Annotated in this window: 44 protein-coding genes and 1 pseudogene (1 of these 45 running past the window's edge); 22 read left to right on the forward strand and 23 right to left on the reverse strand. The window is 71.3% G+C overall.

Annotation, left to right across the window (positions count from 1 at the left end; genetic code table 11):
- The first annotated feature begins 460 nt into the window (after nucleotides 1-460).
- Nucleotides 461-1,186 carry a response regulator transcription factor gene (locus JF597_RS13525; protein WP_293993546.1) on the forward strand — a complete coding sequence of 242 codons (726 nt, stop codon included), beginning with the start codon at nucleotides 461-463 and terminating at the stop codon, nucleotides 1,184-1,186.
- Nucleotides 1,183-2,697, forward strand: a complete 1,515-nt coding sequence (locus tag JF597_RS13530; RefSeq protein ID WP_293993547.1) for a HAMP domain-containing sensor histidine kinase — start codon at nucleotides 1,183-1,185, stop codon at nucleotides 2,695-2,697. The genes JF597_RS13525 and JF597_RS13530 overlap by 4 nt, the downstream gene beginning before the upstream one ends.
- Nucleotides 2,698-2,722: 25 nt before the next feature.
- Here the strand turns inward: JF597_RS13530 and JF597_RS13535 are convergent, their stop codons facing one another.
- On the reverse strand, nucleotides 2,723-3,325 hold the full coding sequence (locus tag JF597_RS13535; RefSeq protein WP_293993549.1) for a Uma2 family endonuclease: 603 nt from the start codon (nucleotides 3,323-3,325) through the stop codon (nucleotides 2,723-2,725).
- A gap of 664 nt (nucleotides 3,326-3,989) precedes the next feature.
- Here JF597_RS13535 and JF597_RS13540 point away from each other — a divergent pair.
- Entirely contained in the window at nucleotides 3,990-7,295 is a 3,306-nt protein-coding gene (locus JF597_RS13540; RefSeq protein ID WP_293993550.1) for a GH92 family glycosyl hydrolase, read from the forward strand.
- Between the two features lie 61 nt (nucleotides 7,296-7,356).
- Here JF597_RS13540 and JF597_RS13545 read toward each other — a convergent pair whose 3' ends face one another.
- Nucleotides 7,357-11,100: a GH92 family glycosyl hydrolase gene (locus JF597_RS13545; protein ID WP_293993707.1), complete on the reverse strand. Its 3,744-nt coding sequence runs from the start codon at nucleotides 11,098-11,100 to the stop codon at nucleotides 7,357-7,359.
- 434 nt (nucleotides 11,101-11,534) lie between these two features.
- On the opposite strand from JF597_RS13545, the gene ngcE reads away from it, so the two are divergent.
- The 10 genes from ngcE (at nucleotide 11,535) to JF597_RS13595 (ending at nucleotide 25,541) form a co-directional block, all read left to right on the forward strand.
- On the forward strand, nucleotides 11,535-12,986 hold the full coding sequence (gene ngcE / locus JF597_RS13550; RefSeq protein WP_293993551.1) for an N-acetylglucosamine/diacetylchitobiose ABC transporter substrate-binding protein: 1,452 nt from the start codon (nucleotides 11,535-11,537) through the stop codon (nucleotides 12,984-12,986).
- A 29-nt stretch (nucleotides 12,987-13,015) separates the two neighbouring features.
- Entirely contained in the window at nucleotides 13,016-13,942 is a 927-nt protein-coding gene (locus JF597_RS13555) for a carbohydrate ABC transporter permease (protein ID WP_293993552.1), read from the forward strand.
- Between the two features lie 4 nt (nucleotides 13,943-13,946).
- The gene (locus JF597_RS13560) at nucleotides 13,947-14,846 is read left to right on the forward strand and encodes a carbohydrate ABC transporter permease (RefSeq protein ID WP_293993553.1); all 900 of its coding nucleotides are present in this window, start codon (nucleotides 13,947-13,949) and stop codon (nucleotides 14,844-14,846) included.
- 360 nt (nucleotides 14,847-15,206) lie between these two features.
- Nucleotides 15,207-16,406: an ROK family transcriptional regulator gene (locus JF597_RS13565; RefSeq protein ID WP_293993554.1), complete on the forward strand. Its 1,200-nt coding sequence runs from the start codon at nucleotides 15,207-15,209 to the stop codon at nucleotides 16,404-16,406.
- Between the two features lie 134 nt (nucleotides 16,407-16,540).
- Nucleotides 16,541-17,632, forward strand: coding sequence for a substrate-binding domain-containing protein (locus JF597_RS13570; RefSeq protein ID WP_293993556.1), 1,092 nt, complete (start codon nucleotides 16,541-16,543; stop codon nucleotides 17,630-17,632).
- A 325-nt stretch (nucleotides 17,633-17,957) separates the two neighbouring features.
- Nucleotides 17,958-18,749: an ATP-binding cassette domain-containing protein gene (locus JF597_RS13575; protein WP_293993558.1), complete on the forward strand. Its 792-nt coding sequence runs from the start codon at nucleotides 17,958-17,960 to the stop codon at nucleotides 18,747-18,749.
- Between the two features lie 20 nt (nucleotides 18,750-18,769).
- Nucleotides 18,770-20,092: a sugar ABC transporter permease gene (locus JF597_RS13580; protein WP_293993708.1), complete on the forward strand. Its 1,323-nt coding sequence runs from the start codon at nucleotides 18,770-18,772 to the stop codon at nucleotides 20,090-20,092.
- 291 nt (nucleotides 20,093-20,383) lie between these two features.
- Entirely contained in the window at nucleotides 20,384-22,300 is a 1,917-nt protein-coding gene (gene dxs / locus JF597_RS13585; protein ID WP_293993560.1) for a 1-deoxy-D-xylulose-5-phosphate synthase, read from the forward strand.
- 223 nt (nucleotides 22,301-22,523) lie between these two features.
- On the forward strand, nucleotides 22,524-24,020 hold the full coding sequence (locus JF597_RS13590; RefSeq protein WP_293993562.1) for an amino acid permease: 1,497 nt from the start codon (nucleotides 22,524-22,526) through the stop codon (nucleotides 24,018-24,020).
- 72 nt (nucleotides 24,021-24,092) lie between these two features.
- The gene (locus tag JF597_RS13595) at nucleotides 24,093-25,541 is read left to right on the forward strand and encodes a glycosyltransferase family 39 protein (RefSeq protein WP_293993563.1); all 1,449 of its coding nucleotides are present in this window, start codon (nucleotides 24,093-24,095) and stop codon (nucleotides 25,539-25,541) included.
- A gap of 113 nt (nucleotides 25,542-25,654) precedes the next feature.
- On the opposite strand, the gene JF597_RS13600 is transcribed toward JF597_RS13595, so the two are convergent.
- Complete coding sequence (locus JF597_RS13600; protein ID WP_293993565.1) at nucleotides 25,655-26,026, reverse strand: NTP pyrophosphohydrolase; 372 nt, start codon at nucleotides 26,024-26,026, stop codon at nucleotides 25,655-25,657.
- Between the two features lie 64 nt (nucleotides 26,027-26,090).
- On the opposite strand from JF597_RS13600, the gene JF597_RS13605 reads away from it, so the two are divergent.
- On the forward strand, nucleotides 26,091-27,107 hold the full coding sequence (locus JF597_RS13605; RefSeq protein WP_293993567.1) for a hypothetical protein: 1,017 nt from the start codon (nucleotides 26,091-26,093) through the stop codon (nucleotides 27,105-27,107).
- Nucleotides 27,108-27,176: 69 nt separating this feature from the next.
- On the opposite strand, the gene JF597_RS13610 is transcribed toward JF597_RS13605, so the two are convergent.
- The 3 genes from JF597_RS13610 to JF597_RS13620 form a co-directional block, all read right to left on the reverse strand.
- Nucleotides 27,177-29,306, reverse strand: a complete 2,130-nt coding sequence (locus JF597_RS13610) for a 3-hydroxyacyl-CoA dehydrogenase NAD-binding domain-containing protein (RefSeq protein WP_293993569.1) — start codon at nucleotides 29,304-29,306, stop codon at nucleotides 27,177-27,179.
- Nucleotides 29,303-30,520 (reverse strand): acetyl-CoA C-acyltransferase, encoded by a 1,218-nt coding sequence (locus tag JF597_RS13615; RefSeq protein ID WP_293993570.1) that lies wholly within the window; start codon nucleotides 30,518-30,520, stop codon nucleotides 29,303-29,305. Before JF597_RS13615 ends, JF597_RS13610 begins: the two co-directional genes overlap by 4 nt.
- A 304-nt stretch (nucleotides 30,521-30,824) precedes the next feature.
- Nucleotides 30,825-31,859, reverse strand: a complete 1,035-nt coding sequence (locus JF597_RS13620; protein WP_293993572.1) for a hypothetical protein — start codon at nucleotides 31,857-31,859, stop codon at nucleotides 30,825-30,827.
- Between the two features lie 547 nt (nucleotides 31,860-32,406).
- Between JF597_RS13620 and JF597_RS13625 the strand changes: the two genes are divergently transcribed.
- Nucleotides 32,407-33,141 (forward strand): TetR/AcrR family transcriptional regulator, encoded by a 735-nt coding sequence (locus JF597_RS13625; protein WP_293993573.1) that lies wholly within the window; start codon nucleotides 32,407-32,409, stop codon nucleotides 33,139-33,141.
- A 42-nt stretch (nucleotides 33,142-33,183) separates the two neighbouring features.
- On the opposite strand, the gene JF597_RS13630 is transcribed toward JF597_RS13625, so the two are convergent.
- The 3 genes from JF597_RS13630 to JF597_RS13640 form a co-directional block, all read right to left on the reverse strand.
- Nucleotides 33,184-34,464 carry a ribonuclease D gene (locus JF597_RS13630; RefSeq protein WP_293993574.1) on the reverse strand — a complete coding sequence of 427 codons (1,281 nt, stop codon included), beginning with the start codon at nucleotides 34,462-34,464 and terminating at the stop codon, nucleotides 33,184-33,186.
- Nucleotides 34,465-34,658: 194 nt separating this feature from the next.
- The gene (locus JF597_RS13635; RefSeq protein ID WP_089104714.1) at nucleotides 34,659-35,318 is read right to left on the reverse strand and encodes a response regulator transcription factor; all 660 of its coding nucleotides are present in this window, start codon (nucleotides 35,316-35,318) and stop codon (nucleotides 34,659-34,661) included.
- 289 nt (nucleotides 35,319-35,607) lie between these two features.
- Complete coding sequence (locus JF597_RS13640; protein ID WP_293993577.1) at nucleotides 35,608-36,294, reverse strand: DUF3000 domain-containing protein; 687 nt, start codon at nucleotides 36,292-36,294, stop codon at nucleotides 35,608-35,610.
- A gap of 108 nt (nucleotides 36,295-36,402) precedes the next feature.
- Here JF597_RS13640 and hemE point away from each other — a divergent pair, with 108 nt between their 5' ends.
- The gene (gene hemE, locus JF597_RS13645) at nucleotides 36,403-37,470 is read left to right on the forward strand and encodes a uroporphyrinogen decarboxylase (protein ID WP_293993578.1); all 1,068 of its coding nucleotides are present in this window, start codon (nucleotides 36,403-36,405) and stop codon (nucleotides 37,468-37,470) included.
- Nucleotides 37,471-37,479: 9 nt separating this feature from the next.
- Here hemE and JF597_RS13650 read toward each other — a convergent pair whose 3' ends face one another.
- On the reverse strand, nucleotides 37,480-38,304 hold the full coding sequence (locus tag JF597_RS13650; protein ID WP_293993580.1) for a rhomboid family intramembrane serine protease: 825 nt from the start codon (nucleotides 38,302-38,304) through the stop codon (nucleotides 37,480-37,482).
- Between the two features lie 121 nt (nucleotides 38,305-38,425).
- Between JF597_RS13650 and JF597_RS13655 the strand changes: the two genes are divergently transcribed.
- Nucleotides 38,426-38,728, forward strand: a complete 303-nt coding sequence (locus JF597_RS13655; RefSeq protein ID WP_293993581.1) for a hypothetical protein — start codon at nucleotides 38,426-38,428, stop codon at nucleotides 38,726-38,728.
- 95 nt (nucleotides 38,729-38,823) lie between these two features.
- Here JF597_RS13655 and JF597_RS13660 read toward each other — a convergent pair whose 3' ends face one another.
- Together JF597_RS13660 and JF597_RS13665 are read right to left on the reverse strand one after the other, a co-directional pair.
- Entirely contained in the window at nucleotides 38,824-40,212 is a 1,389-nt protein-coding gene (locus JF597_RS13660; protein ID WP_293993583.1) for an FAD-dependent oxidoreductase, read from the reverse strand.
- A 37-nt stretch (nucleotides 40,213-40,249) separates the two neighbouring features.
- Nucleotides 40,250-41,149 carry a DUF4349 domain-containing protein gene (locus JF597_RS13665; protein ID WP_293993585.1) on the reverse strand — a complete coding sequence of 300 codons (900 nt, stop codon included), beginning with the start codon at nucleotides 41,147-41,149 and terminating at the stop codon, nucleotides 40,250-40,252.
- Nucleotides 41,150-41,476: 327 nt separating this feature from the next.
- Between JF597_RS13665 and JF597_RS13670 the strand changes: the two genes are divergently transcribed.
- Genes JF597_RS13670 through hemQ form a run of 3 tightly spaced genes read left to right on the forward strand, consistent with a single transcriptional unit; the run spans nucleotide 41,477 to nucleotide 45,392 of the window.
- Nucleotides 41,477-43,129: an IS200/IS605 family accessory protein TnpB-related protein gene (locus tag JF597_RS13670; RefSeq protein WP_293993587.1), complete on the forward strand. Its 1,653-nt coding sequence runs from the start codon at nucleotides 41,477-41,479 to the stop codon at nucleotides 43,127-43,129.
- Entirely contained in the window at nucleotides 43,126-44,655 is a 1,530-nt protein-coding gene (hemG, locus tag JF597_RS13675; protein WP_293993588.1) for a protoporphyrinogen oxidase, read from the forward strand. Before JF597_RS13670 ends, hemG begins: the two co-directional genes overlap by 4 nt.
- A gap of 5 nt (nucleotides 44,656-44,660) precedes the next feature.
- On the forward strand, nucleotides 44,661-45,392 hold the full coding sequence (gene hemQ / locus JF597_RS13680; protein WP_293993590.1) for a hydrogen peroxide-dependent heme synthase: 732 nt from the start codon (nucleotides 44,661-44,663) through the stop codon (nucleotides 45,390-45,392).
- 6 nt (nucleotides 45,393-45,398) lie between these two features.
- On the opposite strand, the gene JF597_RS13685 is transcribed toward hemQ, so the two are convergent.
- The 6 genes and pseudogenes from JF597_RS13685 to JF597_RS13710 all read right to left on the reverse strand — a co-directional run bounded on the left by JF597_RS13685 (nucleotide 45,399) and on the right by JF597_RS13710 (nucleotide 52,289).
- A complete protein-coding gene (locus JF597_RS13685) occupies nucleotides 45,399-47,045 on the reverse strand; it encodes an alpha/beta hydrolase (protein ID WP_293993592.1) in 1,647 nt (548 codons plus the stop codon).
- Nucleotides 47,046-47,198: 153 nt separating this feature from the next.
- A pseudogene (locus JF597_RS13690) lies at nucleotides 47,199-47,977 on the reverse strand (TIGR04222 domain-containing membrane protein).
- 97 nt (nucleotides 47,978-48,074) lie between these two features.
- Nucleotides 48,075-48,869: a DUF4142 domain-containing protein gene (locus tag JF597_RS13695; protein WP_293993594.1), complete on the reverse strand. Its 795-nt coding sequence runs from the start codon at nucleotides 48,867-48,869 to the stop codon at nucleotides 48,075-48,077.
- A 410-nt stretch (nucleotides 48,870-49,279) separates the two neighbouring features.
- A complete protein-coding gene (locus JF597_RS13700) occupies nucleotides 49,280-50,563 on the reverse strand; it encodes a DUF692 domain-containing protein (RefSeq protein WP_293993596.1) in 1,284 nt (427 codons plus the stop codon).
- Between the two features lie 126 nt (nucleotides 50,564-50,689).
- Entirely contained in the window at nucleotides 50,690-51,481 is a 792-nt protein-coding gene (locus JF597_RS13705) for a DUF4142 domain-containing protein (protein ID WP_293993598.1), read from the reverse strand.
- A 91-nt stretch (nucleotides 51,482-51,572) separates the two neighbouring features.
- On the reverse strand, nucleotides 51,573-52,289 hold the full coding sequence (locus tag JF597_RS13710) for a peptidyl-tRNA hydrolase (protein ID WP_293993710.1): 717 nt from the start codon (nucleotides 52,287-52,289) through the stop codon (nucleotides 51,573-51,575).
- A gap of 142 nt (nucleotides 52,290-52,431) precedes the next feature.
- On the opposite strand from JF597_RS13710, the gene JF597_RS13715 reads away from it, so the two are divergent.
- Together JF597_RS13715 and JF597_RS13720 are read left to right on the forward strand one after the other, a co-directional pair.
- Nucleotides 52,432-53,328 carry an ATP-binding cassette domain-containing protein gene (locus JF597_RS13715; RefSeq protein WP_293993599.1) on the forward strand — a complete coding sequence of 299 codons (897 nt, stop codon included), beginning with the start codon at nucleotides 52,432-52,434 and terminating at the stop codon, nucleotides 53,326-53,328.
- Nucleotides 53,325-53,996 carry an ABC transporter gene (locus JF597_RS13720; RefSeq protein WP_293993600.1) on the forward strand — a complete coding sequence of 224 codons (672 nt, stop codon included), beginning with the start codon at nucleotides 53,325-53,327 and terminating at the stop codon, nucleotides 53,994-53,996. The genes JF597_RS13715 and JF597_RS13720 overlap by 4 nt, the downstream gene beginning before the upstream one ends.
- On the opposite strand, the gene JF597_RS13725 is transcribed toward JF597_RS13720, so the two are convergent.
- From JF597_RS13725 to JF597_RS13745, 5 genes are all read right to left on the reverse strand, one after another.
- On the reverse strand, nucleotides 53,988-54,170 hold the full coding sequence (locus JF597_RS13725; protein ID WP_293993601.1) for a hypothetical protein: 183 nt from the start codon (nucleotides 54,168-54,170) through the stop codon (nucleotides 53,988-53,990). The genes JF597_RS13720 and JF597_RS13725 overlap by 9 nt on opposite strands.
- Nucleotides 54,171-54,188: 18 nt before the next feature.
- Nucleotides 54,189-55,043: a polysaccharide deacetylase family protein gene (locus JF597_RS13730; RefSeq protein WP_293993603.1), complete on the reverse strand. Its 855-nt coding sequence runs from the start codon at nucleotides 55,041-55,043 to the stop codon at nucleotides 54,189-54,191.
- 64 nt (nucleotides 55,044-55,107) lie between these two features.
- The gene (locus JF597_RS13735) at nucleotides 55,108-55,935 is read right to left on the reverse strand and encodes a slipin family protein (protein WP_293993711.1); all 828 of its coding nucleotides are present in this window, start codon (nucleotides 55,933-55,935) and stop codon (nucleotides 55,108-55,110) included.
- 145 nt (nucleotides 55,936-56,080) lie between these two features.
- The gene (locus JF597_RS13740; RefSeq protein WP_293993605.1) at nucleotides 56,081-57,535 is read right to left on the reverse strand and encodes a SulP family inorganic anion transporter; all 1,455 of its coding nucleotides are present in this window, start codon (nucleotides 57,533-57,535) and stop codon (nucleotides 56,081-56,083) included.
- A gap of 8 nt (nucleotides 57,536-57,543) precedes the next feature.
- Nucleotides 57,544-57,671: the final stretch of a carbonic anhydrase gene (locus tag JF597_RS13745; protein ID WP_293993608.1), read on the reverse strand. Its footprint extends 451 nt past the window's final position; 128 of the gene's 579 nt are visible here — the last part of the coding sequence; the start codon falls outside the window, past its right edge; the stop codon is at nucleotides 57,544-57,546.

The following is a 57,671-nucleotide window of genomic DNA, read 5'->3' on the forward strand; positions in this document are numbered from 1 at the left end:
GCCCTCAACCTCCGCCGGCTGATCAGCCTCGGGCTCACCCACACCAGTGGTACCTGGCATATCGCACCAGCCAGTGCATGAGCGGAGGGCTGTCCGGCCTGACGGCCGAACAGCCCTCACCAAGATCTTCATCAGCCTTTTAGTCCCTATTTGTATCCCTCGGCACGCCTGTGACCAGGCGCTTTGTGTGGTTGGTCGAGAGTGAGGTCAAGCGGCGGCGGTGGATGGGGTCAAGAACGGCGATCGAAGCATGTCTCAGTACGTGCTGCGCAGCCTGATCCGCAAGTAGGCAGCCGGTGCGCTCGTAGGCGCAAGGGGCCTGTGAGGGCCGCGTCCCCGGTCGACGGGGGCGCGGCCCTCCGCGTTCTCCGTCGTTCCTCCGGGCGTTGCCCGCACGTGACATCGTCAAAGCTCAGTCGGAACACAGGGTTCCCTCAGCGAACCGGCACAGACTTGCTACATGTCCGCCACCGCAGGGGCCCGAACCGGCCGAGTCCGCGTCCTGATCGTCGACGACGAGCCCGGTCTCACCGAGCTGCTCTCCGCCGCCGTCGCCGACGCGGGCTGGCGCCCCTACCCCGCGCCCGACGGACAGACCGCCCTCAGGCCGGCCCGCGGCTGTGCCCCGCACGCGGTGGTGCTCGACGGGATGCTGCCCGACCTCGACGGCCTCCAGGTGCTGCGCAGACTCCGCTACGAGATGCCGAGGCTGCCCGTCCTGATGCTCACCGCCCGCGACGCCGTCGAACACCGCATCGGCGGACTGGAGGCAGGCGCCGACGACTACGTCACCAAGCCCTTCTCCCTGGAGGAGGTCGTGCTGCGGCTGCGCGGACTGCTGCGCCGGGCCGGCAGCGAACAGCCCCCCGCCGACGACCCCGTACGCGTCCTCGGCGACCTGGTGCTGACCGGCGCGTCCCGCGAAGTGCAGCGGGCCGGCACCCCGATCCGGCTCACCGCCAAGGAGTTCGACCTGCTCAGCCTGCTCCTGGACCATCCGCGCCAGGTGCTCGGCAAGGCCCAGATCCTCGACCACGTCTGGAGCACCTCCTTCGACGGCGGCGGCAACCTCGTCGAGGTCTACATCTCCGGCCTGCGCCGCAAGATCGACCGGGGCCGGGCGCCGATGATCCACACCGTGCGCGGCATCGGATACGTCGTACGGCCCGTGGCGGACGGCAGATGACCGCCCGGCTGCGGAGCCGGTCGCTGCGCACGCGACTGCTCGTCCTCATCACCGCCGTCCTGGTCTGCGTGTGCGCCGCGATGGCCCTGACCACGGTGTTCGCCCAACGGGCCTATCTGCTGGGCAATCTGGACAACCGCGTGGGCGACGCGGTGGAGCGCAACGCGGGCGGCGCCTCCCTGCACCCGGAGCTGACCCGCGACCTGACCTTCCTCGACGAGGGCGGCCAGCCGGCCGGCATGCTCGCCGCCCGCTTCGACGCCAAGGGCGACATCCTCAGCGCGGCCGTGGTCGGCCACGACGCGCCCCCGCGCTCGCTCACCACCGCCCAGACCGCCGCCCTCAAGGGCATCGCCCCGGACGGCTCGACCCACACCCGCGCCGTCCCCGGCCTCGGCACCTACCGGGTCGCCGCCCTCGACGCGAGCGGCATCCGCGTCCTGACCGGCCTGCCCATGGACGACGTACTGGACACCATCAGCGGCCTGGTCGAGGTCGAGATCGCCGTCGCCGCGGTCGGCCTCACGGCCGCCGGCTGCCTCTGCGCGGTCGTGATACGACGGCAGCTGCGCCCCCTCGGCCGGGTCGCCGCCACCGCCGTCGAGGTCTCCCACGCGCCGCTCGGCCGGGGGCAGGTGACCGGCCTGACCCGGGTGCCCGACCGGGACACCGACCCCGGCAGCGAGGCCGGGCAGGTCGGCGCCGCCCTCAACCGGATGATCGACCACGTCGAGGCGTCCCTGGCGGAACGCCGGCGCAGCGAGGAACAGGTGCGCCGCAGCGAGGAGCGCATGCGGCGCTTCCTGGCCGACGCCAGCCACGAACTGCGCACCCCGCTCGCCTCGATCGCCGGGTACGCCGAGCTGATGAACCGCGGCACGGACCGCATCGAGCCGGATCTGGCCTGGCGCCGGGTCAACGCCGAGTCGGCCCGGATGCGCAGCCTGGTGGAGGACCTGCTGCTTTTGGCCCGCCTCGACGAGGGTCGCCCGCTGCAGACCGCGGAGGTGGACATGGCCGCGCTGGTCGCGGAGGCGGTGTGGGACGCGCGGGCGGCCGGGGCCGGTCATGTCTGGCAGCTGGAACTCGGTCTCGACGACGGCCCGGCGCTGGTGCCGGGCGACGAGGCCCGGCTGCACCAGGTGGTGGCCAACCTGCTGGCCAACGCCCGGGTGCACACGCCCGCGGGTACGACCGTGACCGCGACCGTCGAATCCACCGCCACCACCTGCGTGATCCGGGTCCGGGACGACGGCCCCGGCATCCCGCCGGCCCTCCTCCCGACGGTCTTCGAACGCTTCACCCGGGCCGACACCTCCCGCACCCGCGCCGGCGTGCTGGAAGGCGGCTCGGGCCTGGGCCTCGCCATCGCCTCGGCCATCACCACGGCCCACGGCGGCCGCATCGACGTACAGAGCATCCCGGGCCGCACGGAGTTCACCCTCGAACTCCCGGTCTCCGAACTCCCGCCGACCGGAACGGCGACGGTCGCCCGTACGGCGCCCGTATGAGCGGGGCCGCCGAAGTCCGCGGCGGTCAGAACCCGATGAGGGCGTCGAGGTCGATCTGTACCGGGAACGGCAGCTCTGTGACGAGCTTTCCCCGGTGGATCGGGTGCAGGGGGGCCGGGATGTATGACCGCGTGTCGGCGTTGAGCCAGTACTCGTGCACCGTCAGCTTGTGGTCCCGGTCGAGCTCGACGCGCCAGTAGCAGGGGACCTTGGCGACGGCGAACTGTGCGGGTTTGCTCACGCGGTCATCTTGGCGGGAGCCGGGGGAAACGACCTCGACGGCGAGGGTGAGGTGTGACGTCGGGATGCACTCCACCTCGAAGTAGTCAAGGTTCCGAGGGTCGAAGACGATGACGTCCGGCTTGACGACGTTCTGCTCGTCCACCATCACGCACTGCTCGCTCAGAACCCGATAGGGCTTTGGGCGGGCCGCCTTGAGGGCGTCGGCGACGCCGTCCCGTACGTCGTTGTGCCAGAACCTGGGCTGCCCTTCAACCACGATCCACCCGTCCACGAGTTCCCAGTCGAAGGGCAGCTCCAGATTTTTGACCTGGTCGAATGTCCAGCCGTCAGCAGGCGGGAACATCCAGTTGTCCTCGTTGGCCGGTCCCTGCTGGCGTGTCGTCATCACCGCTCCCATGGGCGAGAGTGTGGACGCTGTTACGCGTCGTGATCCTCTGTACGAAGGTATCGCCACCCGAAGCAGTGAAGCCATGCCGCGCCGTTTACACCCGCCTCAGTCCGCGCTAGTTTCACAGGAGAGTGGGGTGGGAGCGCTCCCATATCGCCCCGGCGGACCGGAACCCGCCGGGGCGGTGGGCCCGCTTCCGCCCCGCGTTCGCCTCCATGGCCCGCGCACGGCCGTTCACCCCGCACAGAGGTAGGGCGACGGGGGGGACAGCGCGACCGGCCTGCCGTGTCGGGTCGGCTGACGTACGCGATCCGCTCTGGGCGGACCCGGTGTCGGTGCACACCGGGTCCGCGAGCCGGGCAGGCGAGGGGGGTGGGTGGCCTGTCCGGGTGGGGGTTGCTCGTGGTGCCGCTTGCGCGCTTGCCGTGCGGCTTGTGTCGACGCCGTGACGGGCGACAACGTTGTCTCATGGTCTGTACATGACTCTACCGTTCCAACCGACAACGATGTCAACCCACTTGGGGTCACCCGACCGGGTGAAACGGGACCGTGCCGTCCGAGGCGATCGCGGTCTTCCGTGGTACCGGTGGCGCACGTTACTGTCCCTGCGGCTTGTGCGACCCGTGGTGCGCGACCCGTCCGGAGGAGGAAGGGCCGCGTCATGCGTTTCCGACCCATGTCCCTGCTGCTGGCCGCACTGCTCGCGGCCGCCGGTGCCCCCGCCGTCGCGGCACCCGCCGTCGCACCACCCGAACTGGTCAAGGACCCCACGGCGTACGTCGATCCGCTGATCGGCAGCAGGAACGGCGGCAACACCTTCCCGGGCGCCGTCGTGCCGTTCGGCATGCTCTCCTGGAGCCCGGAGAACACGAGGGGCGACGCGACGAGAACGGCCGCACCGGGCGGCTACCAGTACGACGCCACCCGCATCCGCGGCTTCAGCCTGACCCACATGTCCGGCACCGGCTGCGCGGGCGGCAGCGGCGACATCCCGTTCTTCCCGTACGCGGGTGAGGTCACCTCGTCCCCGGCGAGCGACACCAAGGACGCCGTCTACGCCTCGGACTTCAGCCACGCCGACGAGACCGCCGAGCCCGGTCACTACAAGGTGGGCCTCGCCTCCGGCGTCACCGCCGACCTCGCCGCGACCACCCGCACCGGCTCGGCCCGCTTCGCCTACCCGGCGGGGAAGGCCGCCTCCCTGCTGATCCGCACCGCCAACTCCGAGGTGGGCTCGGCCGATTCGACGGTCGCCATCGACCCGGACACCCGTACCGTCTCCGGTTCGGTCACCTCCGGCGACTTCTGCGGCTACCTCGACCCCGAGGGGCAACGCTCCTACTACACGCTCTACTTCACCGCCCACTTCGACCGCGCCTTCACCGCCACCGGCACCTGGCAGGACGACCGGCTCAGCCCGGGCTCGACGACCGCGTCCGGCGGCACCGGCGGCTTCTCGGCGAACGGCGGCCGGCCCGTCGCCGGCAAGGGGGCCGGCGGCTACGTCCAGTTCGCGCCCGGCACCGGACCGGTGAACGTCGAGGTCGGCATCTCGTACGTCGGCCGGGCCGCCGCCGAGGCGAACCTGCGGGCGGAGAACCCGCCGCGGCGCTCCTTCGACGCCGTCCGCGACGCGGCCCACCGCGCCTGGCGCGACCGGCTGGACGCCATCCGCGTCGGCGGCGGCACGGACGCCGATCGCACCACCTTCTACACGGCCCTGTACCACTCCGTCCTCCACCCGAACGTCATCAGCGACGCGGACGGCCGCTACCGGGGCAGCGACGGCACGGTGCACCGGGTCGCCCACGGCCACCGGGCGCAGTACGGCACCTTCTCCGGCTGGGACGTCTACCGCGACCAGGTCCAGCTGCTCACCCTCCTGGACCCGCGCACCGGCTCGGACGTCGCCCAGTCGCTCTACGAACTCGCCCGGCAGAACGGCGGGGTCTGGGACCGCTGGCTGCACGGCGCGAGCGGCACCCACGTCATGAACGGCGACCCGGCGCCGACCGCCCTCGCCGGCATCCGCGCCTTCGGCGGCACCGGCTTCGACCTGAAGGGCGCGCTGGACTCGCTGGTGAAGGCGGCGACCGTACCGACCGCCCAGGACCTGTCCCCGGCCGGCAAACCGGTGCTGTCGGCCGGCCAGCGCCCGTCTCTCGACAAGTACCTGGCCCACCACTACATGCCGTCCGTGTCGAACGCCTGGGGCGGCGCCGCCGAGACCCTGGAGATGGCCACGGCCGACTACTCCCTCTCCCGACTCGCCGCGGCGGCGGGTGAGAAGGAGACGGCGGCCGTCTTCGCCGACCGCTCCCAGTGGTGGCAGAACAACTTCGACGTCGCCGCCGACCCTCCCCCAGTCTCGAACCCGCTCGACCGGGGGGACCCCCATGGCGGCTACATCGCCAACCGCAAGGCCGACGGCAGCTGGGTCACCGGCTTCACCCCGGCCACCGGCAACGGGTTCGTGGAGGGCACCGCCGCCCAGTACACCTGGATGGTCCCGCACGACCCGGCCGGACTCTTCGCCGCGATGGGCGGCACCGACAAGGCCCTCGCCCGCCTCGACGCCTTCTTCCACAACGGCGACGGCAGCTGGGCCTTCACCGGCAGCGGCGGCGACAAGTCCGAGCTCGACAACGAACCCTCGCTCAACGTGCCCTACCTGTACGACTACGCCGGTGCCCCCTACCGGACGCAGGAGACCGTCCGCGCGGCGATGACACGGCTGTGGTCGACCCAGCCCGGCGGCATCCCCGGCAACGACGACCTCGGAGCGATGTCCTCCTGGTACGTCTTCTCGGCACTCGGCATGTACCCGCAGGTCCCCTCCCGTGCCGAACTCGTCCTCGCCTCACCCCTGTTCGAGCGCGTGGAGATCGACCGCCCGGACGGCAACGACATCTCGATCCACGCGACGGGAGCGGCGGCCGGCGCCCCGTACATCCAGTCCCTGAAGGTCGACGGCCGCACCGGCGGCCGCTCCTGGCTCCCCGCGAGCTTCGTGCGCGACGGCGGCCGCCTCGACTACACCCTCGCCGCGACCCCGAACCGCGCCTGGGGCACGAGCACCCCGCCCCCCTCCTTCCGTCAGGGCGAGCAGCCGTACCAGGTCGGCGTCGGGCCGACGACCGCGACGATCGCCCCCGGCGACAGCGCGACGCTCACCGTCCGCGCCCTGTCCCTGTCCGGCGGCAGCGGCCCCGAGGTGCGCTTCCGCGTCGAGACACCGGACGGCGTGTCGGCCACCCCGGCGGAGGGGACGGTCACCGGCGGCTCCCGGCGGATCGCTCTCGCCACCACCGCGGGCACCCCGCAGGGCTACTACGACGCGAAGGTCACCGTCACCTCGGCCGGCTCCTCCTACGTCCAGCCGTTCGCCCTCACCGTCGCCGCACCCGGCACCCTCCTCGCGGCCTACTCCAACACCGGCGTCTCGGACGACTTGGGCGACCACGACGAGGCCGACTTCGACGGCGGCGGCTGGAGCTACTCCCGCCAGGCCCTCGCGGCGGCCGGCCTCACGCCGGGCGCCCAGGGGACGGTCGACGGCCTCACCTACACCTGGCCGAACGCCCCCGCGGGCGGCCCCGACAACGCGACAGCCACCGCCCAGACCATCGAACTCCCCACCCCGGCGACCAGGTTGTCCTTCCTCGGCAGCGCCTCCAACGGCAACCAGTCCGCCCGGGCGACCGTCACCTACACCGACGGCACCACCGGCACCGTCGACCTCTCCTTCACCGACTGGACCATCGGCGGCGGAGGCGGCGCCGTCCGGTACGGCAACGAGATCGTGGCGACGACCGCGTACCGCAACATGGCCGGCGCGGACAGGGACCCGGTAGCGACCCACGTCTTCGCGACCAGGCCCTTCACCGCGCCGGACGGCAGGACCATCAGGGCCGTCCGGCTGCCCGGCAACAGTGACCTGCACGTGTTCACCCTCGCCACCGGCTGACCGCTGAACGAAAGAGGGGGGCGGACCCGAACGGGCTCGCCCCCCTCTCCGTGCCGCTGTCTCAGGCCAGCAACTCCACCTCCGCCAGGGTGGATTCGCCGTCCAGCACGAGCCGGTAGTGGGCATATGTCCCGGGCTTCTGGACGGTGAAGGCCCGGGTCTGGAGGTCCCAGCCGAAGGATTCCGCCGAACGGTGGTCCACGGTCTGCCAGGTCCTGCCGTCCGTGGAGGCCTGGAGGGTCCAGCCGGCCGGGGCCTTCGTGTGGTCCGACGGCGAGGTGAGGGTGTACTGGATGCCCTTGACTGGCCGGGTCACCGGCAGGTCCACCGACGTCACCGCCTCCTCGGTCGCCGAGGTGTTGTCGAACAGGGAGCCGTCGGCCTTCAGGACGTCCGCGCGCGGGACAGGGACCTTGTCGCCCTTGGTGATGGAGACCGGGGCTGCGTCCTTGCCGGTGCCCCAGGCCGACGGCTTCGGGCCCATCGTGAAGTCGATGACGCCGCCCTTGGAGAGGAGGGAGTGGGGGAGCGAAGTCGACGTCCAAGTCCGGCCGTCGACGCGGACGCCCTGGACGTAGACGTTCTGCGCGCTGTTCTGCGGGGCCTTGATCACCAGGTCGTGACCGTTCTCCAGGTGGACCGTCGCCTTCTTGAACAGCGGCGAGCCGATCGTGTAGTCGCCGCTGCCCATCACCAGCGGGTAGAAGCCGAGGGCCGAGAAGAGGTACCAGGCCGACTGCTCGCCGTTGTCCTCGTCGCCGTGGTAGCCCTGGCCGATCTCGCTGCCGAGGTAGAGCCTGGAGAGCGCCTCACGGACGTAGGCCTGCGCCTTCCAGGGCTCGCCGGCCGCGTCGTACATGTAGATGACGTGGTGGGCGACCTGGTTGGAGTGGCCGTACATGCCCATCCGGACGTCCCGGGCCTCGGTCATCTCGTGGATGACCCCGCCGTAGGAGCCGACGAAGTCGGGGGAGGCCGTCTCGGGCGTCGCGAAGAACTCGTCGAGCTTGTCGGCGAGTCCGGACCGGCCGCCGTACAGGTTGGCGAGGCCCCGGCTGTCCTGCGGGGCGGTGAAGGCGTAACCCCAGCCGTTGGTCTCGGTGTAGTCGTAGCCCCACACGCGCGGGTCGTACGACGCCGAGTCCACCCGCCAGTCGCCCTGGGCGTCCTTGCCCTGGAAGAATCCGGCCTTGGAGTCGAAGAGGTTCACGTAGTCCTGGGCGCGGTTGAGGAAGTAGTCCGACTCCTCCTTGTAGCGCTTCTCGCCCGTCTTCTCGTAGAGCGCCTTGCCCATCTCGGCGATGCCGTAGTCGTTGACGTACCCCTCCATCGCCCAGGACAGGCCCTCGCGTGTGTCGTCGCTGGTGTAGCCGAGGAAGGGGGAGGTGGACATGCCCTTGCGGCCGACGCCCGAGGAGGGCGGTACGACGGTCGCGTTCTTCAGGGCCGCCTCGTACGCCGCCTTCGCGTCGAACCGCACGCCCTTCACGTAGGCGTCCGCGAACGCCACGTCCGAGGAGGTGCCGGTCATCAGGTCGGCGTACCCGGGGGAGGACCAGCGCGAGGTCCAGCCGCCGTCCTTGTACTGCTGGACGAACCCGTCGACCATCTCGCCCGCCTGAGCAGGCGTCAGCAGGCTGTAGGCCGGCCAGGTCGTGCGGTACGTGTCCCAGAAGCCGTTGTTGACGTACACCTTGCCGTCCACGATCTTCGCGCCGGTGTGCGTCGGGGTGTCCTGGCTCGTCATCGGCGAGAAGGGGGAAGCGTACTGGTACTTCGAACCGACCTTCTCGAAACCGGAGTTGGGGTACAGGTACAGCCGGTACATGCTGGAGTAGAGCGTGGTCAGCTGGTCGGCCGTGGCGCCCTCCACCTCCACCTTGCCGAGCAGCCTGTCCCAGACCTTCCGGGCCTGCGCCTTGACCGTGTCGAAGGAGGTGCCGTCCGGGATCTCCTGGCGCAGGTTGTCCTTGGCCTGGTCGACGCTGATGAGGGAGGTGGCCAGGCGGAGCGTGACGGTGTGGTCGGAGCCCGCGTCGAAGCGCAGGTAGCCCTTGACCCCGCCGGAGTCGCCGCCCGTCACCGGCTTGTCGAAGACGCCGTAGACGAAGAGGCGGGTGGCGCCCGTCGACAGGCCCGACTTGACGTCGGAGTAGCCGGTGACGATCCCGTGCTCCTTGTCCAGGGTCAGGCCCGCCTGCTCGGTGACGTTGTCGAAGACCACGCTCGCGTCGTCCCCCGGGTAGGTGAAGCGCAGCGCGGCCGCGTGGTCGGTGGGCGTTATCTCCGCCTTGAGGCCGTTCTCGAACCTGACCCCGTAGTAGTACGGCCGCGCGGTCTCGTTCTCGTGCCGGAAGGCCAGTTCGCGGGCCTCCCGGCCGGTGTCCGGGGTGCCGGGAGCGACGGACGGCATCACCTGGAAGGTCTGCCGGTCGCCCATCCAGGGGCTCGGCTCGTGGCTCGCGCTGAACGCCTGGATGGTCGGCAGGTTGTCGTCGTTGTTCGCGTGCGCGTACTCGTACAGCCAGCTCTCCGAGGACGCGTTGGTCACCGGCGTCCAGAAGTTGAAGCCGTGCGGCAGTGCGGTCGCCGGGAAGTTGTTGCCGCGGGAGAAGCTGCCGCTGGAGTTGGTGCCCCGGGTGGTCAGCGCGTAGTCGGACAGGTGCGCCTTCGGCTTCTCGGGGGCCACCGGTTTCAGGGACACGTCGTCGATCCAGCCGCGGAACTTCGCCGGCCCGGCGGGGGAGTCGTAGCCCACCAGGATCCGGTCGACCGTCTTGCCGGCCGCGACCGAACCGATCACCGACGAGATGTCGTTCCACTGGTTGACGTACAGCGCCTTCGACGCGCCCTGCCCGCGCGGCGACAGTGCGAACCCGTGCTGGTCGACGGCCCCGAGGCCGCTCAGGTAGGTGCCGTCCGTGAAGGCCAGGTCAACCGCCACGTTGGTGGCATCGTAGTCGAGGTCGCCGTCGGCCATCGAGGGGAAGATCCGGTACGCCAGCCGTGTGTCCCGGCCGACCTTCACGTTCACGTCGAAGACCTTGTTGTACGAGTACGCCCGGCCGGTCGCCGTGTGCCGTCCGGCATAGCGCAGCGCGTGCGTTCCGGTGAACCCGGCCCGCGCCTTCGCCGTCGGCGAGCCGGTCGGGCCCTTGTCGACCAGCGAGAGCATGTCCTGGGGCACCGGCCCGCCGCTGCCGCCCGTGGAGAACTGGAGGTCGGCGATCTGGAGGATGTCGGGGGCGCCGTTGTTCTTCGTGACGTCGAGCCGGAAGTGCTGGTACTCGGCCGGTGCGGAGAGGTCGTACGACTTGGTCTGGAACCGCTCCGTGAAGGCCTCGCCGCTGCGGGTGTCGACGGTCTTCCAGTCCTTGCCGTCCGTCGAGCCCTGGAGGGTCCAGTCCGCGGGGTCGCGTTCGGCGTAGTCGTTCGCCGAGGTGAGGGCGTAGGTCACCAGCTTGATGGGCTTGTCGAAGTCGAACTCGACCCAGCCGGTGGGCTCGAAGGTGAGCCACTTGGTGCCGGACTCCCCGTCGACGAGGTTCTCCTTGACCTCGCCCGCGCCGGTGTTCTCGCCGCTCGCCCGCACGTCGGTCACGTGGTCGGTGACATTGCCGGGGATGCCGGTGCTGTAGCCGCCGTCCACCCCGGAGGCGCGCGGGGCGCCGCTCGGGCCGGTGTCCACGGTGTCGGTCCAGTCCGGTGACGGATCGCCGGACTCGAACGAGGACGAGAACTGCGTCGCGGCGGCCGGTGCCTTCGCCGGCAGCGCCACCGCGGCTCCCTGGGAGCCCAGGGTCATGACTACGGCGGCCGCGATCACGACCGCCGTACCCGATCCGTGCCCTGTTCTTCGCTGCGTTCTCCGCTGCATCAACGGGTACCCTCCCTGCCACATGAGACAACGTTGTCAGCTGCGTGGCGCAGGAACCAGTAGGTAGTCAAGTGGCCCGTGATGTCAAGGGTGTTGGGTGCGGCATTCAGGGGTGTATGTCGGCTCTTTTTCTGGCAAGGCGTACAGAGATCGCTCATATTTCCGACAGGTCTCAACTAGGAAAAGACCCATGGCCAACCTTGCATTCGATCTTGCCCCGCTGGCGGGAAGTGGACTATACCTGTCGGCGTTTCCCGCACGACTTCCCGCACGACTTCCTGCACGACCCAGCACTACCCGACCGCGGTGCCGGGGAGGATCCGGTTCACCGCCTGAGTCCTGGAGAAGGCGAGGACTTGAGCATGGGATCCACCTCCGCAGCGAACCCCGGTTCCGAGGGTGTCGGCCGCCGTGATCTGATCAGGCGCTCGGCCGCACTCGGCCTGATTTCCGTCCCTGCCGTCGGATTCCTCTCCGCCTGCGCCAGCAGTGGCGGCGGCGGCCAGTCCAAGGACAAGGCCGGCAAGAAGACGGCCAAGAACCCGCTCGGTGTCAACGACACCGCGCAGATGGAATTCGTCCTCTTCGACGGCGGTTTCGGCAAGGAGTACGCCGAGGACGCCGTGAAGATCTACGAGAAGGACTTCCCGAAGGCCAAGGTCAAGTTCTCCGCCACCCAGAAGATCCAGTCCACCCTCCAGCCGCGCTTCAACCAGGGCACCCCGCCGGACCTCATCGACAACTCCGGCGCCGAGCAGATGGACATGGGCGTACTCGTCGGCAAGAACCAGCTGGCCGACCTCACCCCGCTCCTCGACGCCCCGTCGTACGACGACCCGAACAAGAAGGTCCGCGACACGCTGCGCCCCGGCATCGTCGAGATGGGCCAGTTCGACGGCGACCCGGTCTGGATCATGTACTACGCCTACACGGTCTACGGCGTCTGGTACTCGCAGAAGGCCCTGGACTCGCTCGACGCGGAGTACCCGCAGACCTGGGACCAGATGATCGCCGTCTGCGAGAAGGCCAAGAAGAAGGGCATGGCCGGCTGGACCTACGCCGGCAAGTACCCCTACTACATCCCCTTCTCGCTCTACCCGATGATCGGCAAGGTCGGCGGCGTCGAAGTCCTGAACGCGATCGACAACCTGGAGCCGAACGCCTGGAAGCACCCGGCCGTCAAGGCGTGCTTCGAGGCCTACTACGAGCTCTACAAGAAGGGTTACATCCTCAAGGGCACTCCCGGACTCGACCACATCCAGTCGCAGACCGCCTGGGCGCAGAGCAAGGCCCTGTTCATCCCGAACGGCTCCTGGGTGGAGAACGAGTCGGCGAACGTCATCCCCTCCGACTTCAACCTCGCCGTCTCCGCGCCCACCGGCATCGACAAGAACGACAAGATGCCGTTCGGCACCATCTGGGCCTCCGGCGGCGAGCCCTTCATCGTCCCGGCCAAGGCCGCCAACGCCCAGGGTGGCATGGAACAGCTGCGCATCATGCTCAGCGAGGCGTCCTCGAAGAACTTCACGACGAAGGTGAAGTCGCTGACCGCGTACAACGGCGGCACCGACGGCATCTCCCTCACCCCGGGCCTCACCTCCGGCGTGGCGGCGCTGAAGCTGGCCGGGTCCAACGTGGTCAACCCGCGGCTCCAGGACTGGTACGTGCAGCTCCAGAAGGAGAAGATCGGGGTCGCCGGCCTCGGCGAGATGATGGCCGGCCGGCTCACCCCGGCGGAGGCCGTCAAGAAGATCCAGGGCTTCGCCGACGAGGCCGCCAAGGACACCTCGATCAAGCACTACAAGCACCAGTAACCAGAAACCGTCTCGGCACCGGAGTGGCGATGCAGCACGGCAAGTACCGGTTCATCGTGGGGTTTCTCGCGTTGCCCCTCGGACTGTACGCGCTCTTCGTGGTGTGGCCGTTCATCCAGTCCATCTACTACTCGTTCACGGACTGGACCGGCCTGAGCCCCGAATTCAAGATGGTCGGCCTGGACAATTACCGGAGGATGCTGCACGACGACGTCTTCTGGAAGTCCTTGCAGCACAGCTTGATGTTCGCGGTCGTGCTGCCGCTGGTGACGATCAGCCTGGCGCTGTTCTTCGCCTTCATGATCAACGTGGGCGGCCGGAGAAGGAGGGGCGGACCGGTCATCTCCGGGGTCCGGGGCTCCTCCTTCTACAAGATCGTCTACTTCTTTCCGCAGGTGCTGTCCATCGCGATCGTCTCGCTGCTGTTCGCCTTCGCCTACAACCCCGACAGCGGTGCCATCAATTCACTGCTCCGCGGGATTGGTCTGGACAATATCCAGCCGCTCTGGCTGGGGGACCCGAGCCTCGCCCTGTGGTGCGTGATGGCCGTCCTGGTCTGGTCCACGGTCGGATTCTTCGTGGTCCTCTTCTCGGCGGGCATGGCGTCCATCCCCATGGACCTCTACGAGGCCGCCCTGCTCGACGGCGCCGGCCGCGCCACCACCTTCTTCCGCATCACCCTGCCGCTGCTGTGGGACACCGTGCAGTCCGGCTGGGTCTACATGGGCATCCTCGCGCTCGGCGCCGAGTCGTTCGCAGTCGTACAGATCATGACGACCGGACCGGGCGGCCCCGACTACTCGACGACCGTGCTGGTCCTGTACGTGTACCAGAAGGCGTTCCGGGACGGTCAGGCCGCCTACGCCACCACCATCGGCGTCGCCCTGCTGGTCGTCACGCTCGCCTTCGCGGCGGTCGTGATGCGGCTGGGCCGTCGCGAGCGGCTGGAGTACTGAAGCGATGACGACGACCGAGACCGACGTCACTGTCACCGAGACCGAGCCCCCCGCGCCCGGGCAGCCCCGGCGGAAGCGCGAGGGCGGGGTCCTCAACGTCTTCTCCCACGGCATCCTGGTCATCTGGGCGGTGATGGTGGTCACGCCGCTGCTGTGGGCGGTGATGACGTCCTTCAAGGACGACCGGTCCATCTTCACCTCGCCGTGGGCGCTCCCGGACCGGCTGCACTTCGAGAACTGGGCGCGGGCCTGGACCGACGCCAACATGAGCGACTACTTCCTGAACACCGTCCTGGTGGTCGGCGGCTCGCTCATCGGCACCCTGGTCCTCGGCTCGATGGCCGCCTACGTCCTGGCCCGCTTCGACTTCCCGGGCAACCGCTTCATCTACTACCTCTTCATCGGCGGCATGAGCTTCCCGATCATGCTCGCGCTGGTCCCGCTGTTCTACGTCGTCAACAACCTGGGCCTGCTGAACACGATCCACGGCCTGATCCTGGTCTACATCGCGTACTCGCTGCCGTTCACGGTCTTCTTCCTCACGGCGTTCTTCCGCACGCTGCCCACCTCCGTGGCCGAGGCGGCCTTCGTCGACGGCGCCTCGCACACCCGCACCTTCTTCCAGATCATGCTGCCGATGGCGAAGCCCGGCCTGATCAGCGTCGGGATCTTCAACTTCCTCGGCCAGTGGAACCAGTACATGCTCCCGACGGTCCTCAACACGGACCCCGACAAGCACGTCCTCACCCAGGGCCTGGTCCAGCTGGCGGTCAGCCAGGGCTACAAGGGCGACTGGTCGGGCCTCTTCGCCGGCCTGGTGATGGCGATGCTCCCTGTCCTGGCGGCGTACATCGTCTTCCAGCGCCAGGTGGTGGCGGGCCTGACGGCGGGCGCTCTGAAGTAATCCGAACGTTCGCAACCCGAAAGAGGGCGCCCTTGTATCGGGCGCTCACGACCGCGCCCCAAAGGGGCGCGGGGCTGTGTTCACCATGCGGCTCCGCCGCGTGGGCGCGACCAGCCACAACGGTGCCGCACTCGCACTCCGCGCGCCCTTCGACCTGCCGACCAGTGGCCTAGACATGTCCATCGCATGTCCCGCGGGCAACCTCCGAACCGCCAACGATTTCTGTCAAGGACTTGACGGCGGTAACCCGTTCAGCAGAGCTTGGAGTTCATAACTTGTAAGTGACCCGGTCTCAGTGAGGTGATCTGGGTCACGTTGGCGGCGCCGTGGCCGCCTCCGATGGCGGGAGTGAATGGGTCGATGGAGACTCCGGGGTCGCAGTCGTCGCTGCACCGAGCCAATCTGGAACGTGTCGTACGGGCCGTACGTCTGGCCGGATCGCTCACGCAGGCGGAGATCGCGCGTACGACCGGCCTGTCCGCCGCAACGGTCTCCAACATCGTGCGCGAGCTCAAGGACGGCGGAACCGTCGAGGTCACGCCCACGTCGGCCGGCGGCCGCAGGGCCCGCAGCGTGAGTCTGAGCGGTGACGCCGGCATTGTCATCGGCGTCGACTTCGGCCACACCCACCTGCGCGTCGCGATCGGGAACCTGGCCCACCAGGTGCTGGCCGAGGAGTCCGAGCCCCTCGACGTGGACGCGTCGTCCAGCCAGGGCTTCGACCGGGCGGAAGAGCTGGTCAACCGCCTGATCGCGGCGACCGGCGTGGACCGTTCGAAGATCGCCGGGGTGGGTGTCGGCGTCCCCGGCCCGATCGACGTCGAGTCCGGCACCCTCGGCTCCAGTGCCATCCTGCCCGGCTGGATCGGCGCGAGACCCGCCGAGGAGCTCCGGCTCCGCCTCGGCGTCCCCGTGCACGTCGACAACGACGCCAACCTGGGCGCCCTCGGCGAGCTGGTCTGGGGCAGCGGCAAGGGCGTCCGCGATCTCGCGTACATCAAGGTCGCGAGCGGTGTCGGTGCCGGCCTGGTGATCAACGGGAAGATCTACCGGGGCCCCGGCGGCACGGCCGGCGAAATAGGACATATTACACTCGACGAGTCCGGCCCGGTCTGCCGCTGCGGCAACCGCGGCTGCCTGGAGACCTTCGCGGCGGCCCGCTACGTGCTGCCACTGCTCCAGCCCGGTCATGGCCCCGACCTGACCATGGAGGGCGTCGTACGGCTGGCCCGGGACGGCGACCCGGGCTGCCGTCGTGTGATCGGCGACGTCGGCCGTCACATCGGCAGCGGAGTGGCCAATCTCTGCAACCTGCTGAACCCGAGCCGGGTGGTCCTCGGCGGCGACCTCGCCGAGGCCGGAGAGCTGGTCCTGGGGCCCATCAGGGAGTCCGTGGGGCGCTACGCGATCCCCAGTGCCGCACGCCAGCTCTCGGTGCTTCCGGGCGCCCTCGGCGGCCGCGCGGAGGTGCTCGGAGCGCTCGCTCTCGCGCTCAGCGAGATGGGCGATTCGACCCTTCTGGACGGCTCTGTGCCTGCCGTGGCACCTGTCTTCACTTAGAGAACGCATGGCGCCGTTGCCATCTCGTTAAGTATTTACTTCTTGACGTCGAACTTGCGGCCGAGTTGACTTCGAGCCACCTCGGCCGCAGCGTTGCGGCCCTGTCAGGGAGGCACCCCCAAATGAACGCAACGATGCGTAGAGTCGTGATCGGCACCGCCGCGGTTTCCATGGCGCTGTCCGTCGCCGCCTGTGGCAAGGCCGGCGACGACAAGAAGAGCGACTCGAGCAGCAGCAGCTCCTCCGGTGGCAAGACCATCGGCCTGCTGCTCCCCGACAGCGTGACCGCGCGCTACGAGAAGTTCGACCACCCGTACTTCGAGGCCCAGGTCAAGAAGCTGTGTGCCGACTGCACGGTCGACTACGCGAACGCCGCCGGTGACGCCGCCAAGCAGGCCCAGCAGGTCAGCACCATGGTGACCAAGGGTGTCAAGGTCATCGTGATCTCGGCCCAGGACTCCGCTGCCATCAAGTCCTCCATCGACGCCGCCGTGGCCAAGGGCGTCAAGGTCGTCGCGTACGACCGCCTCGCCCAGGGCAAGGTCTCGGCCTACGTCTCCTTCGACAACGTCAAGGTCGGCGAGCTCCAGGGCCAGGCCCTGCTCGACGCCCTCGGCTCCAAGGCGACCCCCAAGTCCAAGATCGTCATGATCAACGGTGACGACGCCGACCCGAACGCCGGCCAGTTCAAGCAGGGTGCGCACAAGGCCCTCGACGGCAAGGTCGACATCGCCTACGAGCAGTCCGGCCTGTGGAAGGACACCGTCGCCGCGCAGAAGGTGAAGGCGGCCATCACGCAGCTCGGTGCCAAGAACATCGCGGGCGTCTACTCCGCCAACGACGGCATGGCCGGTGGCATCGCCAACAGCCTCAAGGGCGCCGGCATCAGCGGCATCCCGCTGACCGGTCAGGACGCGGAGCTCGCGGGCATCCAGCGCATCGTCGCCGGCACCCAGTCCTCCACCGTCTACAAGGCGTTCAAGCCGGAGGCCGACGCCGCCGCCACCATCGCCGTGGACCTGCTGCAGGGCAAGAGCATCGACTCGCTCGCCACCAGCACGCAGACCAGCGGCTCCGGTGACAAGGTGCCCTCGCAGCTGCTGACCCCGGTGTCGGTCACCAAGGCCAACATCAAGGACACGGTGATCAAGGACGGTCTGTACACCGTCTCCGACATCTGCACCGGCGAGTTCGCCAAGGCCTGCAAGGCCGCCGGCCTTCAGTAGTCCCGCCCCGGAGCCGCAAGGCTCCGGCCGCCAGCGCCCGGGTGGTCGCAGTACGACACCCGGGCCCCGGCCGCCCGGCGCGCCGGCCCTTCCGCAAGGTGCCACGGCCGTCCGGCGGTCTCGCGAAACCCCTCCGACGCCCGCTCCGGCCTTCAGACCCCGCTGCCGGAGCGGGCGTCGGACGGACCCGTTGCCAAGCGCAGCGGATTCGCGCATGTTCATCTTGTAAACCGCGTGCGTACCCCGGTGACAGTCCGAGGTACCGCACGACCCTCCGCGCCTGATCACCAAGCGCGGCATCCCCGCCGGTCAGGCGGCGAAGGAGATGGTTCACGTGTCCGCTACGCCCGTGCTGGCGTTGCGCGGAGTCTCCAAGCGATTCGGTGCGGTCCAGGCACTCACCGATGTCGATCTGGAGGTCCACGCCGGAGAAGTGGTCGCCCTGGTGGGCGACAACGGCGCAGGAAAGTCGACCCTGGTCAAGACGATCGCGGGTGTGCACCCCATCGATGAGGGCGTCATCGAATGGGAGGGCAACTCGGTCAGCATCAACAAGCCGCACGACGCCCAGGGGCTGGGTGTCGCGACGGTCTACCAGGACCTCGCGCTCTGCGACAACCTCGACGTGGTGGGGAACCTCTTCCTCGGCCGTGAGCTGCTGCACCGCGGCGTCATCGACGAGGTGACGATGGAGAAGCAGGCCCGCGAGCTGCTGAGCACGCTCTCCATCCGCATCCCGAGCGTGCGCATCCCGATCGCCAGCCTCTCCGGCGGTCAGCGCCAGGTCGTGGCCATCGCCCGCGCCCTGATCGGCGACCCGAAGGTCGTCATCCTCGACGAGCCCACCGCCGCCCTCGGTGTCGAGCAGACCGCGCAGGTCCTCGACCTGGTGGAGCGGCTGCGCGAGCGCAACCTCGCCGTCATCCTGATCAGCCACAACATGGCCGACGTGAAGGCGGTCGCGGACACCGTCGCCGTGCTGCGGCTGGGCAGGAACAACGGTTTCTTCCCCGTGAAGAGCACCAGCCAGGAAGAGATCATCGCCGCGATCACGGGTGCCACGGACAACGCCGTGACCCGTCGTTCCGAGCGACGCACCACGGAGGCGGCAAAGTGAGCGAGACGTCGAACAAGACCGTGAAGGGCGACGAGTCGCCCGAGCTCGGCAAGACCGAGGCCGCGGCTCCCACCACGGTCGCCCCCGCCGACGACCCCACGGCCGCTCCGGTCACCGTCGTCGACCCGCGCCTGCTGGTGCGTGAAGAGGGCTTCAAGGGCTACCTCACGGAGTTCACCCGCCGGGTCAAGGGCGGCGAGCTGGGCTCCCTGCCGGTGGTCCTCGGCCTGATCATCATCTGGACCATCTTCCAGGTGAAGAACAGCCTGTTCCTCAGCGCGGACAACCTCTCCAACATCAGCTACTTCCTCTCGGCCACCGGCATGCTCGCCATCGGCCTGGTGTTCGTGCTGCTGCTCGGCGAGATCGACCTGTCCGTCGGTTCGGTGAGCGGTCTGGCCTCCACCGTCTTCGCGGTGTTCGTGGTCAACCACGGGATGAACCAGTGGCTGGCCCTGATCCTCACGATCGTCACGGGCATCGGCATCGGTGCGCTGCACGGCTGGTTCTTCGCCAAGATCGGCGTACCCGCGTTCGTGGTCACCCTGGCCGGCTTCCTGGGCTGGAACGGCCTGATGCTGTGGCTGCTGGGCGACAGCGGCACGATCAACATCCCGGCCGACAGCGGCCCGGTCAAGCTCCTGGGCCAGAGCTCCTTCTTCATGGACCAGGCCATCATCGGCGCCTACCTGCTGGCCGGCCTCGGGGTCGTCCTCTCCGGTGTGGGCCAGTTCAACGAGCAGCGCCGGCGCCGTGCGGCGGGTGTGCCGTTCCGGCCCACCAGCGAGATCCTGATCCGTGTCGGCCTGCTCGCGATCGCGTCCTTCGCGGCGGCGGCCGTGCTGAACAACGCGGCCGGTGTCTCCAACGCGCTGGTGATCTTCCTCGCGTCGCTGGTCATCGTCGACTTCGTGCTGCGCCGTACCACGTACGGCCGTAAGGTCTTCGCGGTCGGCGGCGGCATCGAGGCGGCCCGCCGTGCGGGTATCAGCGTGCCGATGGTCCGGATCACCGTGTTCGCGATCTCCGGTGGCTTCGCGGCGATCGGCGGCATGTTCTTCGCCGGCCAGACCGCGAGCGCCACGCTCAACGCCGGTGGCGGCAACACGCTGATGCTCGCCATCGCGGCGGCCGTCATCGGTGGTACGTCGCTGTTCGGCGGCCGCGGTACGGTCTGGTCGGCCCTCCTGGGCATGCTGGTCATCCAGTCCATCCAGACCGGTCTCGACCTGCTGAACATGAACACGTCGATCCAGTACATGATCACCGGTGGTGTTCTGCTGGGTGCGGTCGTCATCGACTCCGTCTCCCGCAAGAGCCAGAAGGCGGCGGGGCGCGGCTGACGCCGAGCGCCGTAGGGGGTGCGGTGCGTCTGCGGCTGACCCGCCGTCGTGGCTGGTCGCGCAGTTCCTCCCCCAGCCTTCGGCTGGGGGGACCCCCAGCGCCCCCAGGTATCTGACTGTGCCCGGCACTTCCAAGGTGCCGGGCACAGTCGTGTCATAGGTGGGGGGCATGATGGGTACAGCCGATCGCGTGACCCATGACCCAAGGGCCGGAGTCGTTCCGCTCGGGCGGAACATTAGACTCGACGAGCCCGGCAACAGCTCGATCAGCTCTACTGCAAGGAGGCACGGGTGCCGCTGCTGACCCGTATCAGGGGACCGCGCGATCTGGACCGGCTCAGCCCCGAGGAGCTGGTCCAGCTGGCAGAGGAGATCCGGAGCTTCCTCGTGGACGCTGTCTCCAAGACCGGCGGACACCTCGGTCCCAACCTGGGCGTGGTCGAGCTCACCATCGCCCTGCACCGCGTCTTCGACTCCCCGAAGGACAAGGTGCTCTGGGACACCGGCCACCAGTCCTACGTGCACAAGCTGCTCACCGGCCGTCAGGACTTCTCCAAGCTCAAGCAGAAGGGCGGCCTGTCCGGCTACCCCTCGCAGGCCGAGTCCGAGCACGACGTCATCGAGAACAGCCACGCCTCCACCGTGCTCGGCTGGGCCGACGGCATCGCCAAGGCCAACCAGCTGCTCGAACGCGACAGCCACGTCGTCGCCGTGATCGGTGACGGCGCCCTGACCGGCGGCATGGCCTGGGAGGCGCTGAACAACATCGCCGACGCCAAGGACCGCCCGCTCGTCATCGTCGTCAACGACAACGAGCGCTCGTACGCCCCGACCATCGGAGGCCTCGCCAATCACCTGGCGACCCTGCGTACGACGGACGGGTACGAGCGGTTCCTGGCCCGCGGCAAGGACCTGCTGGAGCGCACGCCGGTCGTCGGCAGGCCGCTCTACGGCACCCTGCACGGTGCCAAGAAGGGGCTGAAGGACTTCATCGCCCCGCAGGGCATGTTCGAGGACCTGGGCCTGAAGTACGTCGGCCCGATCGACGGCCACGACATGGAGGCCCTGGAGTCGGCCCTGGCGCGGGCCAAACGGTTCGGTGGCCCGGTGATCGTGCACTGCCTCACCGAGAAGGGCCGCGGCTACCAGCCCGCCCTCCAGGACGAGGCCGACCGCTTCCACGGCATCGGCCCCATCCACCCCGACACCGGCCTGCCGGTCAAGGCCTCCGGCGCCGACTGGACCTCGGTCTTCGGCGACGAGATGGTCGAGCTCGGCAGGGAGCGCGAGGACATCGTCGCCATCACGGCGGCCATGCTCCAGCCGGTCGGCCTGAAGAAGTTCGCGGACACCTTCCCGGACCGCATCTACGACGTCGGCATCGCCGAGCAGCACGGCGCCGTCTCCGCGGCGGGCCTCGCCACGGCCGGCCTGCACCCCGTCTTCGCCGTGTACGCCACCTTCCTCAACCGCGCCTTCGACCAGGTGCTGATGGACGTGGCCCTGCACCGGTGCGGGGTGACCTTCGTCCTGGACCGGGCAGGCGTCACCGGCACCGACGGCGCCTCCCACAACGGCATGTGGGACATGTCGATCCTCCAGGTCGTCCCCGGCCTCCGGCTCGCCGCACCGCGCGACGCCGACCAGGTCCGGGCGCAGCTCCGCGAGGCCGTCGACGTCGACGACGCCCCGACGGTCGTCCGCTTCTCGAAGGGCGCGGTCGGCCCCGCCGTGGCCGCCGTCGGCAAGGTCGGCGGCATGGACGTGCTGCGCGAGCCCGGCACCGACACCCCCGACGTGCTCCTCGTGTCGGTGGGTGCGCTGGCCCCCATGTGCCTGGAGATCGCCACCCTCCTCGACAAGCAGGGCATCTCCACCACCGTGGTCGACCCGCGTTGGGTCAAGCCGGTCGACGAGGCGATGGCCCCGCTGGCCGAGCGCCACCGGGTGGTCGTCACGGTCGAGGACAACCTCCGCGTCGGCGGCGTGGGCTCCACCATCGCCCAGGCCCTGCGCGACGCGGGCGTCGACGTCCCCCTCCGCGACTTCGGCATCCCGCCCCGCTTCCTCGACCACGCCTCGCGAGCCGAGATCATGGCGGAGATCGGCCTGACCGCCCCGGACATCGCCCGCCAGGTCACCGGTTTGGTCGCGAAGCTGGACGGCCAGCCGACGGATGTCAGCTCGGTGGAACCGGCGAGGGACTGATCAAAGCCGCCCCAGCTGGAGCGCCCCTTTAGGGGCGCGGGGAACTGCGCGACCAGCCCCCACCGGCCCGCACCCCCCGACGAATCCCGAACCACCCCGATGGGTCGGTCTCACCTCTCCGGTGGCGAGACCGACCCATCTGCGTGAACCTGCCCTTGCCGGGGCATACGCACCCCCGGCCCTCTCGATCATGTCGAGGACGACAAACGTGGGAGGTAGGCACGTGGGCAGCACGCTCTTCAGGACCAAGAACGTCGAACAGTCCATCAAGGACACCGAGGAACCGGAGCACGCGCTCAAGAAGTCGCTGTCGGCCCTGGACCTCACGGTCTTCGGCGTGGGTGTCATCATCGGCACCGGCATCTTCGTCCTGACCGGCGCGGCGGCCAGGAACAGCGCAGGCCCCGCCGTCGCGCTCTCCTTCGTCGTGGCCGGCGTCGTCTGCGGCCTCGCCGCACTCTGCTACGCAGAGTTCGCCTCCACCGTCCCGGTGGCCGGCTCCGCGTACACCTTCTCGTACGCCTCCCTCGGCGAGTTCCCCGCGTGGATCATCGGCTGGGACCTGGTGCTGGAGCTGGCGCTGGGCACGGCGGTGGTCGCCGTCGGCTGGTCGGGTTACATCCACTCGCTGCTCGACAACGCCGGCTGGCATCTGCCGGCGTACCTCAGCGGCCGCGACGGCGCCCACGGCTTCGGCTTCGACATCCTCGCCGCCGCCCTGGTCCTCGTCCTCACCGCGATCCTCGTCGTCGGCATGAAGCTCTCCGCCCGGGTCACCTCGGTCGTCGTCGCCATCAAGGTGGCCGTCGTCCTGGTCGTCATCATCGCGGGCGCCTTCTTCATCCACAGCGGCAACTACAGCCCCTTCATCCCGCCGAAGGAGGCCGTGCCGGCCGGCGGAAACCTCAAGGCCCCGCTGATCCAGCTGATGTTCGGCTGGGCACCGTCCAACTTCGGCGTGATGGGCATCTTCACCGCCGCCTCCGTCGTCTTCTTCGCCTTCATCGGCTTCGACGTCGTCGCCACCGCCGCCGAGGAGACCCGCAACCCCCAGCGGGACGTGCCGCGCGGCATCATGGGCTCCCTGATCATGTGCACCCTGCTGTACGTCGCCGTGGCCGTCGTGGTGACCGGCATGCAGAAGTACCGCGAGCTCTCCGTGGACGCCCCGCTGGCCGACGCCTTCAAGGCCACCGGACACCCCTGGTTCGCCGGCCTGATCAGCTTCGGCGCCGCCGTCGGCCTGACCACCGTCTGCATGATCCTGCTGCTCGGCCAGTCCCGGGTGTTCTTCGCGATGAGCCGGGACGGCCTGCTGCCCCGCTTCTTCTCCCACACCCACCCGAGGTTCCGCACCCCGTACCGGCCGACCATCCTGCTCGGCGTCGTCATCGCGATCGTCGCCGGGTTCACCAGTCTCAGCGAACTCGCCGAACTCGTGAACATCGGCACGCTCTTCGCCTTCATCGTCGTCGCGATCAGCGTGGTCATCCTGCGCAACACCCGGCCCGACCTGGAGCGGTCCTTCCGCACCCCCTGGGTGCCGGTGCTGCCGGTCCTGTCCGTGCTGGCCTCGCTGTGGCTGATGCTCAACCTGCCCGCCGAGACCTGGCTGCGGTTCGCCGTCTGGATGGTCATCGGCTTCGGCGTCTACTTCCTCTACGGCCGCTCGCACAGCCGCCTCGCCCAGGCCGAGCGGACCCCCGCCGACGCTCCGTGACCGGCACTCTCGCCACTTCGGCCCCGTATGTCCCGTCCGGGTGGGACTGCGGGGCCGGATAGCGTGCTCCCCATGCTTCTCGCGCCCCTCGCCCCACCACGGTCCGCAGTCGCAGGGAAGGGGTACTGGACGCGGCTGCTGCCGCTGCTCGCCGTGCTGGCCTGCGTGACCCGGGTGCCGTCCTTCCTCCGGCCGCTGTGGAACCCGGACGAGGGCTATCTCGCCGTACAGGCCCGCATACTGGCCCACGGCGGACAGCTGTACGAGACGGTCGTGGACCGCAAGCCGCCGCTGCTGCCCTGGCTGTACGAGGGGACCTTCGCGGTCTTCGGGTCCGGGTCGCTCACCCCGGTCCGGATCCTCGCCGTACTGGCCCAGCTGGCCACCGCCGCCCTGCTCGCCTCGCTCGCCCGGCGGCGCTGGGGCGACCGCGCGGGCCGCACCGCCGGGGCGCTGTACCTCCTGGTCTCGGTCGGACTCAACCCCGAGGACGCGCAGGCGGCCACCTTCGAGGTGTTCATGCTGCCCTGCACGGCCGCCGCGATGTGGTGCGCCGACCGCCGCCGCTGGGGAGCCGCCGGGGCCGCCGTCGCCTGCGCCTTCCTCACCAAGCAGACCGGCGGCGCCGTCCTGCTGCCGGTGCTCTACCTCCTCAACCGGTACGGCGGTGCGCGCGCGGGCCTGCCCAGGCTGGCGGCCGGCGCCGCCCTGCCCGTGCTGGGCGCGGCCCTGGCCACCGACCCGGCCGGCTTCGCCTTCTGGACGGTCACCGGCTCCGGCGCCTACGCCACCTTCACCGGCTCGGAACTCCACGTGCTCCTGCGGGCGGTGGCCAACACCGCGATCCTCGGCGCGGCCTCGGCCGGCCTGCTCCCGCCCATCGCGCGGACCCTGCGCATCGCCCGCACCGGCGCCGTCGACCTGTGGCTGTGGCTGGCCGCGTCGGCGGCCGCCGTCACCCTCGGCTTCCACTTCTTCGGCCACTACTTCCTGCAACTCACCCCACCGCTCGCCCTGCTGGCCACCGCGGCGCTGCAGGTCCTGCCGCGGGAACGGACCCCGGCGGCCGTCCTCGCCTCGGGTTGCGCCTGCACCCTCTTCCTGACCTGGGGCGTCCTGGCCCCCCGCCCCGAACTCGCGCACGCCCAGCGGCTGGCGCTCACCCTCGACCGCCGTACCGCGCCCGGCGACCGGGTCCTGGTCTGGGGCATACACCCGGAGACGTACTGGCTCGCCGACCGCACCCCCGCCACCCGCTACCTCACCGCCGGCCTCCTCACCAACTTCAGCGGCGGCCGGGACGGCCCGCAGGTCGGGGAGAAGTACGCCGTCGCCGGCACCTGGCCCGTCTTCCGCGCGGAACTGGCCGACCGGGCACCGGCCCTGGTGATCGACGACTCCCGCGGCAAACCGTACGGCCCCGACCGCGTCCCGAGCCTGCGCAGGCTGCTCACGGCCGGCTACGAACAGGCGGGCGAGGTGGACGGGGCGGTGCTGTACGTCAGGGTGCCGGGGGAGTAAGCGCCCTGAAGGGGCGCTGGGGGTACCCCCGGCCGAAGGCTGGGGGAGGAACTGCGCGACCGGCCCCCACCGGCCCGCGGTCAACGAACCGGACAACCCGCGGAGCGCCCAGCTCAGCGCAGCACGGCGCTCGGCCCGATCACCTCCGCGCCCAACTCGGTGACCCGGCTCCGCAGCTCACGGTCGGCGGTGACGACGAGCCGGGGCCGGCCGGGGGCCTCGGCGGCCAGCTCCACGATCCGGTCGTCGCCGCTGCCGGGTGCCGACTCCACCCGTACGCCGGGCACCGAAGCCACCCCGCGGGCCGCGCCCTCGACGACGAGCACCAGCTCCACCGGTGTGGGCCGGCCGGGCAGTCCCCGCTCGGCGAGCCGGTCGCGCAGCCGTTCGGCGGCTCCCCTGCGGTCCCGCCACCAGCCGTCCGGCCGCGACCCGACGACGTTCGCGCCGTCGACGATCACCAGCAGGGGAGCTTCGTCTTCCATGTCCCAAGCCTCGCATGCCAGGGGCCGCCCCACTGCCCCGAACGGCCCCGCTTAGAGTGAAGCGGTGAACGGCGACTGGCTCCTCCGCGGCCGTGACGGCCGGCTCAGTGTCTATCTGCCGTCCGACGACGCCGTGCTGTGCCGCGCGGAACGCGGACCCGGCGCGCCGTGGGGCACGCCCCGGAAGGTGGGCGGCGACCAGCGCCTGCACCCGGGCTTCGCGGTGGGACAGGGCGTCGACGGGTACGCGCACCTGGTCGCCTGGCGGCCCACCGTGAAGGGCGAGGCGGGGCTGGTCCACTCCACCCACTTCCGGTCGCATCTGGCCGCCCTGGACTGGCAGTCGATCGGTCACCCGGGCAAGAAGGGGGAGGTGACCGGGGCGCCGGCCGTCGCCGTGGACGCGGTGGGCCGCGCCCATGTCTTCGTCCGCAACCGGGGGCGCGGGGTGAGCATGGTCGCGCAGAAGGAGAAGGGCGACTGGGAGCCGTGGCGGGACCTGAAGGGGCGGCTGGTCGAGGACGGGCTCGCCGCGGTGACCGGTGAGTCGGGGCGCGTCGAGGTGTACGCGGCCGTGCCCGGCGGGATCGTGTACTGGCGTCAGGAGGAGGCCGGCAAGCCGCCCGTGCAGGTGGAGGCGCTGGAGGCCCCGGTCCGGCCGGGCACCCTCACCGCCCTCGCCACCTCGGCCGAGAGCACGACCCTCTACTACACCGACGAGTCCGGTGACCTGTGCGCCTGGCGTCCGGGCGGCAAGCCGTACGCCCTGCTGGCCTCCGCCGGGCCCGGCCCGGTCGCCGCGGTCCGCTGCGAACTCGACGGGTACGACTGCACCCTGCTCGCCCAGCGCTCGGCGGGCGGCCGGGTGGCCTTCGCCGCGTATCCGACCCAGGACGAGCGGGCCGGCGCCTGGTGGACCGAGTCGGGACCGCAACTCCCGCTGGATGCCCGGGTGGCTCTGACCACGGACGCGGCGGGCCGGGTGACCGCGGCGAGCCTGTCCCCGTCCACCGGCCGGTTCCTCCTCACCCGCCGCAAGGACGAGACCGGGCTGGCCCTTGAGGCCTGGCGCGAGGTCTGAGCGCCGTACGGCACGTCAAGAGGGGCCCTCCGCGCGGTGCGGAGGGCCCCTCTGGTACTGCTGTGGCCGTTACGCGGGGACCGAAGCCACGCCAGGGGCCAGGAACTTCTTGCCGTTCACGCGCTCGGAGACGCCCTCGCGGTCCAGGTACGGCGTGATGCCGCCCAGGTGGAAGGGCCAGCCGGCGCCCGTGATCAGGCAGAGGTCGATGTCCTGCGCCTCGGCGACGACACCCTCGTCGAGCATGAGCCCGATCTCCTGGGCGACGGCGTCCAGGACGCGGTCGCGGACCTGCTCCTCGGTGAGGACGACGTCACCCTGCTTGAGCAGCGCGGCGACCTCGGGGTCCAGCTCCGGCTTGCCGCTGTCGTAGACGTAGAAGCCGCGCTTGCCCGCCTTGACGACGGCCGCGAGGTTCGGGGAGACCGTGAAACGGTCCGGGAAGGCCCGGTTGAGGGTCTCCGAGACGTGCAGGCCGATGGCGGGACCGACCAGCTCCAGGAGCACCAGCGGGGACATCGGCAGGCCCAGCGGCTCGACCGCCTTCTCCGCGACCTCGACCGGGGTGCCCTCGTCGATGACGTTCTGGATCTCGCCCATGAAGCGGGTGAGGATGCGGTTGACGACGAACGCCGGGGCGTCCTTGACCAGCACCGCGGTCTTCTTCAGCTTCTTGGCGACCGCGAAGGCGGTGGCCAGCGAGGCGTCGTCGGTCTGCTCGCCGCGGACGATCTCCAGGAGCGGCAGGATCGCGACCGGGTTGAAGAAGTGGAAGCCCACGACCCGCTCGGGGTTCTTGAGCTTCGACGCCATCTCGGTCACCGAGAGGGAGGAGGTGTTGGTGGCGAGGATCGCGTGCGCCGGGGCGACCGCCTCGACCTCCGCGAACACCTGCTGCTTGACGCCGATCTCCTCGAACACGGCCTCGATGACGAAGTCCGCGTCGGAGAAGCCCTCGGCCTTGTCCAGCACACCCGTGACCAGGGCCTTCAGGCGGTTGGCCTTGTCCTGGTTGATACGGCCCTTGCCGAGCAGCTTGTCGATCTCGGCGTGGACGTAGCCCACACCCTTGTCGACGCGCTCCTGGTCGATGTCGGTCAGCACGACCGGCACCTCCAGGCGGCGCAGGAAGAGCAGCGCGAGCTGGGAGGCCATCAGACCGGCGCCCACGACGCCGACCTTGGTGACCGGACGCGCCAGGTTCTTGTCCGGGGCGCCGGCGGGCCGCTTGCCGCGCTTCTGCACCAGGTTGAACGCGTAGATGCCGGCCCGCAGTTCGCCGCCCATGATCAGGTCGGCGAGGGCCAGGTCCTCGGCGTCGTAACCCTGCTGGAGGTCGCCGTTCTTGGCGGCGGCGATGATGTCCAGGGCCCGGTAGGCGGCCGGGGCCGCGCCGTGCACCTTGGAGTCGGCGATGAAGCGGCCGCGGGCGACGGCCTGGTCCCAGGCCTCGCCGCGGTCGATCACGGGACGCTCGACCGCGATGTCGCCCTTGAGTACGGACGCCGTCCAGATCAGCGACTGCTCCAGGAAGTCGGCGCCCTCGAAGAGGGCGTCGGCGATGCCGAGGTCGAAGACCTGCTCGCCCTTGAGCTGCTTGTTCTGGTTGAGGCTGTTCTCGATGATGACCGAGACGGCCTTGTCGGCGCCGATCAGGTTCGGCAGCAGCGCGCAGCCGCCCCAGCCCGGGACCAGACCGAGGAAGACCTCGGGCAGCGAGAACGCCGGGATGGCCTTCGAGACGGTCCGGTACGTGCAGTGCAGACCGACCTCGACGCCACCGCCCATGGCGGCACCGTTGTAGTAGGCGAAGGTCGGCACCGCGAGGCCCGCGAGGCGCTTGAAGACCTCGTGGCCGCCCTTGCCGATGGCGAGCGCGTGCTCGTGCTCCTTGAGGAGCTCGACGCCCTTGAGGTCGGCGCCGACCGCGAAGATGAACGGCTTGCCGGTGATGCCGACACCGACGATCGCGCCCTCGGCGGCCTCCTTCTCCACCTGGTCGATCGCGGTGTTGAGGTTCGCCAGCGAGGCCGGGCCGAAGGTGGTCGGCTTGGTGTGGTCCAGGCCGTTGTCCAGGGTGATCAGCGCGAAGCGGCCGGCCCCGGACGGCAGGTCGAAGTGGCGTACGTGCGCCGACGTCACGACCTCGTCGGGGAACAGGTCCGAGGCCTGCTTCAGAAGCTCGGCGGTGGTGCTCACTTGTCCCCCTCGAAGTGCGGGTTCTCCCAGATGACCGTCGCGCCCATGCCGAAGCCGACGCACATGGTGGTCAGGCCGTAGCGGACGTTCGGCTGCTCCTCGAACTGGCGGGCCAGCTGCGTCATCAGACGCACGCCGGAGGAGGCCAGCGGGTGACCGAAGGCGATGGCGCCGCCGTACTGGTTGACGCGCTCGTCGTCGTCCGCGATGCCGTAGTGGTCGAGGAAGGCCAGCACCTGCACGGCGAAGGCCTCGTTGATCTCGAACAGACCGATGTCGGAGATGCTCAGCCCGGCCTGGGCGAGCGCCTTCTCGGTGGCCGGGATCGGGCCGTAGCCCATGACCTCGGGCTCGACACCCGCGAAGGCGTACGACACGAGGCGCATCTTGACCGGCAGGTTGTTCTCGCGGGCGAAGTCCTCGGAGGCGATGATCGAGGCGGTCGCACCGTCGTTCAGACCGGCCGCGTTGCCCGCGGTGACCCGGCCGTGCACCCGGAACGGGGTCTTCAGACCCGACAGGTTCTCCAGGGTGGTCCCCGGCCGCATCGGCTCGTCGGCGGTGACGAGACCCCAACCGGTCTCACCGCCTTCGGGGTTGGTGCGGCGCACCGAGATCGGCACCAGGTCGGCCTGGATCTGGCCGTTGGCGTACGCCTTGGCGGCCTTCTCCTGCGAGCGCACCGCGTACTCGTCCGCGCGCAGCTTGGTGATCTGCGGGTAGCGGTCGTGCAGGTTCTCGGCGGTCATGCCCATGAACAGCGCCGACTCGTCCACCAGCTTCTCGCTGACGAACCGCGGGTTCGGGTCGACGCCCTCGCCCATCGGGTGCCGGCCCATGTGCTCGACACCACCGGCGATGGCGACGTCGTACGCGCCGAAGGCGACGGAACCGGCGACCGTGGTGACGGCGGTCAGGGCGCCGGCGCACATGCGGTCGATGGAGTAGCCGGGCACGGAGGTCGGCAGGCCCGCGAGGATGCCCGCGGTACGGCCGATGGTCAGACCCTGGTCACCGATCTGCGTGGTCGCGGCGACGGCGACCTCGTCGATCTTCTTGGTGTCCAGCCCGGGGTTGCGGCGCAGCAGCTCCCGGATCGCCTTCACGACGAGGTCGTCGGCACGGGTCTCGTGGTAGATGCCCTTCGGGCCCGCCTTGCCGAACGGGGTACGGACGCCGTCGACGAAGACGACATCCCTGACGGTACGAGGCACGATTGGCTCTCCTCCAGGGTGCGGGATGGCACTGCTGCGATGCGCTGAGCACGCGCTCAGGCCCCATGCTACTTATGAGTAACGTGACTGCCCAGTCCTGGAGGGTGGAGCGGCGAACGTCACACGGGAAAGCGCCCTTTTAGGGGCGCTGGGGGTACCCCCGGCCGAAGGCTGGGGGAGGAACTGCCCGCGCAACCAGCCACGGCCCGCAGCCTGCCACGGCGCTCACCGGGACGGCGCGAGGCGACGCCGGGGCCACGGTCCGCGGTGTGCGTGCCCAGCTCGAAGATGCGGGCGTTGCCCGTCAGCAGCCGCCGGGCGGGGGCGGGGTGGGACCTGGGCGCGGGTGACGTGAGCACAGGGGCTCCTCTCGTGGGCGGTCCTCGGAGAAGGGGATGGGAGGGGGCCGGAGGCCCGGCACGCCGACGGCCCCGGTCATGACGGGCGCCGCGAGGGCGCAGATCAACAGCGGCCCACGGTCGGCCGAGTCGTCGTCGCCGTACGCGAGCCGGACGGCGGCCGGCCCGCACACCACGCCCAGCGCGTCGAGCACCCGGACCGTGTAGTCCACAAGTGCCTGCCCCGCCGGGCCGTCAGGCGCGCGCGGTCCGGCAGGGACGTCCGCCCTCAGGCCGGTGACGACGTGCTCGGGCCGTCCGTCCGGGCCGGGGCGGGTGACGGTGTCGAGCGCGTACCGGCGCCGACCGGGCCGCTCGGTCAGTACCAGGTGCGGGCTGCCGGAGTACCGGGCGGCCGCGTGCCACAGGGCCGGCCAGGCCGCGCCGATCCCGTCTTCGTCCGCGCATTCCACCGCGTCGACCGGGATTCCGGCGGCTGCCGGGGCGAGCAGGTAGCCGGCCGCCGGGTGCGACCGCGCCCAGTCCACGGCCTCGGCCGGGCGCGCGGTACGGATGCCCCGCGGCGCCGGGATCCCCAGCCGGGCCAGCCGGGCCGCCTGGGCGCCGCGGTCGTATCTCAGCGGGGAGGACGCGGGATCGGCTGTGCGGAGACCGAGCTGCCAGGCCATCCGCTCGGCCAGTTCGATGCCCCCGGTACCGCTCGCGACGACGGCCGACACCCCCAGCGCCCGCAGCGCCTTGACCGTCTGCCGCAGCCCCCGGTGCACGACCGCGTCGGCGTACCCGGCCGGCGGCGTCGCGTTCCGGTACGCCGGCGGCCGCAGCCGGGGCTCCGGAAGGACGGCCACGGTCCTCAGGTCGTGGCGCGCGAAGGCCCGTGGACAGGGGCCACCGCCCTCGTACGGGGCGACCACCGCCACGGTGCCGGTGGTGGGACCGGCCCGCAACACGGCCGCGACGGCGGAGGGAACGGTGGTCATGGCAGCGGACTCCCGAGCGGGTGTGGGCGGGGGCGGGGCCACGGTTCGGCACGCCGCTCGGCCGGGGAAAGTGTCTGAAAGAGCACGGTCGTACCGCGTCCGGCCGACGGCCCCGGCCCGGTGGCGCCTAGCCTGTTGGGACCAAGTGGTCTCTTCTGCGTTGCTTCCCCCTCTGTACCGCTGGAACGGCGTGCCGGTTCCTCGGACTACCGGGCAACTTACCGGAGGAGGACAGTGGTTGTCTGGACCGGGTGACCGGGCCGGGGCGGTCAGGGCGGCCAAGGACCGTTACCCGAAAAGGAGTAATGTCCATATGGCCGTGACGGTCTCTCGGCTAGAAGGGACTACTTGGTCTGTTCTGGCTCCCCAGTCTGGAACCCGGGTCTGGTGACGTCAAGCGAGCAGCGGCCGCGGGCGGTGTCCCCGGGTACTATCGGGACGCTGATCAGCCCGTGCGCGGAGGGGTGTTCCGGAACGCGTGCGCGGCTGTCCCGGACAAAGCCCGATCGGTCGCACACCCGTCACCGGGCCTCGAAGGCGAGATCGAATGAGCAACCCGCGCAGGCCGCGACGGCAGCAGCAGCGCGCCATCGACACCAGGCAGCGCATCCTCGACACCGCGGGTGCGCTCTTCGTGAGGGACAGCTACGAAGGCACGTCGATCGGTGACCTCATCACCGCCGCACGGACCAGCAAGGGAGCCTTCTACCGGCATTTCCCGGGCGGGAAGATCGAAGTGGCGACGGCCATCATGCAGAACACGCTGACCATGGACGGCCTGCGGGAACAGCGGATCAAGCTCCAGGAAGTGGTCGACATCGGAATGATCCTGGCCCACCGGATCTCCCACGAGAACGCTCTGCAGGCCGCTTTGAAGCTGTCGTTCCACAGCAGTGCGCCGGACACCTACGGGACGCCGTGGCCCGACTGGATCGCCTTCAACACGGAGCAGCTCGCCGAAGCGCGGCGCCGCGGCGAGCTGAAGAACTTCGTCGACGTCGAGCAGCAGGCCTACCAGATCGCGGGGAACTGGGCCGGAGTGGTGCTCATCTCGAACACCCTCGACCGGCACATGCGGAATGTCGAAGCTCGGATCTCCCGCATGTACCGCAACCTGATGACCGCGATCGCGGTTCCGGACCTGCTGCCCGAGATCGACTTCTCCGTGGACCGGGGCAGGCATCTGCACACCGCGTTCCTGGAAGGCCCGGCCGACCGGACTGATCCGGCCGGACCGGAACCGCCGCAGGGCGAACCGGCCGCTGGGGACCCGGGTGCGTGAGCCGAACGGACCGGCCGCCGACGCCGTGCGCCGGCCGTCCGCCTAGGCGGACAGCGCCGCCACCAGCACCGGGGTCACCTGCTCCACCTGCCAGGGCCGCGCGCCGTACCCCACCAGCGCGGCCCCCACGGTCTCCGCGTCGACCGCCTGCGGCGGCTCCCAGCAGAGCCTGCGCACGGTGTCCGGCGCGATGAGGTTCTCCTGCGGCATGGTGAGCTGCTCGGCCAGCGCCGAGACCGCGGCCCTGGCGGCCGACAGGCGGGCCGCCGCGGCGGGGTCCTTGTCGGCCCACGCCCGGGGCGGCGGCGGCCCCGTCACGGGCTGTCCCGGCTGCGGCAGCGCGGGGTCCGGCAGCGTCCTGGCGCGGTCCACCGCAGCCTGCCACTGCTCCAGCTGTCGCCGCCCCATCCGGTGGCCGTAGCCGTTCAGTCCCGCGAGGGCGTGCACATTTGGCGGCAGCGCCAGCGCGGCCTCCACGATCGCCGCGTCACTGAGCACCTTGCCCGGTGACACGTCCCGCTTCTGCGCGATCCGGTCCCGGGTCTGCCACAGCTCCCGCACCACCGCCAGCTGCCGGCGCCGGCGCACCTTGTGCATTCCCGACGTGCGGCGCCAGGGGTCCTTGCGCGGCTCGGCCGGGGGCGCGGCCGCGATCGCGTCGAACTCCTGCCGCGCCCACTCCAGCTTCCCCTGCCGGTCCAGCTCCTTCTCCAGGGCGTCCCGCAGGTCGACGAGCAGCTCGACGTCCAGCGCCGCGTACCGCAGCCAGGGCTCGGGCAGCGGCCTGGTCGACCAGTCGACGGCGGAGTGGCCCTTCTCCAGCACGAAGCCGAGGACGCCCTCGACCATGGCGCCCAGCCCCACCCGCGGGAACCCGGCGAGCCGGCCGGCCAGCTCGGTGTCGAAGAGGCTGCTGGGCGTCATGCCTATCTCGCGCAGGCAGGGCAGGTCCTGGGTGGCCGCGTGCAGCACCCATTCGACGCCGGCCAGTGCCTCGCCGAGGCCGGAGAGGTCGGGGCAGGCGACGGGGTCGATCAACGCGGTACCCGCGCCCTCGCGGCGCAGCTGGACGAGGTAGGCGCGCTGGCCGTAGCGGTAGCCGGAGGCACGCTCGGCGTCGACGGCGACCGGCCCGGAGCCGGCGGCGAAGGCGGCGATCACGCCGGCCAGCGCGGCCTCGTCCACGACCACCGGCGGAATGCCCTCGCGGGGCTCCAGCAAAGGGATCGGCGCCCCCGTCACAGAAGATCCGGCGTCGTCCGGAGGGGTGCCCCCGGTGGTGCGCAGTGAACTGTCTGCTGCGGTGTCTTGGGCGTCGGTCACATGTCAAGGGTATCTGTGTGTGGACGGCGTCCGTCGACGGAACGTTCCGTCGACGGACGCCGGAGGGTCGTAAACCAGTCAGGCCGGTGAAAGATCAGGTCCACGAACGGGGGACAGCGGGCTACGGCATGACGACGGGCCGGCGGCCGGTCCGGTCACGTCGGTGAACGTATGACCAGTCGGTGACCAGTGGGTCAGTGGATGATGCCGGTGCGCAGGGCCACGGCGACCATCCCGGCGCGGTCGCCCGTGCCGAGCTTGCGGGCGATGCGGGCGAGGTGGCTCTTGACGGTGAGGGCGGACAGGCCCATCGAGACGCCGATCGCCTTGTTCGACTGGCCCTCCGCAACCAGCCGGAGCACCTCGACCTCACGGCCGGAGAGCTCGCGGTAGCCGCCCGGGTGGCTCGGGGCACCCGGGGGGCGGCGGTGCATGCGGGAGGCGGCGCCGATGGGGGCGGCACCGGGTCGGGTGGGGAGCCCGATGTTGGTGCGGGTGCCGGTGACGACGTAGCCCTTGACCCCGCCGGCCAGGGCGTTGCGCACGGCGCCGATGTCGTCGGCGGCGGACAGGGCCAGGCCGTTGGGCCAGCCCGCCGCGCGGGTCTCGGACAGGAGGGTCAGGCCGGAGCCGTCGGGCAGGTGGACGTCGGCGACGCAGATGTCACGGGGGTTGCCGATGCGGGGACGAGCCTCCGCGATGGACGAGGCCTCGATGACATCGCGCACGCCGAGCGCCCACAGGTGGCGGGTGACGGTGGAGCGGACGCGCGGGTCGGCCACGACCACCATGGCGGTGGGCTTGTTCGGGCGGTAGGCGACCAGGCTTGCGGGCTGCTCTAGGAGAACGGACACCAGGCCTCCTGGGTGGGGGACGGGGCCGGCTTGCGGGGAAGAAGCCGGGACGAACCGTGCTTTCAAGGTCACAGTCGTCTTCGGCACCAAACCCGTCCGCCTTTAGAGAATGATCACGATCTGGTGAGTAACAATACGTGCAATTCGGACACGCGATCGATCATCCGAAGATCGAATCGGTTCGGGCCGTTGCGGTACGGGACAGAAAGTGGCCGTATCGACAAAGACATGGTCAATGAAGGGTGAGTCGACGGGACCCGGGTGGACGGGTCCCGGTGACGGTGCGGGTTCAGCGGGCCTGCGGGTCGCGGCGCTGCGGCAGCGTGACCACCGAGGCATCGCCCGGGGCGGCCGGCGGCAGGCCCGCCACCTGCGCCAGCAGATCGCACCAGGAGGCGAGGTGGGAGGCGGCGTCCGGGACGCCGGTGCGGCCCTCGCGGGGCGTCCAGGAGGCCCGGATCTCGATCTGCGAGGCGGCGGGGCGCGCGGACAGCCCGCCGAAATAGTGCGAACTGGCGCGCGTCACGGTCCCGCTCGGCTCGCCGTACGACAGGCCGCGTGCCTGGAGCGCGCCGGTCAGCCACGCCCAGCAGACGTCCGGCAGCAGCGGATCGGCCGCCATCTCCGGCTCCAGCTCCGCGCGGACCAGCGTGACCAGCCGGAACGTGCCGTGCCAGGCGTCGTGCCCGGCCGGGTCGTGCAGCAGGACGAGACGCCCGTCGGCGAGATCCTGCTCGCCGTCGACCACCGCCGCCTCCAGGGCGTACGCGAACGGGGCGAGGCGCTGCGGGGCGGGGGTCGGCTCCACCTCGACCTGCGGCCGCAGGCGGGCGCCGCGCAGCGCGTCGACCGCGGCCCGGAAGGCCGGCGGTACCGGTGGCGCCGTACTCCCGGTATGTCCTTCGTCCTCCCCGGTGTCCTTCCCCTCGCCCATCCCGCCAGCGCCGTCCGACAGTCGTCCCTGAGCCGCAGCCATGCGGGGAAGAGTAAGGGGAACGACGCCTTCGCGCAGGGAGAGACACCACCTAAGGACCATGTAAGGGCGCCGCGGGACCGGCTCCCGGAGCGTGCGAGACTTGCCGTCGTGAGTGCGAACGGAAGCCCCGCGGGCCAGCAGCCGACAGCGACGTACGACAGTGCCTTCCTGAAGGCGTGCAGGCGTGAACCCGTGCCGCACACCCCCGTCTGGTTCATGCGCCAGGCCGGCCGTTCGCTGCCGGAGTACCACAAGGCGCGCGAGGGCATCCCGATGCTGGAGTCGTGCACGCGGCCCGAGCTGGTCGCCGAGATCACCCTCCAGCCCGTCCGCCGGCACCACGTGGACGCGGCGATCTACTTCAGCGACATCGTCGTCCCGCTCAAGGCCATCGGCATCGACCTCGACATCAAGCCCGGCGTCGGCCCGGTCGTCGCGCACCCGATCCGCACCCGCGCCGACCTCGCCCGGCTCCGCGACCTCACCCCCGAGGACGTCTCCTACGTCACCGAGGCCGTCGGCCTGCTCACCGCCGAGCTCGGCCCGACCCCGCTGATCGGCTTCGCCGGCGCCCCGTTCACCCTCGCGAGCTACCTCGTCGAGGGCGGCCCCTCGCGCACCTACGAGAACGCCAAGGCGATCATGTACGGCGACCCGGAGCTCTGGGCCGACCTGCTCGACCGTCTCGCCGACATCACGGCCGCGTTCCTGAAGGTGCAGATCGAGGCCGGCGCCTCCGCCGTCCAGCTCTTCGACTCCTGGGCCGGGGCGCTGGCCCCCGCCGACTACCGCCGCTCGGTGCTGCCCGCCTCCGCGAAGGTCTTCGACGCCGTCGCCGGGTACGGCGTCCCGCGCATCCACTTCGGCGTCGGCACCGGCGAACTGCTGAAGCTCATGGGCGAGGCCGGCGCGGACGTCGTCGGCGTCGACTACCGGGTCCCGCTCGACGAGGCCGCCCGCCGCGTCGGCCCCGGCAAGGCGCTCCAGGGCAACCTCGACCCGGCCGTCCTGTTCGCCGGCAAGGACGCCGTGGAGACCAAGGCCCGCGAGGTGCTCGACGCGGCCGCGGGGCTCGAAGGCCACATCTTCAACCTGGGCCACGGCGTGATGCCGTCCACCGACCCGGACGCGCTGACCCGCCTCGCCGAGTTCGTGCACACCGAGAGCGCGCGCTGACCCGGTCCGCTACCAGCCGTGCCGGGGCCGGGCCCGCCTGCCGAACAGCAGGCCCCGCGGCTCCGGCGGCGGGGGCGTGCCCGGCTTGAGCGGCCAGGCGAGCACCATGCCGACCAGGAAGCCGACGATGTGCGCCGCGTACGCCACGGTCCCGGCGTCGGAGACGCCCTCGCCGGACGAGTAGACCGCCTGCAGTACGAACCAGAAGCCCAGCACCAGCCAGGCGGGCAGCCGCAGCGGCAGGAAGATCAGGAAGGGCACCAGGACCCAGACCCTGGCCCTCGGGTAGAGGACCAGGTACGCGCCCAGGACCCCGGCGATCGCGCCGGACGCGCCGATCAGCGGGTCGCCCGACGAGGCGTTGAGGAGCGCGAAACCGTAGCCGGCCGCGTAGCCGCAGAAGACGTAGAAGAGGAAGAAGCGGATGTGGCCCATCCGGTCCTCGACGTTGTTGCCGAAGATCAGCAGGAACAGCATGTTGCCCAGCAGGTGCAGCCAGCTGCCGTGCAGGAACATCGCCGTGAAGACCGACAGCGCGGGCGACTTGTCGTAACCGGGCGGGCCGACGACACAGCCGGCGCCGCTCCGGCCGATGCCCACCTGGCCGGTCGGGACCAGCTGCGGCATCTGATGGTGGATCAGCTCCCGGGGGACCGCCGCGTAGTGGTCCATGAACGCCTGCAGATGACACAGCTGCGCCAGATCGCTGCCGCCGGCCACGGAACCGGCTATGCCGGGCGTGAACAGGAAGACGAGCACGTTCGCGGCGATCAGCGCGTACGTCACGTACGGCGTGCGACGCACCGGGTTCACGTCATGAACGGGGATGACCACAGCTGACTAGTGCCCAGGGCGGGGGCGCTCGATGCGCGGCGAGGCCCGGTGAACGTCGGCACGCGCGCGTGCGTATGTCCTTGCGACCGACGTGAGGTTCAGGCGACGTGAGGAACAGGCGATGAACGAGCGGGTTACTCCTCAGGCATTTCCTCCCATGCAGGCGCTCCCCGACGGTGAGGCGGAGCTCTCCCTTGTCGTACGGCTTCCCTGGGAGGACGTGGCACGGCTCGGTCAGGAGGCGGGGCGGCTGGCCGCGCAGATGCAGCGGCCGGTGACGCTCGACGAGGCGGTGAGCAATCGGTTGCGGTCGACGCGACCCGCGGCCGCGCATGCGCGGCCGGGGACCGAGCAGCCTGCTGCCGCGGCTGCGCCGGGAGGGGCCGGGGTCACTTCGCTGCCGCGGATCAGTGGGACGGCTTGATCGCCGTTGCGGGGCGCGGGTGCGCTGTGGCTGGTCGCGCAGTTCCTCCCCCGGCCTTCGGCCGGGGGTACCCCCAGCGCCCCTGACGGGGCGCTTCAGTGGCCGTCGCGCACTTTGGTCGCCGCCTTTCGGGCAGCCACCAGCACGGGGTCCCACACCGGTGAGAACGGTGGGGCATAGCCCAGGTCCAGGGCTGTCATCTGTTCCACCGTCATGTTCGCCGTGAGGGCCACCGCGGCGATGTCGACCCGCTTGCCCGCGCCCTCCCTGCCCACGATCTGCACGCCCAGCAGGCGGCCCGTGCGGCGTTCCGCGAGCATCTTGACGGTCATGGGGTTCGCGCCGGGGTAGTAGCCGGCGCGGCTCGTGGACTCGATGGTGACCGTCTCGAACTGGAGGCCCACCCGCAGCGCGTCCTTCTCGCGCAGGCCGGTGCGGGCGATCTCCAGGTCGCAGACCTTGCTCACCGCCGTGCCGACGACGCCGGGGAACGTGGCGTAGCCGCCGCCCACGTTGGTGCCGATGACCTGGCCGTGCTTGTTGGCGTGGGTGCCCAGCGGGATGTACTGCTCCTGGCCCGAGACCAGGTTCAGCACCTCCACGCAGTCGCCGCCGGCCCAGATGTCCTCGTGGCCGCGCACCCGCATCGCGAGGTCGGTGAGCAGCCCGCCGTGCCGGCCGACGGGCAGGCCCGCCGCCTGGGCGAGGCCGGTCTCCGGGCGGACGCCGATGCCGAGGATCACCACGTCCGCCGGGTACTCGGCGTCCTCCGTGGCCACCGCGCGCACCCTGCCGTCCTGGCCGGTGAGCAGCTTGGTGACCTCGGTGTCGTTGACCATGGTGATGCCGAGGCCCTCCATGGCCCCGTGCACGAGGCGGCCCATGTCCGGGTCGAGCGTGGACATCGGCTCGCTGCCGCGGTTGACGACCGTCACCTCGTAGCCGCGGTTGATCAGCGCCTCGGCCATCTCGACGCCGATGTAGCCGGCGCCGACCACCACGGCCCGGCGGCCACGCGTGCGTGCCAGCGTGTCGAGGAGGGCCTGGCCGTCGTCCAGGGTCTGCACGCCGTGCACCCCCGGCGCGTCCGCGCCCGGCATGTCGGGGCGGATCGGGCGGGCGCCGGTGCCGATGACGAGCTTGTCGTACGGCGTCCAGGACTCGGCGCCGGAATCCAGGTCACGCGCGCGTACCCGCTGGCCGACCACGTCGATCTCGGTGACCTCGGTGCGCAGCCGGAGGTCGATCGCGCGGGCGCGGTGCTCCTCGGGGGAGCGGGCGATCAGGTCGTCCCGCTCCTCGACGTCTCCGCCGACCCAGTACGGGATCCCGCACGCCGAGTAGGAGGTGAAGTGGCCGCGTTCGAAGGCCACGATCTCCAACTCGTCCGGTCCCCGCAGCCGACGTGCCTGGGACGCCGCGGACATGCCCGCGGCGTCACCGCCGATCACCACCAGTCGTTCCCGCCCACCGTTCATGCTCATGCGAACACGCTACGGGGCGCGGGCATTTCGGGCTCGCTCAGGTCTCACTGCCCGGCCGGGCGGCGGTACGGCGCCGGCGGGCGAGCCTCCACCACAGCAGCGCCAGTACGGCCGCCAGGGCCGCGAACGGCAGGGCGGCACCCAGGGCCAGGGCGATCCAGCGCAGCAGGGTGACGAAGACGTGCCAGCCGCCGGAGACGGCGTCCAGGAACCCCGGGCCGTCGTCCCTCGCGGCCTTCGCGACCGGCGTCTGCGTGAGGGACAGCGTGATCGTGGCCATGCTGGTGCGGTCCTTCAGGGACGCCTGCTGGGCGAGCAGCGCCTCCAGGTCGGACTCCCGGCTGCTCAACTCCCCTTCCAGGGTGACCACGTCACTGAGCTTGGCCGCCCGGTCCATCAGCTCGCGGACCCGGGCCACGCTGGCCCGCTGCGACCTGATCCGGCTGTCCACGTCGACCACCTGGTCGGTGACGTCCTGCGCCTTCGCGGTGCGGTCGATCAGCTTGCCCGCGCCCTGGAGGCCGGTGAGCACCTCGTCGTACTTCCCGGTGGGGACCCGGAGGACCACGCGGGTGTGTTCGTGGCCCTCCGGGTCCCGGCTGGTGGTCTCGTCGCCGACGTAGCCGCCGGCGTCCTCGGCCGTGGTGCGGGCCGCGTCCAGGGCCTTGGGGACGTCCTTGACCTGCACGGTCAGGGAGGCGGTGCGGATGATCCGGTCCGCGGTGAGGTCGGGTGCCGTCCTGGCGGCCCCGCTGCCGCTGTCCTTGGCACCCGCCGAGCCCGCCGCCTCCCCGGCGGCACTGTGCACGTCGGCCTTGGCATCGCTCGCGGAGCCGCCGCCGGAGGCGTCGTTCGCACCGCAGCCGGTGAGGACGAGGGCGGCGGTGAGCAGGAGGCCGGCGAGGACGGGGCGTACGGGTCGTGCGGGATGGCGCATGGTTCCCCCCGAGGGCGGTGACGACTGACGCGACTTCGACGCCGGGGCGGGGCGGGACGTTCGGGGGCGACGGTCCCGGTGCGGTCACGGTCCGGACGCGTACGGGTCACCGGGCCGGGGCGGGAGCGCCGGCGGGGTTGTGAACGGTCGGCTGTCGATGGCTCTTGAGTGCGTTCTGGCCCGCGTGAGTGAGCCTCGGGGCGGTGGGCGCGCTCTCCCTTCTCGTGGGGAACGAGAGTTCTGAGGTCGAATGTGCGACCTTTGTCGCGGATGCTCGTTTGGCGGGGTGAGGGTTTTCTGCGGCGCGGAACCGGGGGGTGACGAGGGGTGGGTGGACTGCGGCAGGTGGTGGCGCCGTTTGTGGCGCCCGGTCCCTCGGGTGTTGCGATCCGTACGCGGCTCAAGGGCCTGACCGGCGGGGACGAGGAGGTGCTAGGCCTGGTCGGCGACCATCTCGGCGCACTGGCTTCCCGCGATCTCAAGGCCTGGTGCGCGGCCGGACTTGAGCATGACAGTGAGCGGTGGGCCGAGCGCAAACGGGCCCTGACCTCGGAGTCCTCCTCACGCTGGGCGGGGTCGGTCACGAAGGCCAGTCATGACCAGTGGGCGCTGGCCCGGCGTGGTCTGCTCGCGTACATCCACAGTCTTCAGGCCGGTGTGCGCACCCTCGCCCACCGGCTGTCGTTGCCCGTGGGCGAGAAAGGCACCAAGCACGCGCCCGGCGGCTACCGGAGCGGGCAGGAGTGGTTCGCGAAGTCCCGGCGTCTGCGGGTCCTGGAAGACCGGCTTCAGGCGGCACAGGCAGACTGGCACGCCGGCATTGTGCATGTGGTGCGCGGCGGCAAGCGGCTGCTGAACACCCGCCACCACCTTGAGGCCGCCGGGCTCGGTGAAGCAGGATGGCGCCGCCGTTGGCGGGCCGAACGCCGCTTCCTCCAGGCGGACGGGGAGTCCGGCAAGCGGTGCGGCAACGAGACCATCCGCGTCACCCCCGACGGCGAAGTGTCGATCAAGCTCCCCGCCCCGCTGGCGTATCTGGCGAACGCGCCGCACGGCCGCTACGTCCTGGCCGCGCGGGTGTCGTTCGCACACCGGGGCGAGCAGTGGGCCGACCGCGTCAGCGCGAACCGGGCCGTGGCCTACCGCATCCACGAGGACACGGGGCGCGGGCGCTGGTACCTGACCGCCTCCTGGACCCTGCCCCCCGTCCAGACCATCCCGCTGGATGCGGCCCGCGCGAAGGGTGTGGTCGGCGTGGACACCAACGCCGACCACCTGGCCGCCTGGCGTCTGGACGCACACGGCAACCCCCTCGGCGAACCGCTGCGCTTCAGCTATGACCTCACCGGGACCGCTGGTCACCGTGACGCCCAGGTCAGACACGCTCTGATCCGCCTGCTGCACTTCGCCCGGCGGCACGGCCTCACGATCGCCGTCGAGGACCTCGACTTCACCGCGGAGACCACCCGGGAGAAGCACGGCCGCAGGAAGCGGTTCCGGAACCTGATCTCCGGCATGCCCGTGGCCCGCCTCCGCGCCAGGCTCGTGTCCATGGCGACCGAACTCGGGATACCCGTCATCGCCGTCGACCCCGCCTACACCAGCCGCTGGGGCGCCCAGCACTGGCAGCAACCCCTCACCACCACAGGCAGGAAACCCACCCGCCACGATGCAGCCGCCGTGGCGATCGGAAGACGCGCCCTGGGACACCCGATCCGGCGACGGACGGCACCGCCCCCACACGACCGGAGTGATCGTGCGGGGCATCGGACCGTCCAGGCCGTATCGGTGGCCCCGGGGCGTGAAGGACACCGCCCCCGCATCCCCGGACCACGGACACGATCCGTGCCGACCGGAACGGCAGCGAACGCGGTCGACCAGAACGCCCAACACCGTCCGGGGCGTTCGGCTGAGCACGAGCCCTGGCAACAGGACTCTCCGCTCAGTCTCCAGAAACGGTCTGAGAGAGTGAGGACATGAGCGCAACGGGTACGGGCACGGGCCGGGTCGTCGTCGTCGGAGCCGGGATCGCGGGGCTGGCCGCGGCGCACCGGCTGCTGGAGCGCGGCGCGCGCGTGACCGTGCTGGAGGCCTCGGAGAGAGTGGGCGGCAAGCTGCTGCCCGGGGAGATCGCGGGCGTGCGGGCCGACCTGGGCGCCGAGTCGATGCTGGCCCGCCGGCCCGAGGCGGTCGCCCTCGCCCGCGAGTCCGGGCTCGGCGAGCGGCTGCAGGCCCCCGCCACCGCCACGGCCGCCATCTGGACCCGGGGCGCCCTGCGCCCCATGCCCAAGGGCCATGTCATGGGCGTCCCCGGCACCGCCGCCGCGCTGTCCGGCGTGCTCTCCGAGGAGGGCCTCGCCCGCATCGAGGGCGACGCCGGCCTGCCCCGGACCGAGGTCGGCGACGACGTGGCGGTGGGGGAGTACGTGGCCGCCCGGCTGGGCCGGGAGGTCGTCGATCGGCTGGTCGAGCCGCTGCTCGGCGGGGTCTACGCGGGCGACGCGTACCGCATCTCGATGCGGTCCGCGGTCCCGCAGCTCTACCAGGCCGCGAAGACCCACGACTCGCTGACGGAGGCCGTCCGCGAGATCCAGGCCAAGGCCGCGGCCAACCAGCAGAACGGGCCGGTCTTCATGGGCATCGAGGGCGGCGTCGGCACCCTGCCGCTCGCGGTCGCCGCGTCGGTGCGGGCCCGCGGCGGCGAGATCGTCACCGGCGCGCCCGTCACGGAACTGCGCAGGGTGCCGACCGACAGCGCGGACGCGGCCGCCCGTGACGGCTCCGGGACCGGTGCGTCCGCCTCGCCGGCCGCCGCCGGCGCGCGCACCGCCTGGCGGGTCGTCGCCGGCGACCGGGTGCTGCACGCGGACGCCGTGATCGTCGCCGTACCGGCCCCCGTCGCCGCCGCCCTGCTGCGCGCCGAGGCGCCCGCCGCCGCGGCCGAACTGGCCGCCGTCGAGTACGCCTCGATGGCCCTGATCACCCTCGCCTACCGCCGTTCCGGGCTCGGCCTGCCCGCCGGCAGCGGCTTCCTCGTCCCGCCCGTCGACGGCCGCACCATCAAGGCCTCCACCTTCGCCTCCCAGAAGTGGGGCTGGATCGCCGACGAGGACCCGGACGTCGTCGTCCTGCGCACCTCGGTCGGCCGGTACGGCGAGACCGCGGTCCTCGGCCGCGAGGACGCCGATCTCGTCGACCTCTCCCGGCACGACCTGCGCGAGGCCACCGGCCTGGACGCGACCCCGGTCGCCACCCGCGTCACCCGCTGGACCGGGGGCCTGCCCCAGTACCCGGTCGGCCACCACGCGCGCGTGGCCCGCGTCCGCGAGCACGTCGCGAAGCTCCCGGGCCTCGCGGTGTGCGGCGCGCAGTACGACGGGGTCGGCATCCCCGCCTGCGTCGCGAGCGCGTACGCGGCGGTGGACCAGCTGGCGGGCGACCTCAGCGGTGTGGCGGAGCTGACGGCCAACCCGGTGCAGAGCCTGCACGGCGGAGCGGGAGAATAGGGACCATGAGTGACGACGCCCCCACCACCGAGTCCGGCAGGATCCCGAACAAGGGCAAGCTGGCCAAGGACCTCAACGAGGTCATCCGCTACACCCTGTGGTCGGTCTTCAAGCTGAAGGACGTGCTGCCCGAGGACCGCGCGGGCTACGCCGACGAGGTCCAGGAGCTGTTCGACCAGCTCGCCGCCAAGGACGTGACGGTCCGCGGCACCTACGACGTCTCCGGGCTGCGTGCCGACGCCGACCTGATGATCTGGTGGCACGCGGAGTCCAGCGACCAGCTCCAGGAGGCGTACAACCTCTTCCGCCGCACGAAGCTGGGCCGTGCGCTGGAGCCGGTCTGGTCGAACATGGCGCTGCACCGCCCCGCCGAGTTCAACCGGTCGCACATCCCGGCCTTCCTCGCCGACGAGACGCCGCGCAACTACGTCAGCGTGTACCCGTTCGTGCGGTCGTACGAGTGGTACCTGCTGCCCGACGAGGACCGCCGCCGGATGCTCGCCGACCACGGCAAGATGGCCCGCGGCTACCCGGACGTGCGTGCCAACACGGTGGCCTCGTTCTCGCTCGGCGACTACGAGTGGGTCCTGGCCTTCGAGGCCGACGACCTGTACCGCATCGTCGACCTCATGCGCCACCTGCGTGGTTCCGAGGCCCGCCGGCACGTCCGCGAGGAGGTCCCGTTCTACACCGGGCGCCGCAAGTCCGTGGCCGATCTGGTCGCGGGCCTCGCCTGACGGCCGTCAGCGCTGGCCGGTCTTGCCCTTCAGGGAGTCCCGCAGGTTCTTCCGCCGGGCATGGTCGGCCGGCGCCGCCGCCTTCGGCTCCGCGTGCCCCGCACACGAGGCGTGCCGCTTCGGGAGCCGGCCCTCCAGCAGGTAGGCCTCCAGGTAGCCGTTGACGCACTTGTTGGGGCCGCCGCCGATGCCGTGCGTGCCCGCGTCCCGCTCGGTCACCAGCACCGAGTCGGACAGGCGCCGGTTCATCTCCAGCGCGCCCGCGTACGGCGTGGCCGCGTCCCGCTCGGCCTGCAGGATGAGCGTGGGCGGCAGCTCACCGGGGCCCGTCCGCACGTCGAGCGGCTTCTGGCGGGGCGCCGGCCAGTAGGCGCACGGCAGGTTCATGAAGGCGTTGTCCCAGGTCTCGAAGGGTGCCACGCGCGCGAGCCGGGTGTTGTCCCGGTTCCACGTCCGCCACTTCGCCGGCCAGGTCGCGTCGTTGCACTCGACGGCCGTGTAGACCGCGTTGCCGTTCTCCGCCGCGGCGGCCGTCTCCGCCGCCGGTGCCGCCAGCCGGACCAGGGGTTTGGCGTCCCCCTTCAGGAACTTCGACAGCGCCTCCGCCCGGCTCGGCCAGAAGTCGTCGTAGTAGCCGGCCGACAGGAACGCGCCCTGCAACTGCCCCGGCCCGACCTTCCCGCCGGCCGCCTTCTTCGCCAGCCGCCTGCCGGCCTTGTCGTAACTCGCCTGCACCTTCGCGGCCGTGTCGCCGAGCTTGTACACGGCGTCGTTCCTGGCGATCCAGTCCCGGAAGTCCGCCCAGCGGCTCTCGAACGCGGCCGACTGCTCCAGGTTGTCCCGGTACCAGATCTGCGCCGGGTCCGGGTTCACCGCCGAGTCGAGCACCATCCGCCGTACGTGCGAGGGGAAGAGGGTCGCGTACAGCGCGCCGAAGTAGGTGCCGTACGAGGCGCCCATGAAGGTCAGCCGCCTCTCGCCGAGCGCCGCGCGCAGCACGTCCAGGTCACGGGCGTTGTTGAGCGAGGTGTAGTGGCGGAGTCTGCTCCCGGAGCGCTTGAGGCAGCCTTTCGCGTACGCCTTCGCCTCCTTGATCCGGGCCTTCTTGTACTCCTCGGAGGGGTGCGTCGGCGACTGCGACGGCGCCTTGTAGAAGTGCTTGGGGTCGACGCAGGACAGCGGGGCGGAGTGCTCGACGCCGCGCGGGGCGTAGCCGACCAGGTCGTAGGCGGCGGCGATGCGCTTCCACTCGGGCAGCACGCCGACCATCGGGAAGAGCATGCCGGAGGCGCCGGGCCCGCCCGGGTTGTAGACCAGGACACCCTGCCGGGGGACCCTGCGCTTGCTGTTGTGCGGGTCCCTGTGGGTGGCCGCCACCCGGCTGACGGTCAGTCTGATCTGCTTGCCGTCCGGGTGCGCGTAGTCCAGCGGTACGCTCACGGTGCCGCACCGCAAGGTGTCCGGAGCCTCCAGATCGGCGGCGCACCTGCCGAAGTCGATGCCCGCCGCGCGCGCCCGCGCGGCGGCCACGGCGGTGCCGTGCAGTTCGGCCGCCGCCGTGGCCGGGACGCGGGGGGCGCTCCCGGCCGGGGCGGCGGCCAGGGTGGTCAGGATCAGGGACCCGGCGGCCGAGTACAGGGCGGGGGCTCTCATGGCGTATCCCTTCGGTGCAACGGCTGCGGTGGCGTGGCGGCAAGGCACCGCAGCGACTGCACGGCAGCAATAAAAGGGATATTTCGACCGGTTGGCGGCGAAGGCAAGCACCATCGGGCCGGTGTCGGCGCAATGCCCCCTATGCGCCCCCGCTCACTCCCGGGGGAGCTGGTCCCGGTGTGCGAAGGCCGCACGCAGCTCCGGCTCGCCGATCGCGCGGATGCCGCGGACGGCGACGGAGGCCAGCAGCGAGTGGTCGTCGGCCGCGCGGTTCGCCCGCCGGTGCAGCGGGCCGAGGAGCCGCTGACCGGCCGGGGAGGCCCAGCGCGAGTACGGGTGCACCTCGACGCGGGCGATGGCCAGACAGCTCAGCGTCAGGGTGAGGGGCAGCGCGAACCAGACGGCGACCAGGTCGCGCGGCATCTCGGTCGGAGCGGGCAGCGTCAGCGCGCGACACCGAGACCGAGGACCGCCAGCGCGGCGGCGCGGACCTGCCGGACACCGGCCGCGACCGTCGTCCGCGCCGCCGTGTCGGGCACCGCGAGCCCGGCCCGTACCAGCTCCTCGCCGAGACTGCGCACGGCGTCCGTGTCGGCCGCCGCCGAGCGCACCGGCGCTATCCGCGACTGCCCCTCGGGCCCGATGGCCCCTATCACCGACCGCTCCATCTCGTCCCGCCCCCGCGGGTCCACGACGGTGGCCCAGCCGGTGTGGGCGAGCAGCAGCCGCCGCTGCCTGGCCATGGACACCAGCGTCAGATCGGCGACCCGCGCGGGCCCGCCGGACAGGAACGCGGCCTCGTACAGCGTCAGATCGTGTCCGTGGCCCGCGTCCGCGTCGACGGCCGCCGTCCGTACGGCGGCCAGGCACAGCCGGGTGCAGGCGGTGCCGGCGACGGCCCAGGCCAGGAGCAGGAGAAGGACCCAGAACATGACACGTTTCTATGCCAGGGTCCTGGCCACCGCCATGCCCTGTTCACATTCCGGACCGAGTGTTGCAAGTATGTGACGTTCCGTTTCCCCGTGCAGGTCAGGGGTTGTCTGAGGAGGCCGGCTCCGGGCTGGTGGTGGCGGGCGGCAGCGTGTACGTGGCGGACGGCGACGGGGCCGGTGTCGGCCACGGTGCGACCGGGGTCGCGTCCGCCGGGGCGACGACGGGCGGTGCGGCGACGGGGGAGGGCGTGGCGGCCAACTGCTGTGCCAGCGTGCCGAAGTCGACGTAGCCGGTCGCCTCCAGGACCTTGATGTGGTCCAGGACGGTGGTGTTGGCGTCGTCGGCGAGATCGCGGACCAGGGTGTTCTGGGTGGCGGCGCGGACCTGGGCGACCACGGAGAAGACCCGGCCGTGCGCCAGCCGCACGATGTTGGCGAACTCGCGGTCGAAGTCCTGCCCCTGCGCGGCGTTCAGCGTGGCGAGCCACTGCTGCTGCTGGGCGTTGGGCACGTTCGGGATCGGCACGCCGAGCCGGGTGGCGACGGTGCGGACGTGGGCGTCGAGCGAGGTGTGCCCGTCGACGAGGTGCTGCCCGGCCGTGCGTACGGCCGCGGTGGTGCCCTTCTGCTCCGCCATCTCCCCGGCCGGCAGCTCCCAGAGCCCGGCGAGGCGGACCTTCACGACGAAGTCCCGGTCCTGCGCGGACAGCGGGCCGTACGCGGTCGACACGGTCTGGGCGCTGAGCACGTTCACCGAGCCGGTCGGGTCGGAACGGTCGGCGTACGACCAGATCGGGAAGACCAGGGCGGCGAGGGTCGCCGCGAGACAGACGATGATCAGCCCGGTACCGCTGAATATGCCTCGTCCCTGGACGGGGGGTCGGGGTCGCATAGTGCCTCCAGCACCGCACGCCGGGTGGGGTGCGGGGTTGGCATATTACCGAGGGGTGCGGAGACCGGTCCGACTGTGTGACGGACGAAGCAGCGCGGAAGGCGGTGGACCGTACGTCATCCGCGGGCCGGTGGGGGCTGGTCGCGCAGTTCCTCCCCCGGCCTTCGGCCGGGGGTACCCCCAGCGCCCCTGGCGGGGCGCTGCCCAGACGTGTCTCAGACAGCCGCGGGCACCTCGCCGTCGCCGGTCCCTGCGGGCCGGTCGGGGCTGGTCGCGCAGTTCCTCCCCCAGCGCCCCTTACGGGGCGCTGCTCGGCCGTTTCTCTTCAGCCGCGGGCAGTCGTGCCGCTGGGGCGGCACGGGTGGGTGCGGGCGGCGCCCGGAAAGCGCCGGGGAGCGTCCCCCCGGCCGCTAACCCCGCCGCAGCAGCACCCTGCGCGTCAGCGACCGCCGCGGTGCCGGTCCCGACCGTTCCCGCCACCACTGCTCCAGTCGCCGATGAGAGGCCCCGCCCGCCAGCCGCCCCGCCCGCAGCAGCGACCCCGCGAACTCCAGGGCATCCCGCCGGTAACCCCCTGTCATCGGCCGCTCCTGCGCATACGAGAGGAAGGCGGGCCGGTAGCCCGGGCCCAGAATCTCCGGCAGTTCCGGCGCGATCTTCGCCACCACGTCCGCCCGCTTCGCCGCCAGCGCCCGCGCCTGCACCCCCATCCGCACCCGGTCGAACCCCTCCGGCACCGGCGTCCCCGCGACCAGCGACGACAGCATCGCGGTCTGTGCGAGCCCGACCCGCTGCCGGGTGGCGTCGGAGACCTCGGGGGCGGGAGTCGCCGGCGAGGGTTCCCACGGGCCGCCGGACACCGCGCCGCCGGCCGCGACCGCCGCCCGGATCGCCGCCACCTCCCGCTCCAGCTCGGCCGGTTCCGGGAAGTTCTCGTCCCGCTCCAGCAGCACACCCGGCGGGGCGACCCGGGACGCGAGGTCGGTCAGTATGTCCAGGACCGCCGGGGGCACCGGGTGGGCGTGGCTGTCGTGCCAGACGCCGTCCCGCTCGAAGCCCCCCGCGACATGGACGTAGGCGATCGCCTCGACGGGGAGGTCGGAGAGGGCCTTGGCCGGGTCCTCCCCGCGGTTGACGTGGTTGGTGTGCAGGTTCGCCACGTCGATCAGCAGCCGTACCCCGGTGCGGTCGGCGAGGTCGTACAGGAACTGCCCCTCGGTCATCTCCTCGCCCGGCCACGAGACGAGCGCGGCGATGTTCTCGACGGCGAGCGGCACGGGCAGCGCGGCCTGGGCGATGCGGACGTTCTCGCAGAGCACGTCGAGGCCGTCCCGGGTGCGGGGGACGGGGAGCAGGTGGCCCGCTTCCAGGGCGGGCGACGCCGTGCGCGGGCCGCCCGCGCGGACGAACGCGATGTGCTCGGTGACCAGTGGTGACGCCAGGGCCTCCGCCCGCTCGGCGAGTGCCCTCAGCCGTCCCTCGTCGGGGCGGTCCGCGCCGCCGAGGCCCAGCGAGACACCGTGCGGGACGACCGTCACCCCGCGCTCGCGCAGCCGCCGCAGCGACTCGGGGAGATGGCCCGGGCAGGTGTTCTCGGCCACGACCTCGACCCAGTCGATGCCCGCCATGCGTTCCACGGCGTCCGCGATCTCCGGCCGCCAGCCGATGCCCGTGCCGAGCCGCTCCAGGATCATGGCCGTCCCCCTCCTGCTCCGAATGACGGGGGTATGGCCCCGGAGCGCGTCCGCGAACCGTGTTGTCCGCCGCTTCAGAGCAACATTTGAGGTTCGCGCCCGCGCTCCGGGGAGCTGTGCGGCCGGCTACCCGCCGAGCACGCCGAGGCTGTCCACCGGATCCGGGCGTGCGGTGTTCACCGTGCCAGGCGCGCCGGGGGAGGGCCGGGACGTGGTGCTCACGTCGCCGCCGGCCTGCGCGGCCGGTGTGGAGGGCACCACCACTCCCGGCGCCGGCACCGGGGGACCGGTCGGACTGGCCGTGGACGCGTTGGCGATCTCGTTGGCGATGGCCTCGAAGTCGACCTTGCCGGTCTTCTCCAGGATCGTGATGTGGTCCAGCACGGTCTGGTTGGCGTCCGAGGCCAGCTGCCGCACCAGGCTGTTGCGGGTGGTGTTCCGTACCGTCCCGATCGCGGGGAAGATCTTGCCGTGCGCGGCCCGCAGCAGGTTCACGAACTTGTACTCGTACTCGGCGCCGGTCGCCGCCGACATCTCCTGCAGCCAGCCCTGCTGCTGCTCGTTCGGCACGTTGGGCAGTTCGACGCCGAGCTGCCCCGCGACGATCCGGACCCGTCGGTCCAGGTCGGTGTGGCCGACGATCAGATGGTCGCCGGCCTCCTTGATCGCCGCGCTCGGGGCCCGCTCGATGGCCTGCTGCCCGGCCGGCAGCTCCCACAGCCCGGCGAGCCGGACCCGCACGATCAGATCGCGGTCGGCGGCGGACAGCGGGCCCCACTGGGTGGCCACGGTCCCCGCCGCCAGGTTCGCCTGCCCGGTGCCGGAGCGGTCGGCGTACGACCACACGGGGTAGGCGAGCGCCCCGAGCGTGGTGGCGAGTGCCGCCAGGACCATGGCCGTACCGTTGAAACGCCGCAAGGGATGCCTCCCCGTGTCGCTGGTTCAGTGCCAGGACGTACGGGCGGGGCGGCAGCGTTGTTCAAACAACAGGCAAAGTTCGTCAGGGGAGTTAAAAAAGACCAGGTCGGCGGAGGGCGGGATGGTCCGCGACCACCGTGCAGCTGCCCGGGGCGATCTCGGTGAACCCGGCGTCCCGCACCAACGGCAGCCCGCTGTCCGTCAGTTCACGCCACTCGGCCGGATCGGCGGTCCGCACGGCGAGCGGGAACCCGGCGTCGCGCCACGCGTCCCGCTCCTCCTCCGACAGCGCCCACCAGGCCAGTTGGGCCCCGTGCCCGGCCTGTGCCATCGCCTTGCCGGCGGACATCTCCAACTCCGGGTTCAGCCACAGCACGGGCGTGGAGCGGTCGGCGCCCGCGGGGGGCTCGGAGTCGTCCAACTCGGTCCCGGACACCTGCAACTTGGCCAGGTCCCTGGGCCACCCGTCCAGGGGAACCGGCGGAAACACCCGTACCTCGGCCGACTTCCCCGAGAGGGTGATGCCGGGTAGCTCCCCGGCCCGCCGCCACTCGGCCCCGCGAGCCCGCCGCACGACCTTCCGGATCCGCGCGTCCTCCCAGTCCCGAACAGCCCGCGCCCACTCACCGTCCCCGAGAGCCCGCTCATCACTGAGCATGGCCAGCACGGCCCGAGCGGCCGTTTCGAGTGCGTCGGTGCGGGCAGGCGGAGCCGACTTCTCTATCCGCACGACAAGCGGCAACACGAACTGGGGTGCTTCGTCCCGTGCAGTGGGTTCCGTCTTGAACGGACTGTCGCCGGGTGACATGGAATCAACGCTCACCCCATCACCCTAAAGGGCGCGGGCCGTGTCAATGTGCGGCTCCGCCGCGTGGGCGCGACCAGCCGCGACGCGCCCGCAGTCCGAGACGGTGCGCACCCCCACGGCGGGATCGCTCGACAATGTCCCCATGCACCGTGATCTTGAACTGGCCCGCGTAGGCCGCCGTTACGGCATACGCGGCCCCTGGGTGTTAAGAGGCATCGACCTCACCCTCACCCCCGGCTCCCTCACCCGCGTGGAAGGAGCGAACGGCACCGGCAAGTCCACCCTGCTCCGTATCGTCGCCGGCATAGACACCCCCACGGAGGGCCGTGTCACCGGCCGCCCCCGCACCGCGTACGTACCCGAGCGCTTCCCCTCGGCCCTCCCCTTCACCCCCTCCGGCTACCTCACCCATCTCGGCACCGTCCACGGCCTCTCCCGCGGGTCGGCCGCCGCCCGCGCAGCGGACTGGCTGGAGCGGTTCGGCGCCGCGGCCTACGCGGGCACGCCCATGGCCCAGCTCTCCAAGGGCACCAGTCAGAAGGTCGCCGTCGCCCAGGCGCTGCTCGCCGACCCCGAACTCCTCGTCCTGGACGAGGCCTGGACCGGCCTGGACGCCGAGGCCCGCGCAGAGCTGGAACGGGCGGTCGCGGAGCGCACCGCCGCCGGCGGCGCCGTGGTGTTCGTCGACCACGATCCCCGGCGGCTCGCGGGCGCGCCCGACGCGATCCACCAGGTCGTCGACGGCACCCTCAAACCGCGTACCGTCCAGGCGACTTCAGCGGTCGGCCCGCTCACCGTGGTCACCGTCCGGGGCCCGGCCGGCGGCCGGCTGCCCGCCGACGCGACCCGGCCGGCGGCCTCGGCCGAGGAACCGGCGCCGGGCACCTACCGTCTTACCGTTCCCACATCCCACTCGGACGTGGTCCTGCGCGCCCTGCTGACGGCCCGGCCGTCCTGGCACGTGGTCGCCGTCAGCCCCGCCGAGAGCCCCGTCGACACCCCTTCGGACGTCCTACCGGACGGGAAAGACCGCCCATGACCGCACTCCTGCGCTACCAGACCGCTCTCCTCCTGCGCTCCCAGCGCTGGCTGCCCCCGGTGATCCTGTACGCGGTGTTCCTGGGCGTGGGCGTGCAGAGCGGTCAGCCGGTGCTGGACTCGCTCGGCTACACGGCCGCCGCGCTGCTGCCGGTGGCCGCCTGGCTGGTGCGGATCTGCGTCACGGGCGAACCGCCGGCCGCCCGCGCCTGTGTCACCGCGGCGCGCGGCCCGGCCAGGGCCCATCTGGCCGCCCTGCTCACCGCCCTCGGCGCGGCCGCGCTGCTCGGCACGGCGGCCACCCTGGTCGTGACGGTGATCAGCCACCACGCCACCAATGACCACCGGTTCCCGGTGTCCCCCGTCCGGGCCGGAGCCGCCGGCCTCCTCGCGACCCTCGCCTGCGCGCTGCTCGGCAGCGCCGTCGGCGCGCTCACCAACCGGCCGCTGCTGCGCTCGCCGGGCCGGGCGGTGCCCACGATGCTGCTGGCCGCGCTGCTCGCCGTGGTGGCCGGGGGCTCCCCGGCGCACGCGGCGGTCAGCGGCCTGGTCTCCGGCTCGGAGTCCGGCCGGGTCCCGGTCTCCCCCCTGCCGGTGGCCGCGGCGGCCCTGCTCACCGCCGCGGCCTTCACCATGGCCTGCGCCGTCAACGGCCGCCGCTCATCCTGAGCAGGCGGCCCGCTGCGCCTCCTGCCACTCGCACCTGGGGCACATCGTGATGCCCTTGTACGACTCCGGGTACTCCGTCGGCTCCCGGCACAGCACGCACTCGGCATACGGCGGCCCGTCCGCCTTCGGCGGCTTCGCGGCCTCGCTGATCGTGCAGTAACCCTCGTCGCTCATGTCTCCAGCGTAGGACGGTCACCGGTGCCCCGGCGTCTCCCCGATCAGCTCGGAGACCTTCACGAACCGGAAGCCCCGCTTGCGCAGCTCCGGTACGACGTTCCGCACCACCTGCTCGGTGGTCGGGGCGGCGCTGCGGGTGCAGTGCATGACGACCACGGAACCGGGCTTCACCCCGTCCAGCACCTGCTTGGTCACCGCGTCGGCGTCCGTCGCGAACGCGTCCCCGCTCACCACGTCCCACTGCACCGCGGTGACCCCGAGCGTGCCGACCGCGCGCAGCGCCTGCCGGTCGTAGCAGCCGCCGGGGAAGCGGAAGTACGGCATCGGGTGCGGTACGCCGGCGCGGAGCAGGGCGGCGTAGGCGCGCTCCACGTCCGACTTCATGTTCGCGGCGGCGACGGTCGGCAAGCCGTAGCAGTCGCCGGTGAACGCGTAGTGGCTGTAGGAGTGGTTGGCGACCTCGAACTGCTGGTCGCGGCCGAGGGAGCGGGCCTGGTCCGGGTACTGGTCGGCCCAGCGGCCGGTCATGAAGATCGTGGCCGGCACCTTCAGCCTGCGCAGGGTCGCGATCAGCGCCGGGTTGTCGAAGTGCTCCCCCTTGGCCGCGCGCGGCCCCTGGTCGGCGGTCATGTCGGCGTCGAAGGTGAGGGCGACGGTCTTGCCGAGGGTGCGCGGACCGTTCGTGAAGACGGGTGCCGTGCCGCCGGGCCCGGGGGCGAGCGTGGGCGGCGGGGTGGCGGAGGAGGAGGCCCTGGCGGGGGCCGGGGGGCCGGCGTGCGGGGCCTCGGTGGTGCCACAGGCGGCGAGCGCGGCGCCCAGGGCGACACATACGGTGGTCGTACCGGTAAGACGGCGTGCTAGTCGGATCACCGTACGAACGTAGGTCGGTATGTCCGATTTTTTGGTGTGGCGCGGCGAACGGCGCGGCTCCGGGTCACCCGGGCGGCGGCCCCGTCCGCACGGTGTTCTCGCCGATCTCGGCCGGGGCCTCGCCGTTCCGCTGTCCGCCGGCCCGCTCCAGGAACCGCAGCAGCTCCACGGGGAACGGCAGGACCAGGGTGGAGTTCTTCTCGGCGGCCACCGCCACGATCGTCTGCAGCAGCCGCAGTTGCAGGGCCGACGGCGTGTCCGCCATCTGCTGTGCCGCCTCGGCCAGCTTCTTCGAGGCCTGCAGCTCGGCGTCGGCGTTGATGATCCGGGCCCGGCGCTCCCGGTCGGCCTCGGCCTGGCGGGCCATCGAGCGCTTCATCGTGTCCGGCAGGGACACGTCCTTGATGTCGACCCGGTCCACCTGCACGCCCCAGCCCACGGCCGGGCTGTCGATCATCAGCTCCAGGCCCTGGTTGAGCTTCTCGCGGTTGGAGAGCAGGTCGTCCAGGTCGCTCTTGCCGATGATGGACCGCAGCGAGGTCTGGGCCATCTGCGAGACGGCGAACTTGTAGTCCTCGACCTTGACCAGCGCGCTCACCGCGTCGACCACCCGGAAGTAGACGACCGCGTCCACGCGCACGGTGACGTTGTCGCGGGTGATGCCCTCCTGGGCAGGGATCGGCAGCGTCACGATCTGCAGGTTGACCTTGTACAGCCGGTCCACGAACGGGATCACCAGATTGAAGCCGGGCATCCGGACGTCACCGGTGACGCGGCCGAGCCGGAACAGCACGCCTTGCTCGTACTGCTTGACGACCCGCGCACCGGCGGCCAGGTACAGCGCACCGACGCACAGCGCCGTCACCACCGCGACCAGCAGCTCCTGAACCATCACGACCCCCAGGTAAAGAGGTCCGATATGTCTGTTGCTGCAACGATATGCCCGGCGGGAGGGTCGGGGCCACGGCCCCCGGGGAAGCAGGTCCGGGCCGGGATGCCGAGGGGCGTCGGCACCCCGGCCCGGGACGGCCGCCGGTTCAGGCGGCCGTGACCTTCACCGGCTCGGTCCCCGCGTCGCTGTGCCGTTCGGCCCAGCTCTCCAGCGCGGTCCGGCAGGCGTGATCGAGGTGGTGCAGCCCGGAGAGGTCCACCCGGATCGGGCGGTCCTGGGGCAGCGCCTCCAGACTGTCGAGGATCTTCGGCAGCCGCAGGAAGGTCGCGTTGCCCGACAGGTACGCGTCGATCGGTCCCGCCCCCTTGTCGACGACCTCCAGCCTGAGGTGCGACGCCTCCCAGGCCGTCTTGACGATCGACAGGGCGAGCCCGATCAGCACCCCCTCGAACATGCTGACCGCGACGATGGACACCGCCGTGGCGACCAGGATGACCGCCTCGCCCCGGTGCTCACGCCAGAGCACGGCCAGCGCGCGCACCGGGATCAGCTTGGCGCCCGAGTAGACCAGGATTCCGGCGAGCGCCGGGATCGGTATGTACCCCAGCACCCCCGGCAGCAGGGCCGCGAACAGCAGCAGCCAGACGCCGTGCAGCACCCGGGACGCCCTGGTGCGGGCGCCCGCCTGGACGTTGGCCGCGCTGCGCACGATCACCGCGGTCATCGGCAGCGCGCCGAGCACCCCGCAGAGCGCGTTGCCCGCGCCCTGGGCGATCAGTTCCTGGTTGTACCAGGTGCGCGGACCGTCGTGCATCCGGTCCACGGCCGCCGCGCTGAACAGCGACTCGGCGGACGCGATCAGGGTGAACGCGACGATCGTGCCGATCACCCCGGCGCTCGCCAGTTCACCGAAGGCGCTCAGTGGCGGCGGCTGGACCGAGTCCAGCAGACCCCGCACCTCGACGGTGGCGACCGGGAGGCTCAGGAGGAAGGCGGCGAGGGTGGCGAGGCCGACGGCGGCCAGCGGTCCGGGGACCGCCCGCACCTTCGCCGGGACGTGCTTCCACAGCACCAGGACCGCGATCGTGCCGGCGCCGAGGGCGAGCGAGGCCAGCGCCTCGCCGTCCCCGAGGGCGTCCAGGAACGCCCCGGGCAGTCCGGCGATCTTGCCGGGGCCGGACTCGGGAGCCTTGGTGGCCAGCGCGGGATACAGCTGACCGGCGATCAGTACCAGGCCGATTCCGGCCAGCATGCCCTCGACGACCGAGACCGAGATGGCCCGGAACCAGCGTCCCAGCCGCAGCACCCCCATGGTGATCTGGAGGACGCCGGTGACCAGCACGATCACGCCGAGCAGCGGCAGCCCGAACTCCCGCACGGCCTCGAAGACGAGCACGGTCAGGCCCGCGGCCGGCCCCGACACCTGAAGGCTGCTGCCGCGCAGCATCCCGGTGACGAGACCGCCCACGATGCCGGTGACCAGGCCGAGTTCGGCCGGGACACCGGAGGCCACGGCCACGCCCACGCAGAGCGGGAGCGCGACCAGGAACACGACGAGCGAGGCGGCGAAGTCCTCGCGTATGTGGGGGAACTTGGTCATCACGGCGCTCACAGGGCCTCGAAGGTGTCGGTGTCGGCACGGTGTTCGCGCACGGCACCGGTGTGGACCTCGTAGTACCAGCCGCGCAGGGTCAGTTCGCCCGTCGCCAGCTTCCTGTCGATGCACGGGTACGAGC

It is taken from the genome of Streptomyces sp. (assembly GCF_019510245.1).
Lineage (GTDB): Bacteria > Actinomycetota > Actinomycetes > Streptomycetales > Streptomycetaceae > Streptomyces.

What these genes read in the sequence shown, in the direction of transcription:
- ngcE (WP_293993551.1), top strand. Translation starts at nt 11,535, where the DNA reads ATGGGATCCACCTCCGCAGCGAACCCCGGTTCCGAGGGTGTCGGCCGC.
- JF597_RS13560 (WP_293993553.1), top strand. Translation starts at nt 13,947, where the DNA reads ATGACGACGACCGAGACCGACGTCACTGTCACCGAGACCGAGCCCCCC.
- JF597_RS13625 (WP_293993573.1), top strand. Translation starts at nt 32,407, where the DNA reads ATGAGCAACCCGCGCAGGCCGCGACGGCAGCAGCAGCGCGCCATCGAC.
- JF597_RS13535 (WP_293993549.1), bottom strand. Translation starts at nt 3,325, where the DNA reads ATGACGACACGCCAGCAGGGACCGGCCAACGAGGACAACTGGATGTTC.
- JF597_RS13740 (WP_293993605.1), bottom strand. Translation starts at nt 57,535, where the DNA reads ATGACCAAGTTCCCCCACATACGCGAGGACTTCGCCGCCTCGCTCGTC.
- JF597_RS13565 (WP_293993554.1), top strand. Translation starts at nt 15,207, where the DNA reads ATGGAGACTCCGGGGTCGCAGTCGTCGCTGCACCGAGCCAATCTGGAA.
- JF597_RS13600 (WP_293993565.1), bottom strand. Translation starts at nt 26,026, where the DNA reads ATGGAAGACGAAGCTCCCCTGCTGGTGATCGTCGACGGCGCGAACGTC.
- JF597_RS13575 (WP_293993558.1), top strand. Translation starts at nt 17,958, where the DNA reads ATGGTTCACGTGTCCGCTACGCCCGTGCTGGCGTTGCGCGGAGTCTCC.
- JF597_RS13685 (WP_293993592.1), bottom strand. Translation starts at nt 47,045, where the DNA reads ATGAGAGCCCCCGCCCTGTACTCGGCCGCCGGGTCCCTGATCCTGACC.
- JF597_RS13545 (WP_293993707.1), bottom strand. Translation starts at nt 11,100, where the DNA reads ATGACCCTGGGCTCCCAGGGAGCCGCGGTGGCGCTGCCGGCGAAGGCA.
- JF597_RS13710 (WP_293993710.1), bottom strand. Translation starts at nt 52,289, where the DNA reads ATGTCACCCGGCGACAGTCCGTTCAAGACGGAACCCACTGCACGGGAC.
- JF597_RS13530 (WP_293993547.1), top strand. Translation starts at nt 1,183, where the DNA reads ATGACCGCCCGGCTGCGGAGCCGGTCGCTGCGCACGCGACTGCTCGTC.
- JF597_RS13620 (WP_293993572.1), bottom strand. Translation starts at nt 31,859, where the DNA reads ATGACCACCGTTCCCTCCGCCGTCGCGGCCGTGTTGCGGGCCGGTCCC.
- JF597_RS13570 (WP_293993556.1), top strand. Translation starts at nt 16,541, where the DNA reads ATGCGTAGAGTCGTGATCGGCACCGCCGCGGTTTCCATGGCGCTGTCC.
- JF597_RS13660 (WP_293993583.1), bottom strand. Translation starts at nt 40,212, where the DNA reads ATGAGCATGAACGGTGGGCGGGAACGACTGGTGGTGATCGGCGGTGAC.
- hemQ (WP_293993590.1), top strand. Translation starts at nt 44,661, where the DNA reads ATGAGTGACGACGCCCCCACCACCGAGTCCGGCAGGATCCCGAACAAG.
- JF597_RS13700 (WP_293993596.1), bottom strand. Translation starts at nt 50,563, where the DNA reads ATGATCCTGGAGCGGCTCGGCACGGGCATCGGCTGGCGGCCGGAGATC.
- JF597_RS13640 (WP_293993577.1), bottom strand. Translation starts at nt 36,294, where the DNA reads ATGGCTGCGGCTCAGGGACGACTGTCGGACGGCGCTGGCGGGATGGGC.
- hemG (WP_293993588.1), top strand. Translation starts at nt 43,126, where the DNA reads ATGAGCGCAACGGGTACGGGCACGGGCCGGGTCGTCGTCGTCGGAGCC.
- JF597_RS13655 (WP_293993581.1), top strand. Translation starts at nt 38,426, where the DNA reads ATGAACGAGCGGGTTACTCCTCAGGCATTTCCTCCCATGCAGGCGCTC.
- JF597_RS13665 (WP_293993585.1), bottom strand. Translation starts at nt 41,149, where the DNA reads ATGCGCCATCCCGCACGACCCGTACGCCCCGTCCTCGCCGGCCTCCTG.
- JF597_RS13540 (WP_293993550.1), top strand. Translation starts at nt 3,990, where the DNA reads ATGCGTTTCCGACCCATGTCCCTGCTGCTGGCCGCACTGCTCGCGGCC.
- JF597_RS13735 (WP_293993711.1), bottom strand. Translation starts at nt 55,935, where the DNA reads ATGGTTCAGGAGCTGCTGGTCGCGGTGGTGACGGCGCTGTGCGTCGGT.
- JF597_RS13595 (WP_293993563.1), top strand. Translation starts at nt 24,093, where the DNA reads ATGCTTCTCGCGCCCCTCGCCCCACCACGGTCCGCAGTCGCAGGGAAG.
- JF597_RS13525 (WP_293993546.1), top strand. Translation starts at nt 461, where the DNA reads ATGTCCGCCACCGCAGGGGCCCGAACCGGCCGAGTCCGCGTCCTGATC.
- JF597_RS13720 (WP_293993600.1), top strand. Translation starts at nt 53,325, where the DNA reads ATGACCGCACTCCTGCGCTACCAGACCGCTCTCCTCCTGCGCTCCCAG.
- JF597_RS13715 (WP_293993599.1), top strand. Translation starts at nt 52,432, where the DNA reads ATGCACCGTGATCTTGAACTGGCCCGCGTAGGCCGCCGTTACGGCATA.
- JF597_RS13725 (WP_293993601.1), bottom strand. Translation starts at nt 54,170, where the DNA reads ATGAGCGACGAGGGTTACTGCACGATCAGCGAGGCCGCGAAGCCGCCG.
- JF597_RS13555 (WP_293993552.1), top strand. Translation starts at nt 13,016, where the DNA reads ATGCAGCACGGCAAGTACCGGTTCATCGTGGGGTTTCTCGCGTTGCCC.
- JF597_RS13695 (WP_293993594.1), bottom strand. Translation starts at nt 48,869, where the DNA reads ATGCGACCCCGACCCCCCGTCCAGGGACGAGGCATATTCAGCGGTACC.